This is a genomic window from Bacillus sp. FSL K6-1366 (genome assembly GCF_037976695.1).
Classification (GTDB): domain Bacteria; phylum Bacillota; class Bacilli; order Bacillales; family Bacillaceae; genus Bacillus; species Bacillus subtilis.
The window spans coordinates 860,274-917,944 of sequence record NZ_CP150268.1 but is presented as its reverse complement, the minus strand read 5'-3'; the positions used below and the strand labels follow the sequence as shown (position 1 = coordinate 917,944).

The window sequence follows — 57,671 nt, the reverse complement described above, 5'->3', positions numbered from 1 at the left end:
CAAACAAAGACCGCTCTTTTCCGAACGAAGACGGAAATGCCATTGATGTGGCTGGAATGATTGGGGCGATAGAGGCTTCCGCACAAGCGAAGACTGAACTTGTTGTCGGAAAACCGTCATGGCTGATGGCGGAGGCTGCCTGTACAGCAATGGGGCTGTCCGCACATGAATGCATGATTATAGGAGACAGCATTGAATCTGACATTGCGATGGGGAAGCTTTATGGCATGAAAAGCGCCTTAGTGCTAACTGGTTCTGCGAAACAGGGCGAACAGCGTTTGTACACGCCGGATTATGTGCTGGATTCTATTAAGGATGTAACCAAATTGGCTGAGGAGGGGATTCTGATATGAATCGTATCGCAGCTGACGTTCAGCGTGCTTTTGAACACGCCGGAGAAAAGACGTTGCCTATAAAAGTTGAAGAAATTGTTCTCGGTAAACAAGCAGCTGATTCGCTTTTGGATTATGTGAAACGAAAAAACAATCAACATATTGTCCTTGTCTGCGACGCGAATACACACCGCATTGCAGGAATTGATCTGGAAAATCAGCTGAATCAAGCAGGATTTCAGGCCGAGTGCCTGATCATTCCAGAAAATGAAGCCGGAGATGTGACAGCTGATGAACGATCGCTCATTCATGTGCTGATCCATACGAAACAACCAACGGATGTCATGATCGCAGTCGGTTCGGGCACGATTCATGATATCGTCCGCTTTGCGGCGTTTCAAAGAGATTTGCCGTTTATTTCTTATCCGACTGCTCCATCTGTAGACGGTTTTACATCAGCCGGTGCGCCGATTATTTTATACGGCACGAAAACAACCATTCAAACGAAGGCCCCATCTGCGCTGTTCGCTGATCTGGATCTATTAAAAGCGGCACCGCAGTCAATGGTGGCAGCTGGCTTTGGTGACATGCTCGGTAAAATAACGTCTTTAGCAGATTGGGAAATATCCCGGCATCTTGCCGGCGAGCCTTATTCGCCAGCAGGAGCTAAGATTGTTCAGGAGGCGCTTGCTGCCTGCATTGAACACACAGAAGACATTGCGATGAAAACGGAAACAGGCATACGGGTTTTGATGGAGTCTTTACTTGTATCGGGGCTTGTCATGCTGGCATTAGATCATTCCCGCCCGGCATCAGGCGGAGAGCATCATATTTCACATTGGATTGAGATGGAATTAATGGAGAAAAAACGGCCACAGATTCTTCATGGGGCAAAGGTGGGCTGTGCTGCTGTTTTATTAACTGACACATACAGAAAGCTCGCTAAGGATGACGGGCTGAACGAATTTTCACCGAGCCGGCGGCAAGCCATCCAATCGGCTTATCAAACTCTCCCGGAAGGAGAAGTGCTGGCTGATTGGCTGAGATCAGCCGGAGGCGCTGCGTATTTTGACGAAATCGGTGTCGGGCAGGATTCCGTCAAGAATGCCTTCAGACACGCGCACACCTTAAGAGACCGTTGCACCGGATTAAGAATCATTAATGAAAACAAAACGCTGATCAACCATGGTCTATATGAATAGCCCGCACCTCGAATGGAAGGGGTAACGCAGATGAAAAAAATGACTGTCTGTTTTCTTGTGCTCATGATGTTGCTGACATTACTCATTGCCGGGTGTTCAGCAGAAAAATCATCCGGCAAATCGGGTGAAACTGAGCTGACCTTTTGGACATTTAACGGGCTTCATGAGCAGTTCTATGTGGAAATGGTGAAGGAATGGAACAAAAAATATCCTGACCGCAAAATTAAGCTGAATACGGTCGTTTATCCATATGGACAAATGCACGATAACTTATCTATCTCCCTAATAGCGGGAGAAGGCGTTCCTGATATTGCAGATGTCGAATTGGCCCGTTTTTCAAACTTTTTGAAGGGCTCTGACATACCGCTTGCCGACTTGACTCCGCTGATTGAAAAGGATCGCGATAAATTCGTTGAGGCGCGGCTGACATTGTACAGCAAAAACGGAAAGCTTTACGGACTCGATACACATGTAGGGACAACGGTCATGTTTTATAACATGGATGTGATGAAAAAAGCCGGCGTCAATCCTGACGATATTAAAACATGGGATGATTACCATAAAGCCGGACAGAAAGTGCGCAAAGTGACCGGGAAGCCGATGGGAACGGTGGAAACAAATGATTCCGCAACGTTCTTATCTATGATTTCACAGCAAAACTCAGGCTATTTTGATAAAAACGGCAAGCTGATCCTCAATAATGACACCAACGTAAAAACACTTCAATATTTAAAAGACATGATCAATGATAAAACGATGATTCCTGCGCCGGGCGGCGGGCATCACAGTGAAGAATACTACGGCTTTATGAACCAAGGAGGAGCTGCTTCAGTCCTCATGCCGATTTGGTATATGGGAAGATTTATCGATTATATGCCTGATCTGAAAGGGAAGATTGCCATCAGGCCGCTCCCGGCATGGAAAGAGGGGGGCGACCGCTCGGCAGGCTTGGGCGGTACGGCAACCGTTGTGCCGAAGCAATCCAAGCATGTTGAGTTAGCAAAAGAGTTTTTGGCCTTTGCGAAGGGCTCTGAAGAAGGAAATAAAAAACTCTGGAGCGTACTCGGCTTTGACCCGCTTCGCTGGGATGTATGGAGCTCCAAGGAATTGAAAGAGAAAAACAAATACACGGATTACTTCCAAAACGGAACAGGCATTTTTTCTGTGCTGCTCGATATCAAGGATGAAATCAATCCAATTTATTTACATGAGGATTTTGCCAAGGCTTCAGACCTTGTCAACAGAAGCGTATTGTTCGACGCGCTTAAATCTCAGCAAAAAACGCCTAAACAAGCCTTGGACAGAGCGGCAGGTGAACTGAAACAGAAATAGAATCCCATTCAAAAAGTGAAAGCGGGGAGGTTCTCATGAAACCTGTGAAAACAGGAACGGTTCATCCCGTTCCTTCAGCTGCGAAACAATCAGGCTGGCGAGATGTATTTTATTCGAAAAAAGCGGCGCCCTATCTGTTTACAGCGCCATTCGTTTTATCCTTTCTCGTATTTTTTCTATACCCCATCATTAGTGTCTTCATCATGAGCTTTCAAAGAATATTGCCGGGAGAGGTGTCCTTTGTCGGTTTGTCTAATTATACAGCGCTAAACAACCCGACGTTCTATACCGCCCTTTGGAATACGCTGGAATACACCTTTTGGACGCTGATCGTGCTGATTCCTGTTCCATTGCTTCTGGCCATATTCCTGAATTCAAAGCTGGTCAAATTTAGAAATATATTTAAATCAGCGCTATTCATCCCGGCATTGACCTCCACCATTGTCGCGGGGATCATTTTTCGGCTGATCTTCGGAGAAATGGAAACGTCTCTGGCCAATTCCATCCTACTCAAACTCGGCTTTTCACCTCAGAACTGGATGAACAATGAACATACCGGCATGTTTTTGATGGTGCTGCTTGCTTCATGGAGATGGATGGGAATCAACATCCTTTACTTTTTAGCCGGTTTGCAAAATGTGCCGAAAGAGCTGTACGAAGCCGCTGATATAGACGGCGCGAATACAATGAAAAAATTTATGCACATCACGCTGCCGTTTCTCAAGCCTGTAACCGTATATGTGCTGACCATCAGCATTATCGGCGGCTTCAGGATGTTTGAGGAAAGCTACGTCCTTTGGCAGAATAATTCCCCGGGTAATATTGGTCTGACGCTTGTCGGATATTTGTATCAGCAGGGACTTGCCTACAACGAAATGGGGTACGGAGCGGCCATCGGCATCGTGCTTTTGATTGTGATCCTTGTTGTCAGCCTGATTTCATTAAAACTGTCAGGCTCGTTTAAGGGGGAGGGATAAATGTTGCGGCACAGTCCTCAGTTTAGCGTTTATAGAATTGCGCTAACCCTGTTTTTTATTATGCTGAGCCTATTGTATCTTTTTCCGATTTTCTGTTTGCTTTTAGGATCATTAAAGCCGTCATCTGAGCTTTTGCGTGTGGGGCTGAATCTTGAAATTGATCCAAAAGTGATGAGTTTTGATAACTACACATTTCTGTTTAATGGCGGCAGCATTTATTTCAAATGGTTTTTTAACAGTCTTGTACTCGGACTTTTTACGACCGTGCTCACTCTGTTTTTTTCTTCGATGATCGGGTACGGGCTTGCGGTTTATGATTTTAAGGGCAGAAATATCATCTTTGTTCTTGTGCTGATTATCATGATGGTTCCGCTGGAAGTGATGATGCTTCCTTTGTTTAAGCTTACTGTCGGACTGCACTTGATCGATTCATATACAGGTGTCATATTGCCGTTTATCGTTTCACCTGTTGCCGTTTTCTTTTTCAGGCAATATGCTCTTGGCCTTCCAAGAGATCTGCTGGACTCTGCAAGGATGGACGGCTGTACGGAATTCGGCATCTTTTTCAGGATTATGGCACCGCTGATGAAACCGGCTTTCGGCGCGATGATTATCCTTCAGTCCTTAAATAGCTGGAACAACTTCTTATGGCCGCTGATTGTGCTTCGGTCGAAAGAAATGTTTACGCTTCCAATAGGGCTGTCCAGCTTGCTGAGCCCTTATGGCAACAACTATGACATGCTTATATCCGGCTCAGTATTTGCGATTTTGCCGGTGATTATCATTTTCTTGTTTTTCCAAAAGTACTTTATCTCCGGCCTGACGGTAGGGGGAGTCAAAGGTTAATGAAGGAGGAAACGTGTGATGAAAAAAGCGCGAATGATTGTAGACAAAGAATATAAAATCGGTGAAGTAGATAAACGGATTTATGGCTCGTTTATCGAACATATGGGTCGTGCGGTATATGAAGGCATATACGAGCCTGATCACCCTGAAGCGGATGAAGATGGATTTAGAAAAGATGTCCAGTCGCTGATCAAAGAATTACAGGTTCCCATCATCCGCTATCCGGGCGGAAACTTTTTATCCGGATACAACTGGGAGGACGGTGTCGGACCAGTCGAAAACCGCCCGAGACGGCTTGACTTGGCATGGCAAACGACAGAAACCAATGAAGTGGGAACAAATGAATTTTTATCTTGGGCAAAAAAGGTGAACACTGAGGTCAATATGGCCGTCAACCTTGGCACAAGAGGCATAGATGCCGCCCGTAATCTCGTTGAATATTGCAACCATCCGAAAGGCTCTTACTGGAGTGATTTAAGAAGATCGCATGGCTATGAACAGCCGTATGGCATCAAAACATGGTGCTTAGGAAACGAAATGGATGGACCGTGGCAGATCGGCCACAAAACAGCTGATGAATACGGACGGCTTGCCGCAGAGACAGCAAAGGTCATGAAGTGGGTTGACCCATCAATTGAACTCGTTGCCTGCGGCAGCTCAAACAGCGGCATGCCGACCTTTATCGATTGGGAAGCGAAGGTGCTTGAGCATACGTATGAGCATGTCGACTATATCTCTCTTCACACTTACTACGGAAACCGGGATAACAATCTGCCAAACTACTTGGCCCGTTCCATGGATTTGGATCATTTTATCAAATCAGTCGCTGCGACCTGTGACTATGTAAAAGCAAAAACACGCAGCAAGAAAACAATCAATCTTTCTCTGGATGAATGGAACGTCTGGTACCACTCAAATGAGGCTGATAAAAAAGTCGAGCCGTGGATCACTGCGCGTCCGATTTTAGAGGATATTTACAATTTTGAAGATGCCTTATTAGTCGGCTCTCTGCTCATTACGATGCTGCAGCACGCAGACCGTGTGAAAATTGCGTGTCTTGCACAGCTTGTCAATGTCATCGCGCCGATCATGACGGAAAAAGGCGGAGAAGCATGGAGACAGCCGATTTTCTATCCATACATGCATGCTTCTGTTTACGGAAGGGGCGAGTCACTGAAACCGCTTATTTCCTCTCCTAAGTACGATTGTTCTGATTTCACTGATGTGCCATATGTTGATGCTGCTGTTGTGTACTCTGAAGAGGAAGAAACACTCACTATTTTTGCGGTAAACAAGGCTGAGGATCAGATGGAGACGGAGATTTCGCTCAGAGGCTTTGAATCCTACCAAATCGCAGAGCACATCGTACTTGAGCATCAGGATATCAAAGCGACAAACCAGCATAACAGAAAAAATGTCGTTCCGCATTCCAACGGATCATCGTCTGTCAGCGAAAATGGCTTAACTGCTCATTTCACGCCGCTTTCCTGGAATGTGATACGCCTGAAAAAACAGTCATAAGAGAAGCAAAGCCGGAGATTTCTCTCCGGCTTGTCTTTCAACTGCCACGAGCCGGCCCGTTCAAGCCGGCTTTTTGTATAGGAAAAAATGACCGCTTTTCACCATGAAATTATGATATATTTATGAAAAACAGCAAAGGGGATGGGAGAAAATGAATGCGGTTACAATTGTGATAGCGTCAATGTGTATTTTGGCTATTGCCTATCGTTTATACGGAACATTTATGATGGTGAAGGTTCTCAAAGTAAATGATGACAAGCCGACACCTGCTCACGTGCTTGAGGATGGGAAAGACTATGTGCCTACAAATAAATGGGTTTCGTTCGGCCACCATTTTGCCGCGATCGCAGCGGCCGGACCGCTGGTCGGACCAATTCTGGCGGCGCAGTTTGGCTATTTGCCGGGATTATTGTGGCTGTTAATCGGGGCGGTAATTGGGGGAGCCGTCCATGATATTGTGGTGTTGTTTGCATCGATGCGCAAAAACGGAAAATCGCTGTCGGAAGTGGCAAAGGATGAGCTTGGCCCTGTTGCAGGATTTTGTACAGGACTGTCCATGCTGTTTATCATCACGATCACAATGGCGGGCCTGTCGATGGTTGTCTTGCATGCGCTTGAACGTAATCCATGGGGAACATTTGCGGTAGGGATTACGATTCCGATTGCGATGGGTGTGGGCTTATTTTATAAGAAAACGGGAAATTTAAAGCTCGCTTCAACGGTCGGCTTTCTCTTTTTAATGGCAGGAGTCTTTATCGGTCCATGGGTACAGACTACCGCGCTCGGTGACTTTTTAACGCTAGATACGAAAACGCTTGCAATCGCGCTTCCTGTTTACGCGTTTTTTGCGGCTGCGCTTCCCGTTTGGCTGCTTCTTGCTCCGCGTGATTATTTAAGCAGCTTTATGAAAATCGGTGTTTTTATCGCTTTGATTGTTGGTGTGTTTGTCGTCAATCCGTCCATTCCGTTCCCTGCGTTTACAGAATTCGTAAAAGGCGGCGGGCCGGTGCTGGCAGGGCCTGTCTGGCCGTTCATCTCAATAACCATCGCCTGCGGGGCGATCTCTGGGTTCCATGCCTTTGTCGGTTCAGGAACGACACCGAAAATGCTGAATAAATGGAGTGATATGAAGCCGGTTGCGTTTGGCGCAATGCTTGTTGAGTGTCTTGTCGGCATCATGGCGCTGATTGCAGCGACCGCTTTACAGCCTGCTGATTACTTTGCGATTAACAGCACGCCTGAGGTTTTCCGTACGCTTGGCATGAATGTCGTACATTTGCCTGAATTGAGCAGGGAAATCGGTTTGGACTTAGAAGGAAGAACAGGGGGAGCCGTAACGCTTGCGGTGGGGATGACTTATATTTTTACCGGAATGCCGTTTTTCAGCCATTTGGCCTCATACTTTTTCCAATTTGTCATTATGTTTGAAGCGGTCTTTATTTTAACAGCGATTGACGCCGGCACACGTGTCGCCCGTTATTTGATCCAGGACTTCTTCGGGGAGGTGTATAAGCCGCTGAAGAAAACAGACTGGATTCCAGGCTCTGTATTTGCCAGCGCGCTTGCCTGTTTGATGTGGGGGTACTTGCTGTATTCAGGAGATATCGGTTCCATTTGGGCGCTGTTCGGCGTTTCTAATCAGCTGATGGCTTCAGTGGGGCTGATTATCGGAGCGACCATCGTGCTGAAAATCGCTGATAAACGCCGGTACATTCTGACTTGCCTTATCCCGCTTGCCTACTTATATGTCACTGTCAATTATGCGGGCTATTGGATGGTGCGCAATGTGTATCTCAATCCTGAAGCAGCAGGATATAGTGTATTGAATGGCGTATTATCTATCATCATGCTGGTGTTAGGCTTCATCATTATCGTGGCGGCTGTGAAAAAATGGGCGCAGATGTGGAAAGATCCGAGCTTAAGGATGGAAGCATCTATACCGGGCTAGAAGGACTATTGAAAAATGCTGAGGGGGGTTGGCAATGAATCTATCAATGAAATATCTTATTCTATACGTATCGGACAGCCAGCGGGCTATTCATTTTTACCGGGATATTTTAGGACTGCCGATTCGTGCTGAACACGGCACGTATGTCGAATTTGAAACAGGGTCTACGATATTGGCGCTTAATACGCGGGAAAGCGCCAGAGACATCACGGCGCTGGACATTCCGGATACATCTGCTTCAAACACATTTGAAATCGGGTTTGTTACTGAAAATGTAGAAGCGGTCATCAAAAGGATGAGAGAACAAGGCGTATCGATTATCGGGGAGCCGAAAGTGAAGCCATGGGGGCAGACGGTCGCCTATATCGCTGATCCGGATGGACATTATATCGAAATTTGCAGTCCGATGGAATAACGCACAAAAGCCCAAAACAATGTCTGTTTTGGGCTTTCTCATGATGTTTTGTGCCCGGCTGCTTCCAATAGCAAATCAGCCAGGTGAACGGCTCTGACTTTACCGCTTAGTCCTTCGCGTTCAATGCCAAGCTTCATCTGCAGCAGGCAGCCGGGATTTGCTGTTACAATGAGGATCGCTTCGGTTGCTTTGACGGCAGCCATTTTGCTGTCCAGTATTTTCATAGACATTTCAGCTTCGACGATGTTGTAAATTCCCGCTGACCCGCAGCAGCTGTCTGCTTTCTCCATTTCTTTGAATTCAGCACCTTTTATGCTTTTAAGAAGCTGGCGGGGCTCGAGTGACGTATGCATCACATTTCTTAGATGACATGAATCTTGATAGGTAATGATCTGCGGCGTCTCGAGTGCTAGATCCATTTGATGGAAATCGAGCTCAACCAAAACGGACGAAAAATCTTTCAGCTTCTGAACAAACGCAGCAGCCCGTTCCGACCACTCAGGGTCATCCTTCAGCAAATGATCATATTCAGTGAGAAAGGCTCCGCATCCTCCTGCGTTTGTAATGACAGCATCAACGTCTAACGCTTCAAAAGCAGCGATATTTTGTTTCGCGAGCTCTTTCCCTGTGTTTTTTTCACCGCTGTGTCCATGAAGCGCCCCGCAGCAAGCCTGTTCAGGCGGAATGACAATGTCGCAGCCTGCCAGCTGTAAAAGCTTCAATGTGGCGTTGTTGGTCGGTAAAAACATCGTATCCATTAAGCAGCCCGAAAAAAAGGCGACCCGTTTTTTCATGGGGCCAATGGACGGCAGGAAACGCGGCCGATGTTTCATGTCTTTGCTTTTAGGAACATCAGGAAGAACAGCTTCCATCGTTCGCAAATGCTCAGGCAGGACCCGAAGCATACCGGTTTTACGCACAGCGGTTTGCAGTCCTGACCGCTGATACAAACCGATAAGGCTTACAGCTGAGCGCATGCGGTTTTGATGCGGAAACAGCTCGTGAAAAGCCGTCTTTCGCATGACACGTTCACCAAGCGAGTGTTTTTTATTTTGGTGGATAATATCTCTGGCTTCCTCAAGCAGCTGTCCGTATTTCACGCCTGACGGGCATACAGGTTCACAGGCGCGGCAGCCGAGGCAAAGTGACAGCGACCGTTCGACATCTTCATCCGGTTCAATCATACCGTCGGCTACGGCTTTCATTAAGGCGATGCGCCCACGCGGAGAGTGTGTTTCCTGAAATCCCGATTCGATATAGGTCGGACAGGAAGGAAGACAGAAGCCGCAGCGCATACAATTTAATAACTCTCCTTCATCCATACGCTCTTTAAATTCATTTTGGATCTGTTTCATTTCTTTTTCTGTTGTCATCTTTCCGCCACCACACGTTTTCTGGCATCTTTCGCAAACATTTTGCCGGGATTTAATATGTTCCGGGGGTCAAATGCCGCTTTCAACGCTTTCATCGCATCAATGCCTTCTTTTTTCAGCTTCATTTCCAAGTAAGGCGCTTTCATTTCCCCGACTCCGTGCTCTCCGGTTATCGTCCCGCCAAGTTCAATCGCTTTCTCAAAAATCTCGGCAAAAGCCTGTTCGACACGTTCCATTTCATCCTTATTTCTTATGTCTGTCGTGCATGTCGGGTGAAGGTTCCCGTCTCCCGCATGACCAAAGGTGCAGATGGAAATATCATATTTAGCAGCAATATCATTAATCGCTTTAACCATATTGGCGATTTCTGAGCGAGGAACGGTCGCATCCTCTAAAATCGTCGTCGGTTTGAGGCGGGCTAGGGCAGAAAGTGCAGAACGCCGGGCTTCAGTCAGGGCAAACGCTTCCTCCTCTGTTTGTGCGGTCTGAACGGATACGGCGTCGCCTTTTTTGCAGATCGCCTCAATCTTTTCCATATCCCGTTCAACAGTTTCAAATGGCCCGTCTTGTTCAATTAACAGAACTGCTTTTGCGCTTGTCGGAAGTCCGATTTTGGCATAATCCTCAATCACCAATAGTGTAGGCTGATCGAGAAATTCAAGCGTAGCGGGTATAATTTTTGCGGCAATAATGTCCGATACCGTTTGAGCAGCGGCATCGATGTTTTCATAAAGGGCAAGCAGCGTCTTCTTTGTTTCCGGCTTTGGAACGAGTTTGACGATTGCCTCTGTCACAATGCCGAGTGTTCCTTCTGAGCCGACAAAAAGACGTGTGAGATCGTATCCGGCCACATCCTTTGCGAGTTTTCCGCCGGTGCGGATGATGTCACCATTTGCGAGAACAACCTCCAGTCCAATAACATAGTCGCGGGTGACACCGTATTTTAATCCGCGTAGCCCGCCGGAATTTTCATTGATGTTGCCCCCGATAGTTGATATTTTCATAGAACTCGGGTCAGGCGGATAAAATAAACCTTTGCTTTCAACTGCCCGGATCATATCCAACGTAATGACGCCCGGCTGAACTGTGGCAGTTAAATTTTCTTCATCAATTTCAAGAATCTGGTTCATGTGCTTAAAGAGAAGCACAAGTCCGCCTTCAGTCGGGCACGTGCCGCCGCACAGGTTTGTCCCTGATCCTCTTGGAACGATCGGCACTCGATGTTCGCTGCAAATTGTTAAAATGCGTGATATTTCATCAGTATTCCTCGGAGCAATCACGGCATCAGGCATAGACTGATACTGAGGCGTCGCATCATATGAATAGACGAGACGGCCGGCATTCGAGTCATCAAAGTTTTCTGGTCCGGAGACCTGAATCAGCTGCTCCTTTACATCCTTGGTGATCATTTCACCCATCCCCCTGTCAAAAAACGCTTTCAATCTATTGTAAAAGAAAAAAAGCAAAGCCTTCCATGGAGAAACATACAAAAAATGAAACTGAAACTCTCTCTATTTTGTATCTTGATCTAAAAAATAGAGTGCGACGTACATCGTGACGACGTCCTCGGTACGGTCAAAACGTAATCCCGTCAGCTGTTCAGCCTTAGCCAGACGATAACGCAATGTATTGATGTGTATATGCATGTCTTCAGCGGTTTGTTTCAAAGACAAATCGTGATGAAAGAAAGTCCGTATCGTATTCATAAGTTCCTGATGCTCTAGCGCCTTTCCTAATACTCTTTGCGGAAATTCGTTTCGGGTTCCCGGGCTGATCTCCGTCAGACACATATCAAGCTTCAGATCCTCTTCAAATATGGGCGTTTTTCGCTTAAGGCTGACAGCCAGCGCTTTTTCCGCTTGCTCGTATGAATCTGTCAGGCTGGAGCTTGCGACAGCCCTTCCGGCGCCAGCTGCTGTATATTGGCTGCTTGCGGTATTGGCAAACGAACAAATGTGAAGGATCTTCCGTAAAAGCTGATCCCTTTGTTCATGCTGCGGCACTTCATGATTAATCAAAATCCGTTCATTTCCCCACCTGATGAACAAATCCGCAGGGTACGAGGATTTCCAGATGCGTGCCATTTGTTCAATATCATGACGTGACCACTCATACCCCTGAATAAGAATCATTTGGCGCCGGGAAGAAAGGTCAACACCAAGAAGCTGAGCTTTCTCAAGAAAACTGGGAGACCACTCCTTTAATTGCAGCCAATCGATCATAAAGGACTCCAGCATTCTCTCACGCCACTGGGATTGCTCTAAGTGCCGCGATTCCTTAATGAACAGTTCTGTCATTTTTCGAAGCAGTTCTCCGAATGGCTGAATCTCTGCAGGCTCACCTGTCAGCCCGAAGACGGCAATCACATCATGGTCAAAAAATACAGGGAGGTTTATGCCTGCTTTCACTCCTTTTAACCTTGTTTCATCTTCTCTTGTAATAATCACGCTGCGTCTTTCTTTTGCGCAGATAAGCGCTCCCTCATGAAATTGTCCGACACGCTCATCGTTTGTGCCTGCCATAATAAGACCGTCCGTGTTTACAATAATGACTTCACGTTCGTACATTTTTTTAACTTCAGCAATAATTTTTTTCGCTAATAACGGCTGTAAAAACATGGCGTTCCCCCTCATCATGTTTTTATTATATAAGAAAAAAACCGGGCGCTGTCACCCGGTTTCATGTCTTATTCGGCGGGTTTTAATCCGCCTTCAAGCGTTTTCAGCATTTCGTTTTTCTCACTTTCGGATGCGTGCTGCCAAATGACTTCGAATAAAACGCCGAGCCCTGGAAGCATTTTTTCTTCACCGCTTTGAATCGCATCTACGATTGTATGCTCAAGCTGCTCCTGATTATTGCCGGTGACATTGGAGATGACGGCATGACGTAAATTAAGATCCATGTAAAACGCTCCTTTTTCTAAAATGTAATACGTATATTCTAACCCTGCACCTGGTTTATTATGTGCTGTTCTTGCGATATAATAACACCATGTTAAAAAAAGGAGCGCCACATAGACAGTGAAACAAATAGAATCGGCAAAAAACCAAAAAGTGAAGGATTGGAAAAAGCTTCACACAAAAAAAGAACGAACAAAAACAAATACATTTCTGATAGAGGGAGAACACCTCGTTGAAGAGGCGTTGAAAAGCCCGGGCATTGTGAAAGAAATCCTTGTAAAGGATGAAACGAGGATTCCTTCAGATCTAGAGACTGGTATCCAGTGCTATATGCTGAGTGAAGATGCGTTTTCAGCTGTGACTGAAACCGAAACGCCGCAGCAGATTGCCGCTGTGTGCCATATGCCTGAAGAAAAGCTGGCAACGGCACGCAAGGTGCTGCTGATTGACGCTGTTCAAGATCCGGGAAACCTTGGCACAATGATTCGAACGGCTGATGCGGCCGGTTTGGATGCAGTTGTACTCGGTGACGGCACGGCGGACGCCTTTAACGGAAAAACACTGCGATCTGCTCAAGGATCTCACTTCCATATTCCTGTTGTGAGAAGAAACCTGCCTTCATATGTGGACGAATTGAAGGCAGAGGGCGTAAAAGTATACGGCACGGCGCTGCAAAACGGAGCGCCTTACCAGGAGATTCCTCAGTCTGAATCCTTTGCACTCATTGTAGGAAATGAAGGTGCAGGGGTGGATGCTGCATTGCTGGAAAAAACGGATTTGAACCTGTACGTGCCGCTTTACGGACAGGCTGAATCACTAAACGTTGCGGTTGCGGCTGCCATCCTCGTGTATCACTTGCGAGGATAGTGTTGCGCCAAGCGTTGGATTTCTTTATAATAGAACATAATATTTCAAAAACCGTGACAGAGGACCTCAATTTCTGATCAACTGCTTTCCAGGGAGAAAATGCCGCTGACTGAGAGCATTTTTAACGCAGCCGGAAATTGGCTTCACCTCTTGAGTTGTCGCCGGGACCGCGTACACTGCGCGTAAAGGTGAACCGGAATCTGATTCCGTTATGTCAATGAAGCTGACGACAGCATCAGTCTGTCTGAAATAAGGGTGGTACCGCGGCCACAACTCGTCCCTTGTACAAGGGACGGGTTTTTTTTATTTTCCAAAGACATATGACGGTTTGTTTACATAAAAGGAGGATGCAAAATGGAAGAAAAGCTAAAACAGCTGGAACAAGAAGCTTTAGAACAAGTAGAAGCGGCAAGCTCATTGAAGGTTGTCAATGATATTCGGGTGCAATATCTCGGAAAAAAAGGGCCGATTACAGAAGTGCTGCGCGGAATGGGCAAGCTTTCTGCTGAGGAACGTCCAAAAATGGGGGCGCTCGCGAACGAAGTAAGGGAGCGTATTGCCAATGCGATTGCTGACAAAAACGAGAAGCTTGAAGAAGAGGAAATGAAACAGAAGCTTGCAGGACAGACAATTGACGTCACGCTGCCGGGGAACCCTGTTGCAGTCGGCGGCCGCCATCCGCTCACTGTTGTCGTTGAAGAAATTGAAGATTTATTTATCGGTATGGGCTACACAGTCGAGGAAGGGCCAGAGGTTGAAACGGATTACTACAACTTCGAATCGCTCAATCTTCCGAAAGAACACCCTGCGCGCGATATGCAGGACAGCTTTTACATCACAGAGGAAACTTTGATGAGAACGCAAACTTCTCCTGTCCAAACACGGACGATGGAAAAGCATGAAGGCAAAGGTCCCGTTAAAATCATTTGCCCGGGTAAAGTATATCGCCGTGATAACGATGATGCGACGCACTCTCACCAATTTATGCAAATTGAAGGGCTTGTCGTTGACAAAAACATCAGCATGAGTGATTTAAAAGGAACGCTTGAACTCGTTGCGAAAAAAATGTTCGGGCAAGACCGCGAAATCAGACTCCGCCCAAGCTTCTTCCCGTTTACTGAGCCTTCAGTAGAAGTGGATGTGACATGCTTTAAATGTGGTGGAAACGGCTGCTCAGTATGTAAAGGAACAGGCTGGATTGAAATCCTCGGTGCCGGAATGGTTCACCCGAACGTGCTTAAAATGGCTGGCTTTGATCCGAAGGAATATCAGGGCTTCGCATTCGGAATGGGTGTTGAGCGCATCGCGATGCTGAAATACGGCATTGATGATATCCGCCACTTCTATACAAACGATGTCAGATTTATTTCGCAGTTTAAACAGGCGTAAGAGGAGGATGCAAGGATGTTTGTTTCTTATAAATGGTTAGAGGATTATGTTGATTTAAAAGGCATGGACCCGGCTGTTCTTGCTGAAAAAATTACAAGAGCCGGTATTGAGGTTGAAGGAATTGAATACAAAGGAGAAGGCATCAAAGGCGTTGTCATCGGCCATGTGCTGGAGCGCGAGCAGCACCCGAATGCTGATAAGCTGAATAAGTGCCTTGTGGATATCGGAGCTGAAGCCCCTGTACAAATCATTTGCGGCGCGCCGAATGTGGATAAAGGACAAAAAGTCGCAGTTGCAACAGTCGGAGCGGTGCTGCCGGGCAACTTCAAAATCAAAAAAGCCAAGCTTCGCGGTGAAGAATCAAATGGCATGATCTGTTCCTTACAGGAGCTTGGTATCGAAAGCAAACTTGTGGCGAAGGAGTATGCAGAAGGCATTTTCGTATTCCCGAATGACGCTGAAACAGGAAGCGATGCCTTAGCGGCTTTACAGCTTGACGATGCGATTCTTGAGCTGGGTTTAACGCCAAACCGCGCGGATGCCATGAACATGCTTGGTGTTGCTTACGAGGTTGCCGCGATTTTAGACACTGAGGTAAAGCTTCCGCAAACGGATTACCCGGCTGCTTCAGAACAAGCGTCTGATTACATTTCAGTCAAAATTGAAGATCAAGAAGCGAACCCGCTGTACACTGCAAAAATCATTAAAAATGTCACGATTGCTCCGTCACCGCTTTGGATGCAGACAAAGCTGATGAATGCAGGCATTCGTCCGCACAACAACGTCGTTGACATCACAAATTTTGTCCTGTTGGAATACGGACAGCCGCTTCATGCGTTTGATTATGACAGATTTGGCTCTAAGGAAGTCGTAGTAAGAAAAGCAGCTGAGAATGAAATGATCGTCACTCTTGATGATCAAGAACGTAAGCTGTCCGCCGATCACCTTGTTATTACAAACGGAATGAAAGCGCAGGCCGTTGCGGGTGTCATGGGAGGAGCAGAGTCAGAGGTTCAGGAAGATACGAAAACGATTTTGCTTGAGGCTGCGTATTTCAACGGGCAGACGGTTCGCAAGGCTTCCAAAGACCTTGGTTTGAGAAGTGAATCAAGCGTAAGATTTGAAAAAGGAATTGATCCGGCGCGCGTACGTCTTGCAGCAGAACGGGCTGCGCAGCTGATCCATCTGTATGCCGGCGGTGAGGTGCTTGCTGGAACAGTTGAGGAAGATCACCTGACAATCGAAGCAAATAACATTCACGTATCTGCTGACAAAGTGAACAGCGTTCTAGGCCTGACGATCAGTAAAGAAGAACTGATCAGCATTTATAAACGTCTCGGTTTTACGGTCGGTGAAGCGGGTGAACTTCTCGTTGTGACTGTCCCATCACGCCGCGGCGACATTACAATAGAAGAGGATTTAATCGAAGAAGCGGCAAGACTGTACGGCTACGATAACATTCCGTCTACGCTTCCTGAGACAGCGGGGACTACAGGCGGATTAACGGCATATCAGGCAAAACGCCGTAAAGTCAGACGCTTCCTTGAAGGCGCAGGCTTATCACAAGCCATCACTTACTCGTTGACAAACGAGAAGAAAGCGGCAGCGTTTGCGATTGAAAAATCACTGAACACTGTGCTTGCGCTTCCAATGAGTGAAGAAAGAAGCATTCTCAGACACAGTCTTGTTCCGAATCTGCTTGATTCTGTTTCTTACAACCTCGCGAGACAGACTGACTCAGTTGCACTGTACGAAGTCGGTTCCGTTTTCCTGACGAAGGAAGAGGACACAAAACCTGTTGAAATAGAACGCGTAGCAGGAGCTGTTACCGGATTATGGCGCAAACAGCTATGGCAGGGAGAAAAGAAACCAGTTGATTTCTTTGTTGTCAAAGGAATTGTGGAAGGGCTGTTAGACAAACTCAACGTCCTAGAAAGCATTGAATTTGTACAGTCTGAACGCAAACAGCTGCATCCGGGCAGAACAGCGAACATTTTATTGAATGGTTCTCTGATCGGCTTCATCGGCCAAGTCCATCCTTCATTGGAAAAAGAACTGGATATAAAGGAAACATACGTATTTGAGCTCGATCTTCATGCGTTGCTCGCAGCAGAAACAGCACCTCTTGTTTACACGGCGATTCCGAAATATCCGTCTGTGACACGTGATATTGCTCTTGTAACAGATAAAACCGTCACAAGCGGACAGCTCGAGAGCGTCATTAAAGAGGCCGGGGGCAAGCTTCTGAAAGAGGTAACCGTATTTGACGTATACGAAGGAGAGCATATGGAGGAAGGCAAGAAGTCAGTCGCTTTCTCACTCCAGTATGTCAATCCTGAACAAACACTGACTGAAGAAGAAGTGACAAAGGCGCACAGCAAAGTGCTGAAAGCGTTAGAAGACACATATCAAGCTGTTTTAAGAGGCTGATAAAAAAGCTTGCAGAGAAATCTGCAAGCTTTTTTCTATGAGCGTTTTTTATCAGCAAGGCGCTGCGCTTTTTGCGTATTGGCGAAATGGAGTTTTGTAAAGGTTCTGAGTGCAGATGCCCCTTTTTTGAGGATTAGCTTGGCGGCCGCTTCATCGACGTGCGGACCGGCGCCTTTTGGAAGCGTCATTCCTGCCGCGCGTGATAGTTTATCCATTTCCATTAAAAACGAATATCTTGCAATGATTGAAGCAGCGGCGACAGCCAGGTGAATACCTTCAGCTTTTGTGCTAAAATAGGTCCGCTCCTTCACAATGTCTCTGCCCTTTAAATGATTGAAGTAGACGCCTGGCTCAGCGAATTGGTCAATCAAAATGGCTTCAGGCTTTACTCCATCCAATTTTCTTAATAAATGGGTGATCGCCTGATTGTGCAGCAAAGCTTTCATTTTCCCTTGGCTCATGCCTTTTTCCTGCATGCTGTTATACTTTTCATTTTTTAAAACCAGCAGGCTATATGGAATGGTTTTGATCAGGTTTCGGGCAATCTCGATGATTTGCGGATCTTTTAAATCTTTAGAATCCTTAACACCGAGTTCCTTCATTAAAGGAAGCATGGTTTTGTCGACGTACGCACATACAACCGTCATTGGGCCAAAGTAATCTCCGGTTCCGACTTCGTCAGAACCGATAACAGACATTCCGGCGATATCTGCCGGAGGGGCATAGCGGGGATCAGCCGGCTTTTTGGCCGTTTTCTTCTTTTCCTGAGGCTCTGCTGTTCCCCAGCGCGCGGATTCTGCCGCAGCGTTTTTGCCTTGAAACAAGACCTTGCCTGATTGATATGCTGTAATGGTACAGCCGGGCGGTTTCGCCTGAAAAACGGCTCCCTGCGGAACAGAGGCTGTAAGCGAACCGCTGTACGTCATTTTCATTTGGTCAATAGCAGACAACGATACTTTTATCACTGAATGGGACACGTAATAATCTCCTTTTTTTACACTTTTCACTGTATATACCAGTGTATCATAACAGCGGGAGGCTCGTCTTTCCATTCATTTAATAAACGTGTTATGATAAGAACTAGGATTCTCGCGGAATGGAGGAGAAACGTTGTCTGACGGCAAAAAAACAAAAACAACCGTTGACATTTACGGCCAGCACTTCACGATTGTCGGTGAAGAAAGCAGAGCCCATATGAGGTATGTCGCCGGAATTGTTGATGATAAAATGAGAGAAATCAATGAAAAAAATCCATACCTTGATATAAATAAACTTGCAGTGCTGACAGCGGTAAATGTGGTGCACGATTATGTCAAATTACAAGAGAAATGTGAAAAACTGGAGCGTCAGCTTAAAGAAAAGGATTGAACAACTATGCTAGATATCATCATCTTAATCTTGCTCCTGATGGGGACTTTACTGGGGTTAAAACGCGGTTTTATCCTGCAGTTTATCCGCTTGACGAGCTTTATTTTATCAATTGCCTTTGCGGCTTTATTCTATAAAAACGTGGCACCGCATTTACATTGGATTCCCGCACCCGATTTTTCAGCGGGACAGCCGGCTCTTTCTTTTTTTACGGGGAATTTGGAAGCAGCGTACTATAATGCGATTGCGTTTATCGTTTTATTTATCATTGCTAAAATCTTACTGAGAATCATCGGCTCGTTCCTGAGTATTGTAGCCGGCATTCCGGTGATTAAACAAATCAACCAGATGCTGGGAGCCGTTCTCGGTTTTCTAGAAGTCTATTTATTTACATTTGTGCTGCTGTATGTCGCATCCGTTCTGCCGGTAGACGCGTTGCAGCAAATGATGGGGCAATCGTCTCTCGCAAATGTGATCATTAACCATACACCGTACTTGTCAGGGCTTTTACAAGAGCTGTGGACACAGTACGGGGCATAAAAAAACTTCTCTTGTCCGGAGAAGTTTTTTTCAAGTATGATGGAAACATATGTGAACGTCTGGGGGTTATGGTATGCATAAAAAAGATATTATCCGGCTGCTTGAAACCATAGCAGTCTATATGGAACTCAAAGGGGACAACCCGTTTAAAGTATCCGCCTTCCGAAAAGCGGCGGCAGCTCTGGAACAGGACGACCGAAGCTTATCAGAAATGGACGATATGATGTCGCTGTCCGGCATTGGAAAAGGAACGTACAGCGTCATTAAAGAGTATATAGATGAAGGAAAGTCAAGCACGCTCGAATCGCTTCAGAAAGAAGTGCCGGAAGGACTCGTGCCTTTATTGAAGCTGCCGGGGCTCGGCGGCAAAAAAATCGCAAAGCTGTATAAAGAGCTCGGCGTACACGATGCAGAATCTCTGAAGGAAGCCTGTGAGCAGCAAAAGGTCCAGGGTCTTGCGGGCTTCGGCAAAAAATCGGAAGAAAAAATATTACAGGCGCTCGGGGAAGCCGGAAAACAGCCTGAACGGTTCCCGATCGGCTACGCCCTCCGGATCGCGCGGGAAATTGAGGAGCATCTTTCTCAATTTACGCATATCATCAAATTTTCTCGTGCCGGAAGTCTCCGCAGAGCGCGGGAAACGGTGAAGGATCTGGATTATATCATTGCTACAGATCATCCGGCTGAAGTAAGAGAGCAGCTTCTTGAGCTGCCAAACATCAAAAGCGTGATCGCAAGCGGAGATACGAAGGTGTCCGTCATCCTTTCCTTTGAATATGAAACAAGCGTCGATTTCCGTCTTGTGACGGAAGAGCAGTTTCCGACAACACTCCATCATTTTACGGGATCAAAGGATCACAATATTAAGATGCGCCAAATCGCCAAAGAACGCGGCGAGCGGATCAGTGAATACGGCGTTGAGACAGTTGAAACCGGAGAGATCAAAACATTTCCGAGTGAACGTGAATTTTATGCGCACTTCGGCCTGCCGCTGATTCCGCCGGAAATTCGTGAAAGCGGACAGGAAGTGGAAACCTACAGCGACAGCATTGAACTGATAGAGCTCGGGCAAATCAAAGGTGATCTCCACATGCACTCAACGTGGAGCGATGGCGCATTTTCGATCAGAGAGATGGCTGAAGCCTGCATCAAAAAAGGCTATCAATACATGGCGATCACCGATCACTCACAATATTTAAAGGTCGCCAACGGGCTTACTGCAGAAAGACTTAAGCAGCAGGCAAAAGAAATTGACGCGCTGAATGCAGAGTTTGAAAACTTCCGTATTTTGAAAGGCGTTGAGATGGATATCCTGCCTGACGGTACGCTCGATTATGATGACGATGTGCTTGCGGAAATGGATATCGTTATTGCATCGATTCATTCCAGTTTTAATCAGCCGGAACACGTGATTTTGAAACGGCTTGAGACGGCACTGACAAACAAGCATGTTGACATTATCGCACACCCGACCGGGCGCCTTATCGGCAGACGGGCCGGTTACGAAATCGATATTGATCAGCTGATTGAGCTTGCGAGGAAAACAAATACGGCGCTTGAACTCAACGCCAACCCTGCGCGCCTTGATCTGCGCACAGAGCACTTAATGAAAGCAAACGAACAAGGGGTTACATTGGTGATTAATACTGATGCCCATAATATTGAGATGTTAGACGATATGAAAACTGGCGTTACTGCCGCGCGCAAAGGATGGACGGAAACGAAAAACGTTCTGAATGCCCGGTCGCTTAAAGACGTAGAGGCATTTCTGAAGCGCAACGATTAAGTAAGGAGGCTCACACAATCGTGCAGCAAAAAGTATTATCAGCTCTTGAATTTCATAAAGTGAAAGAACAGGTTATTGGGCATGCCGCTTCATCGCTCGGAAAAGAAATGCTTCTCGAGCTTAAGCCTTCTGCTTCTATAGACGAAATCAAAAAACAGCTGGATGAAGTAGACGAAGCTTCTGACATTATCCGGCTGAGAGGCCAAGCGCCATTTGGCGGCCTTGTAGATATCAGAGGAGCGTTAAGACGGGCGGAAATCGGCAGCGTTCTCAGTCCTTCTGAATTCACTGAAATCTCAGGCCTGCTTTATGCAGTTAAACAAATGAAACATTTTATCACCCAAATGGCTGAAGACGGTGTCGACATTCCGCTGATCCATCAGCATGCTGAACAGCTTATCACGCTGTCCGATTTAGAGCGGGACATTAATTCCTGCATCGATGATCACGGAGAAGTGCTTGATCATGCATCGGAAACATTAAGAGGAATCCGCACACAGCTCAGAACACTCGAATCAAGAGTCAGAGACCGGTTAGAGTCGTTGCTGCGTTCCTCTTCCGCATCGAAAATGCTGTCTGATACGATTGTTACGATTCGGAATGACCGCTTTGTGATCCCGGTCAAACAGGAGTACAGATCCAGCTATGGAGGAATTGTGCACGACACCTCATCCTCTGGTGCGACACTATTCATTGAACCGCAGGCGATTGTAGATATGAACAATTCCCTTCAGCAGGCGAAAGTGAAAGAAAAGCAAGAAATTGAACGGATTTTGCGTGTGCTGACAGAGAAAACGGCAGAGTATACAGAGGAGCTATTTCTAGATTTGCAAGTGCTGCAGACGCTTGACTTTATTTTTGCAAAAGCTAGATATGCAAAAGCGGTTAAAGCGACAAAACCGATTATGAACGACACCGGCTTTATCCGTTTGAAAAAAGCCCGCCATCCATTGCTTCCGCCTGATCAGGTTGTTGCCAATGACATCGAGCTTGGCCGCGATTTTTCAACCATTGTCATCACAGGGCCAAACACCGGGGGGAAAACAGTCACCCTTAAAACGTTAGGCCTGCTAACCTTAATGGCGCAGTCAGGTCTTCATATCCCGGCAGATGAAGGGTCAGAAGCGGCAGTATTTGAGCACGTATTCGCTGATATCGGTGATGAACAGTCGATTGAGCAAAGTTTAAGTACGTTCTCATCCCATATGGTGAATATTGTCGGCATTTTAGAACAGGTCAATGAAAACAGCCTTGTGCTTTTCGATGAACTTGGTGCAGGGACAGATCCGCAGGAGGGGGCGGCCCTCGCCATGAGCATCTTGGATGACGTGCATCGCACCAATGCACGAGTGTTAGCTACGACGCATTATCCGGAATTGAAGGCGTACGGCTATAACAGAGAAGGCGTCATGAATGCCAGCGTTGAATTTGACATCGAAACGCTGTCACCGACCTATAAACTTTTAATTGGTGTGCCGGGTCGAAGCAATGCTTTCGAAATTTCAAAACGCCTCGGGCTTCCGGACCATATCATCGGGCAGGCGAAGTCAGAAATGACGGCCGAGCATAACGAAGTCGATACGATGATTGCGTCGCTGGAACAAAGCAAAAAACGTGCGGAAGAAGAGCTTTCTGAGACAGAATCAATCAGAAAAGAAGCGGAAAAACTGCATAAAGAGCTGCAGCAGCAAATCATCGAGCTTAACAGCAAAAAAGACAAAATGCTTGAAGAGGCAGAACAGCAGGCTGCTGAAAAAGTAAAAGCGGCAATGAAAGAAGCCGAGGACATTATTCATGAATTGCGCTCCATAAAAGAAGAACACAAATCCTTCAAGGATCACGAGCTGATTAACGCGAAGAAACGGTTAGAAGGCGCTATGCCGGCTTTTGAAAAGTCCAAGAAACCGGAGAAGCCGAAAGCGCAAAAACGCGACTTTAAGCCTGGCGACGAGGTGAAAGTCCTCACTTTCGGGCAAAAAGGAACATTGCTCGAAAAAACAGGCGGCAATGAATGGAATGTCCAAATCGGTATTTTAAAGATGAAAGTAAAAGAAAAAGATCTGGAGTTTATCAAATCAGCTCCGGAGCCAAAAAAAGAAAAAATCATTACAGCGGTCAAGGGAAAGGACTATCACGTATCGCTTGAACTTGATCTCCGCGGCGAACGCTATGAAAATGCCCTAAGCCGGGTTGAAAAATACTTGGATGATGCGGTGTTAGCCGGATATCCAAGAGTGTCAATCATCCACGGAAAAGGAACCGGCGCTTTAAGAAAAGGCGTACAGGATCTTCTGAAAAACCACCGCAGCGTCAAAAGTTCCCGTTTCGGTGAAGCAGGTGAGGGAGGATCAGGCGTTACGGTTGTTGAACTAAAATAAAAGGGAGTATGGCCATGAGTGATTTTTGGGAAAACGAGCTTGTGGAAATCGCGGCATATTACAGTGTCGCGGTTCTCTGCCTCGTCCTCTTTTTGACTGTGTTTGAGCTGGTGACGGCTTATAAAAACTGGGAAGAGATTCAAAAAGGAAATCTTGCGGTGGCAATGGCGACCGGCGGAAAAATTTTGGGGATCGCAAACGTATTTCAGCATTCCATCTCCCAGCATAATTCGCTGCTGCAAATGATCGGCTGGGGCGTTTACGGGTTTGTTATGCTTCTGATCAGCTACTTTATTTTTGAGTTTTTGACTCCGCGGTTTAAAATTGATCAGGAAATCGAAAATGATAACCGGGCTGTCGGCTTTATTTCATTTGTCATTTCTGTCGGGCTTTCATTTGTGGTGGCAGCCGGAATATAAGGGGACGGAGAATAAATGGAAAAGCTTGCGAAAATACTGCTCGCCGCGGCGGGAATCTTTTTGTTAATTGGTCTTATATATCTGTTCATATAATGAGAAAAAGAAAGATTTACCTTTCTTTTTCTTTTTTTTGCCGTCCATCTGCTATAATGATAAGGTGGATCTCTAAAATCGAAAGGGGAGGTTTTATGCAGTCTCAAAAGCCGTGGCTTGCCGAGTATCCCAACGATATCCCGCATGAGCTTCCGTTGCCGAATAAAACCCTGCAATCCATCCTGACAGACTCCGCCGCACGATTCCCTGATAAAACCGCAATATCGTTTTATGGAAAAAAACTCACCTTTCATGACATTCTGACGGATGCTCTTAAACTTGCAGCTTTTTTGCAGTGCAATGGCCTGCAAAAAGGAGACAGAGTGGCTGTTATGCTGCCCAATTGCCCGCAAACAGTGATTTCTTATTATGGCGTCTTGTTTGCCGGTGGCATCGTGGTGCAGACGAATCCGCTTTATACCGAGCATGAGCTTGAATACCAGCTTAGAGATGCTCAGGTAAGTGTAATCATCACCTTAGATTTGCTTTTCCCGAAGGCAATAAAAATGAAAACGTTATCAATAGTCGACCAGATTTTGATAACCAGCGTAAAAGACTATTTGCCTTTTCCGAAGAATATTCTTTACCCGCTGACGCAAAAACAAAAAGTGCATATCGACTTTGACAAAACAGCTAACATTCATACGTTCGCTTCCAGTATGAAGCAGGAAAAAACTGAACTCCTGACAATCCCGAAGATCGATCCTGAGCATGATATCGCTGTCCTCCAGTATACCGGAGGAACAACCGGAGCTCCAAAAGGGGTCATGCTCACGCACCAAAATATTTTGGCAAATACTGAAATGTGCGCCGCTTGGATGTATGACGTGAAAGAAGGCGCTGAAAAAGTGCTGGGCATCGTCCCATTTTTTCATGTCTACGGACTGACGGCAGTCATGAACTATTCGATTAAACTAGGCTTCGAAATGATTCTTCTTCCTAAGTTTGATCCGCTCGAAACACTGAAAATCATCGACAAACACAAACCGACGCTCTTTCCTGGCGCACCGACAATTTACATTGGCCTTTTGCATCACCCCGAATTGCAGCATTATGATCTGTCATCCATTAAAAGCTGTCTTAGCGGATCAGCCGCGCTCCCCGTGGAGGTAAAGCAGAAATTTGAAAAGGTGACTGGCGGAAAGCTTGTGGAAGGCTATGGTTTGTCTGAGGCATCCCCAGTGACGCACGCCAACTTTATCTGGGGAAAAAACAAGCCGGGCAGTATCGGCTGTCCTTGGCCGAGTACGGACGCTGCGATCTATTCTGAAGAGACGGGTGAGCTTGCCGCTCCGTATGAGCATGGAGAAATCATTGTAAAAGGTCCGCAAGTCATGAAAGGATACTGGAATAAACCAGAGGAAACCGCCGCAGTGCTGAGAGATGGCTGGCTGTTCACCGGGGACATGGGCTATATGGATGAAGAAGGCTTTTTCTATATTGCTGACAGGAAGAAGGATATCATCATTGCCGGCGGTTACAATATTTACCCGCGTGAGGTAGAAGAAGCGCTTTATGAACATGAAGCCATCCAGGAAATTGTTGTTGCAGGCGTTCCCGATTCCTACAGGGGAGAAACAGTAAAAGCATTTGTCGTATTAAAGAAAGGCGCAAAAGCCGATGCAGAAGAACTGGATGCCTTTGCGAGATCTCGACTAGCTCCCTATAAGGTGCCCAAAGCCTATGAGTTCAGAAAAGAGCTGCCGAAAACGGCGGTGGGAAAAATTTTAAGAAGGCGTTTACTTGAAGAAGAAACCGAAAATCATCATATCAAATAAAAAAAAGAGAACGTCTATGAATAAACTTGACAAACCTGAAAATCCTTCTTATCATGAAATTATGAATGAATAGTCATTCATTTCTATAGGAAGGAACGATGAACATTGAAGCAAAAACGGCCAAAGTATATGCAGATTATTGATGCAGCAGTAGAAGTCATTGCAGAAAACGGCTACCACCAGTCACAGGTATCCAAAATTGCTAAACAAGCCGGAGTAGCGGACGGCACCATCTATCTCTATTTTAAAAACAAAGAAGATATTTTAATTTCTCTTTTCAAAGAAAAAATGGGTCAATTTATTGAGCGGATGGAAGAGGACATTAAAGAAAAAGCAACAGCGAAAGAGAAATTGGCGCTTGTGATTTCAAAGCATTTTTCCCTTTTAGCGGGTGACCATAATCTCGCGATTGTCACGCAGCTTGAGCTCCGCCAATCCAACTTGGAGCTGCGCCAAAAAATCAACGAAATATTAAAAGGCTACTTAAATATTTTGGATGGCATTTTGACGGAAGGTATACAATCAGGCGAAATAAAAGAAGGCCTCGATGTCCGCCTCGCCCGGCAGATGATTTTTGGAACGATTGACGAAACTGTGACAACTTGGGTGATGAATGACCAAAAGTACGATCTCGTTGCGCTTTCAAACAGCGTTTTAGAATTATTGGTATCCGGAATTCACAATAAGTAAAGGAGTTCTGTCCTATGAATGCAATTTCACTTGCGGTTGATCAATTTGTGGCAGTCTTGACGATTCACAATCCGCCGGCAAACGCGCTTTCAAGCCGGATATTAGAAGAGCTGTCTTCCTGTCTTGATCAATGTGAGACAGATGCAGGCGTACGAAGCATTATCATTCACGGCGAGGGAAGATTTTTCTCAGCCGGCGCTGATATTAAAGAATTTACATCGCTTAAAGGCAATGAGGATTCCTCATTGCTCGCTGAGCGCGGCCAGCAGTTAATGGAGAGAATCGAAAGTTTTCCAAAACCGATTATCGCAGCGATTCACGGCGCTGCTCTCGGAGGCGGGCTGGAGCTTGCAATGGCCTGTCACATCAGAATCGCGGCAGAAGATGCTAAGCTGGGGCTCCCGGAGCTTAATCTCGGTATCATTCCAGGTTTTGCGGGGACACAGCGCCTTCCGAGATATGTCGGTACAGCCAAAGCACTGGAGCTCATCGGATCAGGAGAACCGATATCCGGAAAAGAAGCGCTTGATCTCGGACTTGTCTCAATTGGAGCGAAAGATGAGGCAGAAGTGATTGAAAAAGCAAAAGCACTTGCCGCTAAGTTTGCAGAGAAAAGCCCGCAAACGCTGGCATCTTTGCTTGAGCTTCTTTATTCCAACAAGGTGTATTCCTATGAAGGCAGCTTAAAGCTTGAAGCAAAGCGATTTGGGGAAGCATTTGAGTCAGAGGACGCCAAGGAAGGCATCCAGGCATTTCTCGAAAAAAGAAAGCCTCAGTTCAAAGGCGAATAAAAGGGGATATGATCATGAATCTATTTGTACTGATGAAACGGACGTTTGACACAGAAGAAAAAATCGTCATTGAAACAGGAAAGATTCAGGATGACGGAGCGGAATGGATCATTAATCCATATGATGAGTACGCGATAGAAGAAGCCATCCAGCTGAAGGAAAAGCATGGCGGCACGATCACCGCTGTCACGGTCGGCGGTGAAGAAGCGGAGAAAGAATTGCGTACGGCGCTTGCCATGGGTTGTGACCAAGCTGTTTTAATCAACATAGAAGATGATCTTGATGAACCCGACCAATATTCCATTTCTCAAGTTTTATACCACTATATGAAGGATCAGGAGTTTGATTTGATTCTCGGCGGAAATGTTGCCATTGACGGAGGATCAGGACAAGTGGCGCCTCGGCTTGCCGAGCTACTGGACATTCCGTGTATCACTACGATCACCAAACTCGAAATCAACGGCACTGATGCAGAAGCAGAAAGGGACGTCGAAGGGGATGTTGAAAAAATCAAAACGACGCTCCCATTGCTTGTCACAGCTCAGCAGGGCTTAAACGAGCCGCGCTATCCATCGCTTCCGGGAATTATGAAGGCTAAGAAAAAGCCGCTTGAAGAGCTTGAACTTGATGATCTTGATCTGGACGAAGAGGATGCTGAACCAAAGCTGAAAACCATTGAACGTTTTCTGCCGCCGAAAAAAGAAGCCGGGAAGCTTCTCCAAGGTGAGCCTGCTGAACAGGCAAAAGAGCTTGTTTCATTGCTCCGCAGCGAAGCTAAAGTCATTTAAAGCTTGGACATTCAAAGAAACAGGGGGATGTTAGAATGGGAAAAAAAGTGATCGTGCTTGGAGAAATACGCGATGGGGAATTGCGAAATGTCACCTTTGAAGCAATAGCTGCAGGAAGAACCATTTCAGGAGATGGGGAAGTCATCGGTGTTCTCATCGGTGAAAATGTACAAAGCATTGCACAAGAGCTTATTCATTACGGAGCAGATAAAGTTCTTACCGCTGAGGACCCGAAGCTAAAAACATACACGGCAGACGGGTACAGCCAGGTCATGAGAGGTGTTATCGAGCAAGAAAATCCTGATTCAGTCATCTTCGGGCATACGGCAATGGGCAAGGATCTTTCACCGAAGCTTGCTGCCCGGCTGCAAACAGGCTTAATTTCTGATGCTATAGATGTAAGCGTTACCGGAGGGAATGTTGTGTTCACACGGCCGATTTACTCGGGGAAAGCTTTTGAACGCGTCATTTCAACCGATCCGATGATCTTTGCAACAATTCGCCCCAATAACATTCAAGCTTCAGAAAAAGACACCAGCAGATCGGGGAGCATCGAAAGCATTGATGTTTCTCTTACTGACCTCCGCACTGTTATCCAAGAGGTCGTGAAAAAAACGGCGGACGGTGTTGATCTCTCCGAAGCGAAAATTATCGTTGCGGGCGGCCGAGGAGTCAAAAGCAAGGAGGGATTTCAGCCTCTGCAGGAGCTTGCAGAGGTGCTAGGGGCCGCAGTCGGGGCTTCTCGCGGGGCATGTGACGCTGATTATTGCGATTACGCTCTTCAAATCGGGCAGACGGGGAAAGTCGTCACTCCGGATTTGTACATTGCATGCGGCATTTCCGGTGCCATCCAGCATTTGGCCGGCATGTCAAACAGCAAGGTGATCGTCGCCATCAATAAAGATCCCGAAGCCGATATCTTTAAAATAGCGGATTACGGCATCGTCGGTGATTTATTTGAAGTTGTCCCGTTATTAACTGAGGAATTCAAACAGTTGAATATACACTCATAAAGGAAATCCCGGACTTTAAAAGTCCGGGTTTTTATATTTGTAAATACATACGTACAAATATAAATGAGATAGAAAATGTCGTTGACATGTACGAACATATATAATATGGTTACTTTAAAAGCGCTTACATTCATGCTGACTCCTCAGGCAAAAGACAGATCACATATTTGACTGTGGTGCTTTTCATATCCGTATGAAAGGAATGATCAGAGGCATGTCTGAACATCAAGCAGTGATTCAAACAGATATCGTAAAAGGAACCATTAACAAAAATATATACGGTCATTTTGCTGAGCATTTAGGAAGAGGGATTTATGAGGGGATCTGGGTCGGAACGGACTCAGACATCCCCAATATCAACGGGATACGAAAGGACGTGCTGGAGGCGCTCAAACAGCTGCACATTCCTGTCCTCAGGTGGCCGGGCGGGTGTTTTGCGGACGAATACCATTGGGCAAACGGTGTCGGTGACCGTAAGACAATGCTGAACACTCACTGGGGCGGTACAATTGAATCAAATGAATTCGGAACGCATGAATTTATGATGCTTTGCGAGCTGCTTGAATGTGAGCCATATATTTGCGGCAATGTCGGAAGCGGAACCGTTCAGGAAATGGCGGAGTGGATTGAGTATATGACATTTGAAGAAGGCACGCCGATGTCAGACTGGAGAAAACAAAATGGAAGAGAAGAGCCTTGGAATCTGAAATATTTCGGCGTGGGTAATGAAAACTGGGGCTGCGGCGGCAACATGCATCCCGAATACTACGCAGATCTGTACCGGCGTTTTCAGACTTATGTCCGCAATTACAGCGGGAATGAAATTTATAAAATTGCAGGCGGAGCAAATGTGGATGATTTTAATTGGACGGACGTGCTTATGAAAAAAGCCGCTGGCCTGATGGACGGGTTGAGTCTTCATTATTACACGATTCCGGGGGATTTCTGGAAGGGCAAAGGATCAGCCACAGAATTCACGGAAGATGAGTGGTTTATTACGATGAAAAAAGCCAAATACATCGATGAATTGATTCAAAAACACGGCACGATTATGGACCGGTACGATCCGGAGCAGCGGGTCGGGCTGATTATTGATGAATGGGGCACTTGGTTTGATCCCGAGCCAGGCACGAATCCCGGTTTCTTATATCAGCAAAACACCATTCGTGATGCACTGGTGGCGGCTTCTCATTTCCACATTTTCCATCAGCATTGCCGCCGGGTGCAAATGGCCAACATCGCCCAAACAGTAAACGTTCTACAAGCGATGATTTTGACTGAGGGCGAGCGGATGCTTTTGACACCGACGTACCATGTATTCAATATGTTTAAGGTGCACCAGGACGCTTCTCTTTTAGCAACAGAGACAATGTCTGCCGACTATGAATGGAAGGGTGAAACGCTTCCGCAAATCAGCATTTCAGCGTCGAAACAAGCTGAAGGTGATATCAATATCACTATTTGCAACATCGATCACCAAAACAAAGCGGAGGCGGAAATCGAGCTGAGAGGCCTACACAAGGCAGCGGACCATTCCGGAGTCATTCTTACGGCAGAAAAAATGAATGCGCATAACACGTTTGACGATCCTCATCATGTCAAACCGGAATCCTTCAGACAATACACGCTCAGCAAAAACAAACTGAAAGTAAAACTCCCGCCAATGTCAGTCGTCTTACTTACGCTGCGTGCTGATTCTTAATCGCGCAAGAGCGCCGGAGCTTCATGCCGGCGCTCTTTTTCAGGTTTTAAAACAGCTCCGGCAGGGCATGGTAAAGTACATGACAGTGAAGAGGAGATGTGATCTTATGCTTCGTACCATTTTAATGATTATTGGGGCAATTGTAGTGATCGGGGCCATTATCAGATTTGTGTTTTAAAAAAAGAGCATATCCCATTCAACCATATAAAAATGAGTAAACCGGCTGTGAACAGGAAAAAATAATTTGTAAGCATTAAAATAGCGTGAACGAATGGGAGATGCTATACTAAAAATCATCATTTCACATTGGAGGAATTCAATAATGGCTATCGTAAAAGCAACTGATCAATCTTTCTCAGCTGAAACAAGCGAAGGCGTCGTACTGGCAGACTTCTGGGCTCCTTGGTGCGGACCTTGTAAAATGATTGCACCTGTTCTTGAAGAATTGGATCAAGAAATGGGAGACAAACTGAAAATCGTAAAAATCGATGTAGACGAAAACCAAGAAACTGCCGGAAAATACGGCGTTATGAGCATCCCGACTCTTCTTGTGTTAAAAGACGGCGAAGTAGTTGAAACTTCAGTCGGCTTCAAACCAAAAGAAGCGCTTCAAGAGCTTGTAAACAAACATCTTTAATTTTCCGCTGCTTACATGCCAGAGCGATTCCGATTGAGGGATCGCTTTTTTTATTCGCCAATTGTGAACCATAGAGAAAAACAAACGTTCGTGTTAAACTGGAAATAAAGGATTAAACATAAGGAAGGGTAACATATGAACAAACAACTGAAAGAAAAACTCGCCCTCCTTCCTGATCAACCGGGTTGTTATCTCATGAAGGACCGGCAGCAGACTGTGATCTACGTAGGGAAAGCAAAAGTGCTGAAAAACAGAGTGCGCTCCTACTTCACCGGTTCTCACGACGCGAAAACCCAAAGGCTTGTGACGGAAATCGAGGATTTTGAATATATTGTGACGTCCTCCAATCTTGAAGCGCTTATTTTAGAAATGAATCTGATCAAAAAGCATGATCCGAAATACAACGTCATGCTCAAAGACGACAAAACCTATCCTTTCATAAAACTCACCCATGAACGCCACCCAAGGCTGATTGTCACCCGCAATGTCAAAAAAGACAAAGGGCGCTATTTCGGGCCGTATCCGAATGTACAGGCAGCAAGGGAAACAAAAAAACTGCTCGACCGTCTGTATCCTCTCAGAAAATGCTCCAAGCTCCCGGACAGAGTGTGCCTTTACTATCATCTGGGCCAATGCCTCGCTCCGTGCGTAAAGGATATTTCCGAAGAGACGAACAGAGAGCTGGTTGAAAGCATTACACGTTTCTTAAGGGGCGGCTATAATGAGGTCAAAAAAGAGCTTGAAGAGAAAATGCATGAAGCTGCTGAGAATCTTGAGTTTGAACGAGCAAAAGAGCTTCGTGACCAAATTGCCCATATTGAATCAACGATGGAAAAACAAAAAATGACGATGAACGATCTAGTCGACCGTGATGTATTCGCGTATGCGTACGATAAGGGCTGGATGTGCGTGCAGGTCTTTTTCATCCGCCAAGGGAAGCTCATTGAACGCGATGTCAGCATGTTCCCGCTTTATCAGGAAGCAGATGAAGAGTTCCTCACGTTCATCGGGCAGTTCTATTCAAAAAACAACCACTTCCTTCCGAAGGAGATTTTAGTTCCGGACAGCGTAGATCAATCCATGATCGAGCAGCTGCTGGAAACAAACGTTCACCAGCCGAAGAAAGGCCCGAAAAAAGAACTGCTCATGCTTGCCCATAAAAATGCGAAAATCGCATTGAAAGAAAAATTCTCTTTAATCGAACGGGATGAGGAGCGTTCAATCGGGGCAGTGCAGAAACTAGGTGAGGCATTAAATATTTATACGCCGCACAGAATTGAAGCGTTTGACAACTCAAACATACAGGGGACAAACCCGGTTTCCGCGATGATTGTGTTTATCGATGGCAAACCATACAAAAAGGAATACCGCAAATATAAAATCAAAACTGTTAGAGGGCCGGATGATTACGGTTCTATGAGAGAGGTTGTCAGAAGACGCTATACGAGAGTGCTTCGTGAGAATCTGCCGCTGCCCGATCTGATTATCATTGACGGAGGAAAAGGGCAGATCAACGCAGCAAGGGATGTCATTGAAAATGAACTCGGCTTGGATATCCCGATCGCCGGTTTAGCGAAAGATGAAAAACACAGAACCTCAAATTTACTGATCGGTGAGCCGCTGGAGGTAGTGTATCTGGAACGAAACAGCCAGGAATTTTACCTCCTGCAGCGCATTCAGGACGAGGTGCACCGTTTTGCAATCAGTTTTCACAGGCAAATCCGCGGAAAAAGCGCGTTTCAATCCGTTTTGGACGACATCCCGGGTATCGGAGAGAAAAGAAAGAAAATGCTGTTAAAGCATTTCGGTTCCGTTAAAAAAATGAAGGAAGCAAGCCTTGAGGACATCAAAAAAGCCGGTGTTCCCATAGCGGCGGCTCAGCTCCTTTACGACAAATTGCAAAAATAATGTTGTCCTTTTAAATAAGATCTGATAAAATGTGAACTAATTTCATAGTTAGATCGTGTTATATGGTGAAGATAGAGGTGCGAACTTCAAGAGTATGCCTTTGGAGAAAGATGGATTCTGTGAAAAAGGCTGAAAGGGGAGCGTCGCCGAAGCAAATAAAACCCCATCGGTATTATTTGCTGGCCGTGCATTGAATAAATGTAAGGCTGTCAAGAAATCATTTTCTTGGAGGGCTATCTCGTTGTTCATAATCATTTATGATGATTAATTGATAAGCAATGAGAGTATTCCTCTCATTGCTTTTTTTATTGTGGACAAAGCGCTCTTTCTCCTCACCCGCACGAACCAAAATGTAAAGGGTGGTAATACATGGGTCTTATTGTACAAAAATTCGGAGGCACTTCCGTCGGCTCAGTCGAAAAAATTCAAAATGCGGCAAACCGCGCAATTGCAGAAAAACAGAAAGGCCATCAAGTCGTTGTCGTCGTTTCAGCAATGGGAAAATCCACTGACGAATTGGTCAGCCTTGCAAAAGCTATTTCTGACCAGCCGAGCAAACGCGAAATGGATATGCTGCTGGCGACAGGCGAGCAGGTCACGATTTCACTCCTTTCAATGGCATTGCAGGAAAAAGGCTATGACGCTGTGTCTTATACTGGCTGGCAGGCGGGAATCCGTACGGAGGCCATTCACGGAAACGCCAGAATTACAGATATCGACACTTCGGTTTTAGCAGACCAGCTTGAAAAAGGAAAAATTGTCATTGTTGCAGGCTTCCAAGGAATGACAGAGGATTGTGAAATTACGACATTGGGCCGGGGCGGTTCAGATACAACAGCAGTTGCTTTGGCTGCCGCTTTAAAAGCTGATAAATGTGACATATACACAGACGTGCCAGGTGTGTTTACAACCGATCCGCGCTATGTGAAATCAGCGAGAAAACTTGCGGGCATCTCATACGATGAAATGCTTGAGCTTGCCAATTTAGGCGCCGGCGTTCTTCATCCGAGAGCAGTTGAGTTCGCGAAAAATTACCAAGTGCCGTTAGAAGTGCGTTCAAGTACAGAAACCGAAGCGGGAACATTAATTGAGGAGGAATCATCCATGGAACAGAATTTAATTGTCAGAGGCATTGCATTTGAAGATCAAATCACAAGAGTAACCATTTACGGGCTGACTAGCGGCTTGACAACTTTGTCTACTATTTTTACGACACTTGCCAAAAGAAACATAAACGTGGATATCATTATCCAAACGCAGGCCGAGGACAAGACTGGAATTTCCTTCTCTGTCAAAACAGAAGATGCAGACCAAACCGTTGCGGTGCTTGAAGAGTATAAAGACGCGCTGGAATTTGAGAAAATCGAGACAGAAAGCAAATTGGCTAAAGTATCCATTGTTGGATCCGGCATGGTCTCAAATCCCGGTGTAGCGGCTGAAATGTTTGCTGTACTGGCGCAAAAAAACATTTTAATCAAAATGGTCAGCACATCTGAAATCAAAGTGTCAACAGTCGTAAGCGAAAATGACATGGTGAAAGCAGTCGAGTCGCTTCACGATGCATTTGAGCTTTCAAAACACCCTTCAGCTGTGTAATGACAATCAAAAAGGCGGGACTATGCAGTCACCGCCTTTTTGATTACACTGGGTCTTTCATATCCCATTTCACAGTCAGAACCACTTTATCCGCTCTCTTTTTCACTTGTTCATATGATTCGGCAATCTGATCATTCATCAATTGAATTTGTTCAGCGATAAAACCAGCCTCCAGCTGAAAGCAAGGTTCTTTCTGATGTTTAAGCCGGTTGGAAATGATCGGCCCTTCAAGTTCAAATTCAAGCTCCTGTTTTTTAGCGCTTACGTTGGTGAGGGTTCCCCAGCCCGCTTCTTCAAAGAAGGCCGGAAATTCCTCCCATGATTCAAGAGGAAACTTACGGGCGAGATGTTTTCCTGCCCAATACATCATGGAAGAGTAATCTTGGCCAAGCATATCTGGGAGAACGATCTCTCGTATTAGTTCGTAGGCATAGGCGTTCATTTCAATTTCTTTTAGGTTGTCAATAGATGCTTCAAATTTAGACTTCATATCTGTCTCCCCTCTCTCCTGCGTATATTATAGCTCAAACAGGGGGGAGGATTACAGAATGATCCTGTAATTCTTATGAAAAATTAAGCAAGAAATATATATTGATAAAATAAAATTTTTCAATCAACTAATCAATTCGGAAAATTATAATTTATGTACGCGTTTTCTTGACGCCCTTTTGAGGGAGGAGTAAAATGAAATTGTCAATAAATCTTAATAAAGTGCTTACAATTGAAAGAAGTGGGGGAAGAGATTTAGCACATTTCGCACTTATCAAACAGGGGGTAAAGTAATGTCTGGGAACAGAGAGTTTTATTTTCGAAGATTGCATTCCTTGCTTGGCGTCATACCGGTCGGCATCTTTCTTATTCAGCATTTAGTCGTCAACCAGTTTGCCGCAAGGGGCGCTGAAGCATTCAATAGCGCTGCTCATTTTATGGATAGCCTGCCTTTCAGGTATGCCTTGGAAATTTTTATTATCTTCTTACCATTAATTTATCATGCAGTTTATGGTGTGTACATAGCGTTTACTGCGAAAAATAACGCCGGCCAATACAGCTACATGAGAAACTGGCTATTCGTCCTGCAGCGTGTAACCGGTATCATCACCCTCATTTTCGTCAGCTGGCACGTGTGGGAAACCCGCATTGCCGCACAAATGGGTGCTGAGGTCAATTTCGACATGATGGCGAATATTTTGAGCTCTCCGGCTATGCTTGGTTTTTACATTGTCGGTGTTTTATCAACAATTTTCCACTTCTCGAACGGTTTATGGTCTTTCGCTGTTACATGGGGCATCACGGTAACGCCTCGTTCTCAAAGAATTTCGACATACGTTACGCTGATTATTTTTGTTGCACTGTCATACGTAGGCTTAAAAGCGATTTTCGCATTTGTTTAAGAGTACTAGATTACTAGAGGGAGAGGGGCTATCATGAGTCAATCAAGCATTATCGTAGTCGGCGGGGGTCTTGCCGGCCTCATGGCGACAATTAAAGCAGCGGAATCAGGAATGGCGGTTAAATTGTTTTCCATCGTTCCTGTCAAACGTTCTCATTCAGTTTGTGCGCAAGGCGGCATAAACGGAGCGGTCAATACAAAAGGGGAAGGTGACTCTCCGTGGGAACATTTTGATGACACGGTATACGGGGGAGACTTTCTTGCCAACCAGCCGCCAGTCAAGGCGATGTGTGAAGCGGCGCCTTCGATCATCCACTTATTAGACCGGATGGGCGTCATGTTTAACCGGACTCCTGAAGGCCTGCTTGATTTCCGCCGATTCGGGGGTACACAGCACCACAGAACTGCTTATGCTGGTGCGACGACGGGACAGCAGCTGCTTTACGCACTGGACGAGCAAGTGCGCAGATACGAAGTTGCGGGTCTGGTCACAAAATATGAAGGCTGGGAATTCCTTGGCGCTGTTTTAGATGATGACAGAATCTGCCGCGGAATTGTTGCACAAAACCTGACAAACATGCAAATTGAATCCTTCCGTTCAGACGCTGTCATTATGGCGACGGGCGGACCGGGAATCATCTTTGGAAAATCAACGAACTCCATGATTAATACAGGATCTGCTGCATCAATCGTTTATCAGCAGGGAGCGTATTATGCAAACGGAGAATTCATTCAAATCCACCCGACAGCCATACCGGGCGATGACAAACTAAGACTGATGAGTGAATCAGCGCGTGGTGAAGGCGGGCGCGTGTGGACATATAAAGACGGCAAACCATGGTATTTCCTGGAGGAAAAATATCCGGCATACGGAAACCTGGTGCCGCGTGATATTGCGACACGCGAAATATTTGATGTGTGTGTGAACCAGAAGCTCGGCATTAACGGTGAAAACATGGTATATCTCGATCTGTCTCATAAAGATCCGAAAGAGCTTGATATTAAGCTTGGCGGCATCATTGAGATTTATGAGAAATTCATGGGAGACGACCCGCGTAAGCTTCCAATGAAAATCTTCCCGGCGGTCCATTATTCTATGGGCGGTTTATGGGTGGATTACGATCAAATGACAAATATCCCTGGACTGTTTGCGGCTGGGGAATGTGATTATTCTATGCACGGCGGCAACCGCTTGGGAGCGAACTCCCTGCTGTCTGCGATTTACGGAGGCATGGTGGCCGGTCCGAATGCGGTGAAATATGTAAACGGCTTAGAATCTTCAGCGGAAGACATGTCTTCATCTTTATTCGACGCTCACGTTAAGAAAGAAGAAGAAAAATGGGCTGATATTATGAGTATGGACGGAACCGAAAATGCCTATGTTCTTCACAAAGAGCTCGGTGAGTGGATGACGGCGAACGTAACGGTTGTCCGCCATAATGACAAGCTTTTGAAAACGGATGACAAAATTCAGGAGTTAATGGAGCGCTTCAAAAAGATCAACATCAATGACACGACAAAATGGAGCAACCAGGGAGCGATGTTCACACGCCAGTTCTCGAACATGCTTCAGCTTGCGAGGGTGATTACCCTTGGCGCATACAACCGTAATGAAAGCCGGGGCGCCCATTATAAACCGGATTATCCTGAACGTAATGATGATGAATGGCTCAAAACAACAATGGCTAAACATGTAAGCCCGTATGAAGCGCCGGAATTTGAGTATCAGGATGTCGATGTATCACTGATAACGCCTCGGAAACGGGATTACTCGAAGAAGAAGGTGGCGAAATAATCATGAGTGAACAAAAAACCATACGATTTATTATCACACGTCAAGATACAGCTGACAGCACGCCTTATGATGAAGAATTTGAGATTCCATACCGCCCGAATCTGAACGTCATTTCCGCTCTGATGGAAATCCGCCGGAATCCGGTTAATGTCAAAGGTGAGAAGACAACCCCTGTCACATGGGATATGAACTGTCTTGAGGAAGTATGCGGCGCATGTTCAATGGTTATAAACGGAAAAACCCGCCAGTCTTGTACGGCGCTTATTGACCAGCTTGAACAGCCAATCCGTTTAAAACCAATGAAAACATTCCCAGTCGTTCGTGATTTGCAGGTTGATCGCAGCAGAATGTTTGATTCATTGAAAAAAGTTAAAGCATGGATACCGATTGACGGTACGTACGATTTAGGACCGGGGCCGAGAATGCCAGAAAAACGCCGTCAATGGGCATATGAATTATCAAAATGCATGACATGCGGCGTCTGCCTCGAAGCTTGCCCGAATGTGAACAGCAAATCGAAGTTCATGGGGCCTGCACCGATGTCGCAAGTCCGCCTGTTTAACGCGCATCCGACAGGCGCCATGAATAAATCTGAACGATTAGAAGCATTAATGGATGAAGGCGGCCTTGCAGATTGCGGCAACTCGCAAAACTGTGTTCAATCCTGTCCGAAGGGGATTCCGCTTACCACTTCGATTGCAGCCTTGAATAGAGATACAAACTTACAAGCGTTCCGCAATTTCTTCGGAAGCGACAGAGTATAAGAAGAAAAACCTCTTCCGCATGGGAGAGGTTTTTTTAAACAATAAGGAGATGAAAAAAGATGAAGCTTCCCGCTTATATTGATATGCCGTTTCAAGAATGGAAAACATCCTTTTCTTTTTTCAATGAGGTATCCGTAAGATTTTCGGAGACAGACATGTTTGGGCATATGAATAATGTAACCCCTTTTATATATTTTGAGGAGGCGCGGATTTCTTATTTTAAAAAGTTGAATATGATGAGTGAAAACAAACAGACCATGACAGTCGTGGCAAGCCAGCAATGCGATTATTTGCGCCAAGTCATGCCTTATGAAGAGTTGCGCATCTATGTGAAAACAAGCGCAGTCGGCAGTTCATCTCTTACCTTGCACTATCTCGGAGAGAACCTCGAAGGCGAGCCCTGCTTCACCGGGACAGTCGTGATGGTTCAAGTCTCAAAGGAAAGCGGCAAGGCTGTCAGCTGGACGGATGAGGAAAAAGAAACGCTTCTTCATACACGATAAACTAATTATCTTGTAAACGTCACCTCCTGCGCCCTTCTTACATATGATATCTCGACTATATCAAAACCCATTCGTTTCTGATTCGCTCTCACCTTAGCAAGGAGGGTTACAATACTTGAAGGAGAAAGAATTTCAATCGAAGCCGCTGCTAACGAAAAGAGAAAGAGAAGTGTTCGAATTGCTCGTTCAAGATAAGACAACAAAGGAGATTGCAAGCGAGCTATTTATCAGTGAGAAAACCGTTCGAAACCATATTTCAAATGCCATGCAGAAATTGGGTGTGAAAGGGCGTTCGCAAGCCGTTGTTGAGCTTCTTAGAATGGGTGAGCTAGAGCTTTAATCCTTGCCGGTATTCCTTCTTTTGGAAGGAGCCGGTTATTGCTGTTTGTTTGGAACATACGAAACCATATTTGGAATGCTGTGCAAAACGTAGGCAAGTCATAAATTAAATTTTATTTCTTGATGTTGTTTGACTAAAGTCCTCTATTTCTCTCCTTGTAGTCTTGCATTTTCTTCGAAAAAGAAGGAAAATAGACACGGAACGCTTTTGTGCGTAAGAGATCCTTGAGTGAGGGATGGACAAATGACATCAAAACCTTTGGAGCATGTTGCGGATATTGAAAAGTCACTCCGCCACATTGCCGCGATCATTAAGCAAAAAGGACGAGAAATCCTTAACCAATATGCGATTACGCCGCCGCAATTTGTCGGCTTGCAATGGCTTTATGAATTAGGAGATATGACAATCGGTGAATTATCGGGCAAAATGTATCTGGCATGCAGCACGACAACGGACTTAATCGACCGCATGCAAAAAAATGAGCTTGTTGAGCGGGTCAAGGACCCGGCGGACAGACGTGTTGTCCGGATACATCTGCTGCCTGAAGGAGAACGTATTATCCAAGAGGTCATTACAAAAAGACAGGAATATCTGCGTGATATGTTCGAATCGTTTACAGATGAAGAAATAGCCATCTTCGAAAAATCTTTGATGAAACTGCAGCATGAAATGAAGAGAAAATGAGGCGATTTTGTTGGAACAACCAATAGGAGTCATTGATTCCGGGGTTGGCGGTTTAACCGTTGCGAAGGAAATCATGAGACAGCTACCTAAAGAAAATATTATCTACGTCGGGGATACGAAACGGTGTCCTTATGGGCCGCGCCCTGAAGAAGAGGTGCTTCAATATACGTGGGAGCTGACGAATTATTTACTCGAAAACCACCATATCAAAATGCTCGTGATCGCCTGTAATACAGCAACAGCGATCGCATTGGATGACATCCAGCGAAGCGTCGGTATACCGGTGGTCGGAGTGATTCAGCCTGGTGCGAGAGCAGCGATAAAAGTGACGGATAATCAGCATATCGGTGTCATCGGCACAGAGAATACGATTAAGAGCAATGCGTACGAAGAGGCGCTTTTGGCATTAAATCCTGATCTGAAGGTTGAAAACCTTGCCTGCCCGCTGCTTGTGCCTTTTGTGGAAAGCGGGAAGTTTCTTGACAAAACAGCAGACGAGATTGTCAAAACCTCGCTGTATCCGTTAAAAGATACATCGATTGATTCGCTGATTTTAGGCTGCACCCACTATCCCATTTTGAAAGAAGCCATTCAAAGATATATGGGAGAACACGTTAACATTATTTCGTCCGGCGATGAAACAGCCCGGGAAGTCAGCACGATTCTCTCGTATAAAGGGCTGCTGAACCAGTCTGCGAATGCCCCGGATCATCAGTTCTTGACAACAGGAGCGCGTGATCAGTTTGCGAAAATCGCAGACGATTGGTTTGGGCATGAGGTGGGCCATGTGGAATGCATCTCACTGCAAGAACCGATTAGAAGATAGTTTTCCCCGCAACGGTATGTTGCGGGTTTTTTTCTGTTTTGCCGGAATTCTTCGGTCTATTTCCTAAAGAGGCTCGTATACATAATAGTACAAACATCCTTAGGAGGGAAAAGTATGCTGAAAAAAGGACCTGCAGTCATTGGTGCCACTTGTCTCACCTCTGCCTTGCTTTTATCCGGATGCGGTTTGTTTCAATCTGATAAGGCAGCCGAGGAAATTGATCCGCCTCAAGACGTTACATTCGTGAACGATGAAGCGGGTGCCAATTCAAATACAACAGCAGCCAAAAAAACAGAAAGTGAAAAAAGCGATACCGCAAAAGCGGATCAAGCCTCATCTACTGTTATGAGGGAGCTTTATCTCATTGATAAAAACGGGTATGTTGTTGCGCAAACGCTGCCTCTTCCTAAAAGTGAGAGCACGGCTAAACAAGCGCTTGAATACCTCGTACAGGGCGGGCCTGTGTCTGAAATTCTTCCGAATGGCTTCAGAGCTGTATTGCCGGCTGACACCACCGTTAACGTTGACATCAAAAAAGATGGAACCGCGATAGCTGATTTCTCTAATGAGTTCAAAAATTATAAGAAAGAAGACGAACAGAAAATCGTTCAATCTGTGACGTGGACGCTGACGCAATTTAGTTCGATAGATAAAGTGAAGCTGAGAATAAACGGGCATGAATTGAAGGAGATGCCTGTAGGAGGGACGCCGATCTCAGATGATTTAAGCCGCAAAGACGGCATTAATTTGGAAACAGCCGGTGTAAATGATCTCACTGCTACCCATCCGCTGACAGTCTACTATTTGGCGGAAAACGAAGACAGTGAATACTACGTGCCTGTGACCAAACGAATCGACAATTCGGAAAAAGACGACATCACGGCAGCCGTCAATGAATTGGCTAAAGGGCCAAGCAAGGTGAGCGGGCTGTTAACAGACTTCAGTGAAGATGTAAAGCTGGTCAGCAAACCGAAAATCAAAGACGGGCGCGTGACGTTGGATTTCAATCAATCTATATTCGGCAGCGCCGATGAGAAGACGAAAATGATTTCTTCAGAAGTGCTGAACAGCATTGTGCTGACGTTAACGGAGCAGCCGGATGTAAAAAGCGTCTCTGTTAAAGTGAACGGAAAATCAGAGCTTGTAAATGAAAAAGGCGAAAAGCTCACAGAACCGGTCTCCAGACCTTCTCAAGTGAATACGGGTAGTTTTTAAATTGGGATTTTTGATATACTAGAAAGAAAGAGGTTAGCGTTCCGGCTGCCTCTTTCTTTATTCAATTCCGGGACAAAAATGGTTTATGTACATACAATCGGAGGTAAAACATGAGACATGACGGAAGACAACACGATGAGCTGCGTCCAATCACATTCGATTTGGATTTTATCAGCCATCCGGAAGGTTCTGTTCTAATAACAGCAGGGAATACAAAGGTAATCTGCAACGCGTCTGTTGAGGATCGCGTACCGCCGTTTTTGCGGGGCGGAGGGAAAGGCTGGATTACAGCAGAGTACAGCATGCTGCCGCGGGCAACAAACCAAAGAACAATCAGAGAATCTTCTAAGGGGAAAATTTCCGGCAGAACAATGGAGATCCAACGCCTGATCGGCCGAGCGCTTCGAGCTGTTGTAGATCTGGAAAAGCTCGGTGAACGGACGATTTGGATTGACTGTGATGTTATTCAAGCTGATGGAGGAACTAGAACAGCTTCCATTACAGGCGCATTTCTTGCTATGGCGATTGCGATTGGCAAGCTGATCAAAGCAGGAACAATCAAGACAAATCCGATCACTGATTTTCTTGCTGCAATCTCTGTTGGAATTGATAAGGAACAGGGAATTTTGTTAGATTTAAATTATGAAGAAGATTCCTCGGCTGAAGTTGACATGAATGTCATCATGACAGGCAGCGGCCGTTTTGTGGAACTGCAGGGAACCGGGGAAGAGGCGACTTTTTCAAGGGAGGATCTGAACGGTCTTCTGGGTCTTGCGGAAAAAGGAATTCAAGAGCTGATTGACAAGCAAAAAGAAGTGCTGGGTGATTCTCTGCCAGAACTGAAATAAAGACAGAAAGGCTTGATCATCATGAAAGAAGCAATTATTGCAACACATAATCCGGGAAAAGTGAAGGAATTCAAAGAAATTCTTGAGCCAAGAGGCTATGATGTCAAATCTTTAGCTGAAATTGGATTCACAGAGGAAATTGAAGAAACAGGCCATACATTTGAAGAAAATGCCATTCTGAAAGCGGAAGCTGTTGCCAAAGCAGTGAACAAAATGGTGATTGCGGACGACTCCGGTCTATCCATCGATAATCTTGGCGGCAGACCCGGAGTTTATTCAGCCCGCTATGCAGGAGAACAGAAAGACGACCAGGCAAATATCGAAAAAGTGCTCAGCGAGCTGAAAGGTATCGAAAAAGAACAGCGCACCGCCCGTTTCCGCTGCGCACTGGCCGTGAGTATTCCCGGTGAGGAAACAAAAACAGTCGAAGGCCATGTTGAAGGGTATATTGCCGAAGAACCGAGAGGAGAATATGGCTTTGGCTATGACCCAATCTTTATCGTGAAAGATAAAGATAAGACAATGGCTGAACTGACAAGTGATGAAAAAAATAAAATCAGCCATAGGGCTGACGCGCTTAAAAAGCTGTCTAAGCTTTTGGAGGCATAAGGAGGAAGCTTGTACATGAACGTGCTGATTATCAGTGACAGCCATGGGCTTGAAGAAGAACTCCAAACCATTGCGAAACGGCATGAGGCAGAAGTTGATCTCATGATTCATTGCGGGGACTCTGAGCTTGAAACGAGGCATCCTGCATTGGAGCCTTATGCGGTTGTAAAAGGCAATTGCGATTTTGCCGGCGATTTTAAGGACGAGCTTCTACTGACTGCCGGCTCAAGAAAAATACTGGTCACACACGGCCACCTTCACGGTATAAAACAGACCTTGTTAAACGTATACTATCGTGCAGAGGAGCTCGGAGCGGATATTATCTGCTTCGGGCATTCGCACATCGCGGGAAGCGAAGTGCTGCGGGGCAAACTGATGATTAACCCAGGCAGCATCCGGCTTCCGAGGGTGCGCAGGACAGAAAGCTATGCTATACTGACATTAGAAAATGATGCTGCGACAGTCCGTTTTTACGACCAAGCAGGCAATGAAATTGAGGATCTGCAAAACCGAGTCACACTATGAAAATGTCATGAGGAAGAAAATTTTCTTCCTCATGAAAAAAATTCTAAAAAACCGTTGACTTATTGTTGCATCCCATATATAATAAATCTTGTCGCTGATAGTTAAAGCGAAAAACAAAAAAACAAAACGTGTCCCAGTAGCTCAGCTGGATAGAGCAACGGCCTTCTAAGCCGTCGGTCGGGAGTTCGAATCTCTCCTGGGACGTACCAAAAAGAAAAACCTCAAATCCATTTAGGATTTGAGGTTTTTTGTTGTCGGTCTATGATTTTTATTTATTATTTAACGGATCATCATCCAAGCCGTCAACTTTTCCTTCTTTATTCAGACGAGGTTCTTCTTTTTTCACAGTTTCAGAAATATGTTCATTTTCTTCGACAGTGCGTTTACCGACAACCACTTCATCAGTGACAACTGGTTTTTTAGTCACTTCCAGCTTTTCCTCAACGATTGGCACTCTGATCTCTTCCGAATCGTTGACGGGAGAAGCATCCGCTTTATTTTCATCCACTGGCCGGCGTTCGACATAAATTTCATCATGTCTCACAGGAATGTCCATATCTCTTTTTTCTGTTTTCACTTCTTTTCCTATTTCTACTTCGCCGGTTTGAACGTCTTCCTTATCGACCTTCAGCTGTTCTTCCCGGAGCGGCATCGTTTTTTCTTCTTTTGTTATATAATCCAATTCATTTGTGCCTGAAAAGCCGCTTGAAAGGGCATTGCCGTTATCAACAGGAGCAATTACATCTGCATCTGTATCGACGGCTACCAAAAGTTTTCCGTCATCCAAATCTTCTTGATACTTGTCTATTTCATCAGTTTTAATATCCAAGTCGGATAATGCTTTGCTGTGTGTAGCAGTATCATCCATTGTGAAATAATCTTTCAGTTTATCGAAAAAAGATTCAGATTCGTCCTGATGTGCATCGATGGCTTGATTGACTTCTGTTCCTGTACGTGACTCCAAATAATCTGTATCTCGCCGGCTTGTCACAACAGAAATGTCATCAGAATCATAGCCTTTTGTGAGTAAGCCTTCAATCGCTGCGATGGTTTCCTGCGGAGTTTCATATACACCAACTATGCTTTTCATATCAATCTCCTCCTTTATGAATTTGCATGATATCGTTCATGTCGTTTGTAATTCCCGCTGTTCTTTGAATTAAACAAAATTGAAAACATTGACGTGTATCATAAAGGTGAAAAATGTGTGAATTTAAAAAAAGATAGATAAGACAGACCTTCCCCTGCACTTATCTATCCTTATAAAATCGTCTCACAATTCCTTCGTCATAAACACACTGTTTGGATCTTCAACATAGTCTGCAAACGGTTCACAGTACTGAAAATCGAAGCTTTCATACAACTTTCTTGCCGGCTCAAATGAAGCCATTGAACCCGTTTCTAAGCTTAACCGCTCATAGCCTCGCTTTCCAGCTTCTTCAATGATATGCTGGAGAATTTGTTTGGCAACGCCTTTTCTTAAATGTGATGCAGATGTTCGCATTGATTTGATTTCTCCGTGCCGGCTGTCCAGTTCTTTTAGCGCTCCGCAGCCAGCTAGTTCATCACCCTCCCATGCACTCCAAAATGTTATTCCAGGCCCTCTTAGTTTCTCTAAACCTAAGGCATGGATGCTTTCCGGCGGGGACATAAGCGTCATGCTATGTAAATGCTCATTCACCAGTGAAACCACCTGATGACCGGTTAAATCATCTAGTTTTATATACATTTTATTCCTCCTCAAACATTCATCTTAATCATATTCGATCCTGTTTCCAACTATAAAGACAGATAATCTGACAGTATTGAAGCCTTTTTGGAATGTATGAGCTTCAAAAGATGCTTGAAAGCAAAAAAGAGGCCGAAATCGTGTTCGGCCCTTGCAGTTTTCTTTAATATCTAAAGCCTCCATGCACACCGGCTGTTCCGCTAAAACCGCCGACATGTGTCGCCGGAATACTGAACCCGCCGCTATGGCCGCTGAAGCCAGTGCCTGAAAATTGCTGCCCGAAAAAATCTGAAGTGTATGGATAAGAGGAGTACATAGCAGAGGGAGTGGTTAACGGGCTATATGCCTGGCTGAACGGCTGTCCGTATCCGTAGCCTCCAAATGGCTGATGGCTTTGCTGGTAAAAGGAAGGGACAGCAGGATAGTACTGCTGCGGAAAGCTCGGGAAGCTCGGAAAGCCTGCAGGGAATCCTTGCATGTCTGCTAATGATTTATTCATCGTATCACCTTTTCTTTGCAAGATACCATTAATGTATGCCGGGGAATAATAGGAGTGCCTATCCGAATTGAAATGGTCTGCAAGATGATCTGTCAAACTCTATTCCCATACGAATCATAGCGTGTTATAAAATCTTACATGTTTATATAAAATTGAATAATTCTGGTGTACTCTTGATAGATTAATAAAAAAATTATAAAAACTTTTAACATTTGCAATTCCTTTTGTATCAATAATGAAAGCGTATACAATATAGTTTGATTAATCGAAATTGTCTAATAATTTTAAAAAATGCTGTTGACACTGCGTCCAAAGCGGCGTAATATGAGTTCAACAAAAGATAAACGCAAGCTTCACAAGCGAAAATCATCGCAGTATGATTCTAAAAAAATGAAAAACAAACGACCTTCTTGAACAGCTGGAAAGCCGTTCCGAAGGCTGAATATGAAAAGCGCAGATGAGGATAAGTAGCCTTGAAAAAGCTTTCCACAGAGAACCGGGTTAGCTGAGAACCGGCGAAGCTTTACAAGGTGAACTCGCCTCAGAGTGCCAGTCTGAAATGACAGTAGGACTTGGCCGGGTGAACTTGATTCACTCGTTACTAAAGCGGATAGAAATATCCATGAGACGGCCGACTAAGGCCGTAAACAAGGGTGGTACCGCGGAAAGAAAAGCCTTTTCGCCCCTTTTAGCTATCGCAGTTACTGCGCGGCTGATTGTGGGCGGAAGGGCTTTTTTTATTGAATAATCAGCTATCTAGCTAATGAAAAGATGATCTTTAAAGGATGAAAATCCAAAAGGAGGAACTAAAATGGGGACTAATGTACAGGTGGATTCAGCATCTGCCAAATGTACACAGACGATGAGCGGAGCATTAATGCTGATTGAATCATTAAAAAAAGAGAAAGTAGAAATGATCTTCGGTTATCCGGGCGGGGCTGTGCTTCCGATTTACGATAAGCTGTACAATTCAGGGTTGGTACATATCCTTCCCCGTCACGAACAAGGCGCGATTCATGCAGCGGAGGGATACGCAAGAGTCTCCGGAAAACCGGGTGTCGTCATTGCCACGTCAGGGCCGGGAGCGACAAACCTCGTTACAGGCCTTGCTGATGCCATGATTGATTCATTGCCGTTAGTTGTCTTTACAGGGCAGGTAGCAACCTCTGTAATCGGGAGCGACGCATTTCAGGAAGCTGACATTTTAGGGATTACGATGCCAGTAACAAAACACAGCTACCAGGTTCGCCAGCCGGAAGATCTGCCGCGCATCATTAAAGAAGCGTTCCATATTGCAACAACTGGAAGACCCGGACCTGTATTGATTGATATTCCGAAAGATGTAGCAACAATTGAAGGAGAATTCAGCTACGATCATGAGATGAATATCCCGGGATACCAGCCGACAACAGAGCCGAATTATTTGCAGATCCGCAAGCTTGTGGAAGCCGTGAGCAGTGCGAAAAAACCGGTGATCCTGGCGGGTGCGGGCGTACTGCACGGAAAAGCGTCAGAAGAATTAAAAAATTATGCTGAACAGCAGCAAATCCCTGTGGCACACACCCTTTTGGGGCTCGGAGGCTTCCCGGCTGACCATCCGCTTTTCCTAGGGATGGCGGGAATGCACGGTACTTATACAGCCAATATGGCTCTTCATGAATGTGATCTATTAATCAGTATCGGCGCCCGTTTTGATGACCGTGTCACAGGAAACCTGAAACACTTTGCCAGAAACGCAAAGATAGCCCACATCGATATTGATCCAGCTGAAATCGGAAAAATCATGAAAACACAGATTCCTGTAGTCGGAGACAGCAAAATTGTCCTGCAGGAGCTGATCAAACAAGACGGCAAACAAAGCGATTCAAGCGAATGGAAAAAACAGCTCGCAGAATGGAAAGAAGAGTATCCGCTCTGGTATGTAGATAATGAAGAAGAAGGTTTTAAACCTCAGAAATTGATTGAATATATTCATCAATTTACAAAAGGAGAGGCCATTGTCGCAACGGATGTAGGCCAGCATCAAATGTGGTCAGCGCAATTTTATCCGTTCCAAAAAGCAGATAAATGGGTCACGTCAGGCGGACTTGGAACGATGGGATTCGGTCTTCCGGCGGCGATCGGCGCACAGCTGGCCGAAAAAGATGCTACTGTTGTCGCGGTTGTCGGAGACGGCGGTTTCCAAATGACGCTTCAAGAACTCGATGTTATTCGCGAATTAAATCTTCCGGTCAAGGTAGTGATTTTAAATAACGCTTGTCTCGGAATGGTCAGACAGTGGCAGGAAATTTTCTATGAAGAACGTTATTCAGAATCTAAATTCGCTTCTCAGCCTGACTTCGTCAAATTGTCCGAAGCATACGGCATTAAAGGCATCAGAATTTCATCAGAAGCGGAAGCAAAGGAAAAGCTGGAAGAGGCATTAACATCAAGAGAACCTGTTGTCATTGACGTGCGGGTTGCCAGCGAAGAAAAAGTATTCCCGATGGTGGCTCCGGGGAAAGGGCTGCATGAAATGGTGGGGGTGAAACCTTGAAAAGAATTATCACATTGACTGTGGTGAACCGCTCCGGAGTGTTAAACCGGATCACCGGTCTATTCACAAAAAGGCATTACAACATTGAAAGCATTATAGTTGGACACACAGAAACAGCCGGCGTTTCCAGAATCACCTTCGTCGTTCACGTTGAAGGAGAAAATGATGTTGAACAGTTAACGAAACAGCTCAACAAACAGATTGATGTGCTGAAAGTCACAGACATCACAAATCAATCGATTGTCCAGAGGGAGCTGGCCTTAATCAAGGTTGTCTCCGCACCTTCAACGAGAACAGAGATTAATGGAATCATAGAACCGTTTAGAGCCTCTGTCGTTGATGTCAGCAGAGACAGCATCGTTGTTCAGGTGACAGGTGAATCTAACAAAATTGAAGCGCTTATTGAGTTATTAAAACCTTATGGCATTAAAGAAATCGCGAGAACAGGTACAACGGCTTTTGCGAGGGGAACCCAGCAAAAGGCGTCATCCAATAAAACAATATCTATTGTATAAAACATAACAAGGGAGAGATTGAAATGGTAAAAGTATATTATAACGGTGATATCAAAGAGAACGTATTGGCTGGAAAAACAGTAGCGGTTATCGGGTACGGTTCGCAAGGCCACGCACATGCCCTGAACCTTAAAGAAAGCGGAGTAGACGTGATCGTCGGTGTTAGACAAGGAAAATCTTTCACTCAAGCCCAAGAAGACGGACATAAAGTATTTTCAGTAAAAGAAGCGGCAGCCCAAGCCGAAATCATTATGGTTCTGCTTCCGGATGAGCAGCAGCAAAAAGTCTACGAAGCTGAAATCAAAGATGAATTGACAGCAGGAAAATCATTAGTATTCGCTCATGGATTTAACGTGCATTTCCATCAAATTGTTCCTCCGGCGGATGTAGATGTATTCTTAGTGGCGCCTAAAGGACCGGGACACTTGGTCAGAAGAACATATGAGCAAGGAGCCGGCGTACCTGCATTGTTCGCAATCTATCAAGATGTGACTGGAGAAGCAAGAGACAAAGCCCTCGCATATGCAAAAGGAATCGGCGGCGCAAGAGCGGGTGTATTAGAAACGACATTTAAAGAAGAAACAGAAACAGATTTGTTCGGTGAGCAAGCAGTTCTTTGCGGCGGATTAAGCGCGCTTGTCAAAGCCGGATTTGAAACATTAACTGAAGCAGGTTATCAGCCTGAACTTGCATACTTCGAGTGTCTTCATGAGCTGAAATTAATCGTAGACCTTATGTACGAAGAAGGACTTGCAGGAATGAGATATTCAATCTCTGATACAGCACAGTGGGGAGATTTCGTATCAGGTCCTCGCGTTGTGGACGCTAAAGTAAAAGAATCTATGAAAGAAGTATTAAAAGATATCCAAAACGGAACATTCGCAAAAGAGTGGATCGTCGAAAACCAAGTAAACCGTCCTCGTTTCAACGCTATCAATGCAAGCGAGAACGAACATCAAATCGAAGTAGTGGGAAGAAAGCTTCGTGAAATGATGCCGTTTGTGAAACAAGGCAAGAAGAAGGAAGCGGTGGTCTCCGTTGCGCAAAATTAATTTTTTCGATACGACGCTTCGTGATGGTGAACAGTCCCCTGGAGTGAACTTAAATACACAGGAGAAACTTGCCATAGCTAAGCAGCTCGAAAGACTCGGGGCAGATATCATTGAAGCGGGATTTCCCGCTTCGTCCCGAGGTGACTTTTTAGCTGTTCAGGAAATCGCAAGAACCATTAAAAATTGTTCAGTAACTGGTCTGGCCCGTTGTGTAAAAGGTGATATTGATGCTGCTTGGGAAGCGTTAAAGGATGGCGCTCAACCAAGAATTCATGTATTTATCGCCACATCGGACATTCATTTGAAGCACAAGCTGAAAATGACACGTGAGCAAGTCATTGAAAGAGCGGTTGAAATGGTGAGATACGCAAAAGAACGTTTTCCGATTGTGCAATGGTCAGCTGAAGATGCCTGCCGCACTGAACTGCCGTTTCTAGCAGAAATCGTCGAGAAAGTGATTGACGCAGGCGCCAGTGTTATCAATCTTCCGGACACTGTCGGCTACCTGGCCCCGGCGGAATACGGAAATATCTTTAAATATATGAAAGAAAACGTTCCGAACATTCACAAAGCAAAGCTTTCAGCCCACTGTCATGATGATTTGGGAATGGCAGTCGCAAACTCTCTTGCTGCGATTGAAAATGGCGCTGATCAAATCGAATGCGCTGTGAACGGGATCGGTGAAAGAGCCGGAAACGCGGCATTAGAGGAAATTGCCGTAGCCCTCCATACCAGAAAAGATTTCTACCAAGTCGAAACAGGCATTACACTGAACGAGATTAAGAGAACAAGTGATTTAGTAAGCAAACTGACAGGCATGGCTGTCCCGCGCAACAAAGCGGTTGTTGGAGATAATGCATTTGCTCATGAATCAGGCATCCATCAGGACGGCTTTTTAAAGGAAAAATCGACTTATGAAATTATTTCACCGGAGCTTGTCGGCGTAACCGCAGATGCGCTTGTCCTAGGTAAACATTCCGGACGCCACGCATTTAAAGACCGGCTGACTGCTTTAGGATTCCAATTTGACAGTGAAGAGATTAATAAATTCTTTACGATGTTCAAAGAGTTGACTGAGAAGAAAAAAGAAATCACTGATGAGGATCTTGTTTCTCTTATTTTAGAAGAAAAAGTAACAGATCGCAAGATTGGGTATGAATTTCTTTCTCTGCAAGTACATTACGGAACAAGTCAGGTCCCTACGGCTACTCTTTCGTTGAAAAATCAAGAAAACGCAGAGCTTATTCAGGAAGCTGCAACTGGAGCTGGAAGTGTGGAAGCAATCTACAATACGCTTGAGCGCTGCATCGATAAGGACGTGGAGCTCTTAGACTACCGCATTCAGTCTAACAGAAAAGGCGAAGATGCATTTGCCCAGGTGTATGTAAGAGTTTTGGTGAACGGAAAAGAATCAGCAGGTCGGGGCATAGCGCAAGACGTATTAGAAGCATCAGCGAAAGCCTATTTGAACGCAGTCAACCGTCAATTGGTTTTCCAGTCGAATATGAGCGGATTGAAAAACCACACAGCTGTCGGATCATAAAAGAAAGGAGAACGGTTAACTTGAAGAAACGTATTGCTCTATTGCCCGGAGACGGGATCGGCCCTGAAGTATTAGAATCAGCGACAGACGTACTGAAAAGTGTTGCCGAACGCTTTAACCATGAATTTGAATTTGAATATGGCCTGATTGGAGGGGCGGCTATTGATGAACATCATAACCCCCTCCCGGAGGAAACCGTTGCTGCTTGTAAAAATGCAGACGCGATATTGCTTGGCGCTGTCGGCGGACCGAAATGGGATCAAAATCCTTCGGAACTGAGACCGGAAAAAGGGCTGCTCAGCATCAGAAAACAGCTTGATTTGTTTGCGAATTTACGGCCTGTGAAGGTATTTGAAAGCCTTTCTGACGCTTCGCCTTTGAAAAAAGAATATATAGATAATGTTGATTTCGTTATCGTTCGTGAACTCACAGGCGGCTTGTATTTCGGCCAGCCGAGCAAACGCTATGTAAACACTGAAGGTGAGCAGGAAGCAGTAGATACACTGTTTTATAAGCGAACGGAAATTGAACGAGTGATCAGAGAGGGCTTCAAAATGGCGGCAGCCAGAAAAGGCAAAGTGACCTCTGTAGATAAAGCGAATGTTCTTGAATCAAGCCGGCTGTGGCGTGAAGTGGCTGAGGACGTTGCGAAAGAATTTCCTGATGTGAAGCTTGAGCACATGCTTGTGGATAACGCGGCCATGCAGCTAATCTATGCACCGAATCAATTTGATGTCGTTGTGACTGAAAATATGTTCGGTGATATTTTAAGCGATGAAGCGTCCATGCTTACAGGCTCGCTCGGAATGCTCCCGTCAGCCAGCCTATCAAGCTCTGGTCTTCATCTGTTTGAACCTGTTCATGGCTCCGCGCCTGATATTGCTGGTAAAGGGATGGCAAATCCGTTCGCAGCCATATTGTCAGCGGCAATGCTTTTGAGGACATCTTTCGGGCTTGAAGAGGAAGCGAAAGCTGTAGAAGATGCGGTAAACAAAGTCTTGGCTTCCGGAAAAAGAACAAGAGACTTGGCACGGGGTGAAGAGTTCAGCAGCACTCAGGCCATTACAGAGGAAGTTAAGGCAGCAATCATGAGTGAAAATACAATGTCTAATGTGTGACAGCTTACGTTAAGCGGTCTTAGCTCTAGGTAGAGGGAGGAAATAAAAGATGATGCCTCGAACAATCATCGAAAAGATTTGGGATCAGCATATTGTAAAACATGGTGAGGGAAAGCCGGATCTTCTCTATATTGATTTGCACCTCATTCATGAGGTGACGTCTCCTCAGGCATTTGAAGGCTTGAGACAAAAGGGAAGAAAGGTCAGAAGACCCCAAAACACATTTGCGACAATGGACCACAACATCCCGACTGTCAATCGTTTTGAGATAAAGGATGAAGTTGCGAAACGCCAGGTAACGGCGCTTGAAAGAAACTGTGAGGAATTTGGCGTGCGTCTTGCCGATCTTCACAGTGTGGATCAAGGGATTGTCCATGTCGTCGGACCTGAACTAGGCTTAACGCTTCCAGGGAAAACGATTGTGTGCGGGGACAGTCATACATCAACACATGGCGCTTTCGGCGCTCTTGCATTTGGAATCGGGACGAGTGAGGTTGAACATGTCCTTTCCACACAGACACTTTGGCAGCAGCGTCCAAAAACACTTGAAGTGCGCGTAGATGGAACGCTTCAAAAAGGGGTAACGGCAAAGGATGTCATCCTTGCTGTCATCGGCAAATACGGTGTGAAATTCGGCACGGGCTACGTCATTGAATACACTGGGGAAGTATTCAGAAATATGACGATGGATGAACGAATGACTGTTTGTAACATGTCAATTGAAGCAGGAGCAAGAGCTGGTTTGATTGCACCTGACGAGGTGACGTTTGAATATTGCAAAAATTGCAAGTATACGCCAAAAGGCGAAGAATTTGACAAGGCCGTAGAGGAATGGAAGGCGCTGCGCACAGACCCGGGCGCTGTTTATGATAAATCTATCGTCCTTGACGGCAACAAAATTTCCCCTATGGTGACATGGGGCATTAACCCGGGAATGGTTCTTCCTGTCGATTCTGAAGTTCCTGCGCCGGAAAGCTTTTCTGCAGAAGACGATAAAAAAGAAGCGATTCGCGCTTATGAATATATGGGATTGACTCCTCACCAAAAAATTGAAGACATTAAAGTGGAGCACGTATTTATCGGTTCCTGCACAAATTCCCGCATGACTGACCTTCGACAGGCTGCTGACATGATCAAAGGGAAGAAGGTAGCTGACAGCGTAAGGGCCATCGTCGTGCCCGGATCCCAAAGCGTGAAGCTTCAGGCTGAAAAAGAAGGGCTTGACCAGATTTTCTTGGAAGCTGGATTTGAATGGAGAGAGTCAGGCTGCAGCATGTGTTTGAGTATGAATAATGATGTTGTTCCTGAGGGAGAGCGCTGTGCATCAACCTCTAACCGCAACTTCGAGGGCAGACAAGGAAAAGGTGCAAGAACACATCTCGTCAGCCCGGCAATGGCTGCGATGGCTGCCATTCACGGACACTTCGTTGATGTCAGAAAGTTTTATCAGGAAAAAACAGTTGTGTAAGGAGTGCGCGAGATGGAACCTTTGAAATCACATACGGGGAAAGCGGCCGTATTAAATCGGATCAATGTGGATACAGACCAGATTATTCCTAAGCAATTTTTGAAGAGGATTGAAAGAACAGGCTACGGGCGTTTTGCATTCTTTGACTGGAGATATGATGCGAATGGTGAACCGAACCCTGAATTTGAATTAAACCAGCCTGTTTATCAAGGAGCTTCCATTTTAATAGCGGGAGAAAACTTCGGCTGCGGGTCATCGCGTGAACACGCTCCGTGGGCACTTGATGATTATGGGTTTAAAATTATCATTGCGCCGTCATTTGCTGATATTTTCCATCAGAACTGCTTTAAAAACGGCATGCTTCCGATCCGCATGCCATATGACAATTGGAAACAGCTTGTCGGCCAGTATGAAAACCAGTCATTGCAAATGACTGTTGACCTTGAAAATCAGCTGATTCATGACAGTGAAGGCAATCAAATTTCATTTGAAGTTGATCCGCATTGGAAAGAGATGCTGATCAACGGATATGATGAAATTTCATTAACGCTGCTGCTGGAAGATGAAATCAAGCAATTTGAATCACAAAGAAGCTCTTGGCTTCAAGCCTGAAAAAGCGGCCGGTTTTTGTCCGGCGGCTTTTTTTGCCTGATGAAACCTTTCATTTCTTGTTTTTGTTCACAGGTGTTGATACACTTGAACAAAATAAATGCCTGAAAGGAATATAGGTATGACGCATGACAAGAAGAACGCAAAAATTATTCCTTTTCCTCATCTGAAAGACCGTCTTGTGGAAAAAGGGATGTCATCACTAAAGGAAAAAAAGTATCAAGAAGCGCTTGAACTGTTTTCAGAAGCGATGAAATATGATGATACTGAATCCGATCTTCACTTAGGGATGGCCATCTGCTTTTTAGAGCTGGGCGAGCTGGAAGAGGCAAAAAGCGTGTGCGAGAAGATGCTCAAAGAAGGTTATGGCCATTATTTTACGGTTTTGCAGGTGTACATGACCATCTTAATTCAGCTCAAAAAATACGAAGAAGTCAAAAGCACCATTGAAGCCGTTTTGGAAGAAAATCAGCTGCCGGCAGAAAGCGCCGAGCAATTTTATAAGCTGCTGGATTTCAGCCGGAAAATGACCGATCCGGATCGTGAGGACGAGGCTTGGGCCGAAGAATATGAGGATACAATTGACACTGAGAAAGTGCTGGCAAGCCCTGAGGAGCAAATGAATCTCATTCATTCCTTAAAAGACCGTAACGTAGCAAAGTATACAGGATTGCTTAAAACAATCCTTCAAGACCCCTCAGCCCATCCGATTATCAAAACGATGATTGTCATGCTGTTGGCTGAGCATGAGTACAGTAAACCTGTACACATTAGTAAATTTGGCGAGTCGTTGACAATTGAACCGTCTGAGATTGTTCCGCCTGATGCCGCGCCGATTCTGCACCGTGTTCTCAGGGTGCTGGATGAGACACTTGGAAATGAAAATCCAACCTTATATGCAGCAGTAGAAGAATTGTGGAGAAGACATTTGTACGTTTTATATCCGTTCCAGCCGAAATTGCTGTCGGCTGACCTTTGGGCGGCTGCCCTTCATAAAGTCGGTTACGAGATGCACGGGATTGAAATTGAAAGCGAAGAACTTCATATGATGTATGAATTTACCGACAGAGAACTCGATGAAGCTTGCACAATGTTAAAAGATATTGAAGAAATTTCTTATTTGTAAATCGCGCCATATAGTTGAAAGCGCTATGTGTTATGTTATAATATAGTGGTTGTATTTGTGTATAACGGGTTATAAGAAATACGGTTGGACAGGCTTTGCAGTTCATTATTAACATCTATACATAATGATTCTGATCTTTGGCAGCTTTGTTTTTGTTGGACGAAGCCGAATGATTGCTTTAGAATGGAAGACCGACACAACCTGAATAGATTTTTGGAGGGAAACACATGTCTGTAAAATGGGAAAAACAAGAAGGCAACGAAGGCGTTTTAACGGTTGAAGTTGATGCTGAAACGTTTAAAACAGCACTTGATGATGCATTTAAAAAAGTAGTAAAACAAGTTTCAATTCCTGGATTCCGTAAAGGTAAAATTCCTCGCGGATTATTCGAACAGCGCTTTGGCGTAGAAGCTCTTTACCAAGATGCTTTGGATATTCTTCTTCCTGTAGAATACCCTAAAGCGGTTGAAGAAGCTGGAATCGAGCCTGTAGACCGTCCTGAAATCGATGTTGAAAAAATCGAAAAAGGCGAAAGCTTAATCTTCACTGCGAAAGTAACAGTAAAACCTGAAGTGAAGCTTGGCGAATACAAAGGCCTGGGCATTGAAAAAGACGACACAACTGTAACTGACGAAGATGTTCAAAACGAACTAAAAGCCCTTCAAGAGCGTCAAGCTGAGCTTGTTGTTAAAGAAGAAGGCGCCGTTGAAGAAGGAAACACAGTTGTTCTTGATTTCGAAGGATTCGTTGACGGCGAAGCTTTCGAAGGCGGGAAAGCTGAAAACTACTCTCTTGAAGTAGGATCTGGCTCATTCATCCCTGGCTTCGAAGATCAGTTAGTCGGTCTTGAAGCAGGCGCTGAAAAGGATGTTGAAGTGACATTCCCAGAAGAATACCACGCTGAAGAGCTTGCAGGCAAACCAGCTGTGTTTAAAGTGAAAATTCACGAAATCAAAGC

General features: G+C 45.3%; 55 protein-coding genes, 1 tRNA gene, 1 pseudogene, 1 riboswitch and 1 other annotated feature (2 of these 59 cut by a window edge). Of the genes and pseudogenes, 47 read left to right on the top strand and 10 right to left on the bottom strand.

Translation table 11 applies throughout. The features are described 5' to 3' along the window. From araL to MHI44_RS04935, 9 genes and pseudogenes are all read left to right on the top strand, one after another. Positions 1 to 353, top strand: partial view of a sugar-phosphatase AraL gene (gene araL, locus MHI44_RS04975; RefSeq protein ID WP_317680709.1) — the end only. It extends 466 nt beyond the left edge of the window; only the last 353 of its 819 coding nucleotides appear in the window; its start codon lies beyond the left edge, outside the window; it ends in the stop codon at positions 351 to 353. Further along, positions 350 to 1,534, top strand: coding sequence for a sn-glycerol-1-phosphate dehydrogenase (egsA, locus tag MHI44_RS04970; protein WP_181217324.1), 1,185 nt, complete (start codon positions 350 to 352; stop codon positions 1,532 to 1,534). The genes araL and egsA overlap by 4 nt, the downstream gene beginning before the upstream one ends. A gap of 30 nt (positions 1,535 to 1,564) precedes the next feature. Then, positions 1,565 to 2,866 (top strand): ABC transporter substrate-binding protein, encoded by a 1,302-nt coding sequence (locus tag MHI44_RS04965; RefSeq protein ID WP_015251503.1) that lies wholly within the window; start codon positions 1,565 to 1,567, stop codon positions 2,864 to 2,866. Positions 2,867 to 2,901: 35 nt separating this feature from the next. Beyond that, a complete protein-coding gene (locus tag MHI44_RS04960) occupies positions 2,902 to 3,843 on the top strand; it encodes a sugar ABC transporter permease (RefSeq protein ID WP_087961011.1) in 942 nt (313 codons plus the stop codon). After that, entirely contained in the window at positions 3,844 to 4,689 is an 846-nt protein-coding gene (gene araQ, locus MHI44_RS04955) for an arabinose ABC transporter permease AraQ (RefSeq protein WP_029318216.1), read from the top strand. A gap of 18 nt (positions 4,690 to 4,707) precedes the next feature. Beyond that, positions 4,708 to 6,210, top strand: coding sequence for an alpha-L-arabinofuranosidase AbfA (gene abfA / locus MHI44_RS04950; protein ID WP_004398747.1), 1,503 nt, complete (start codon positions 4,708 to 4,710; stop codon positions 6,208 to 6,210). Between the two features lie 151 nt (positions 6,211 to 6,361). Beyond that, positions 6,362 to 8,158, top strand: coding sequence for a carbon starvation protein CstA (cstA, locus tag MHI44_RS04945; protein ID WP_088326698.1), 1,797 nt, complete (start codon positions 6,362 to 6,364; stop codon positions 8,156 to 8,158). Beyond that, positions 8,101 to 8,290 (top strand): annotated as a pseudogene (locus tag MHI44_RS04940) (hypothetical protein). Before cstA ends, MHI44_RS04940 begins: the two are co-directional and overlap by 58 nt. Beyond that, a complete protein-coding gene (locus MHI44_RS04935) occupies positions 8,205 to 8,573 on the top strand; it encodes a VOC family protein (RefSeq protein ID WP_225722185.1) in 369 nt (122 codons plus the stop codon). Before MHI44_RS04940 ends, MHI44_RS04935 begins: the two are co-directional and overlap by 86 nt. A 38-nt stretch (positions 8,574 to 8,611) precedes the next feature. On the opposite strand, the gene MHI44_RS04930 is transcribed toward MHI44_RS04935, so the two are convergent. The 4 genes from MHI44_RS04930 to sspI form a co-directional block, all read right to left on the bottom strand. Beyond that, entirely contained in the window at positions 8,612 to 9,946 is a 1,335-nt protein-coding gene (locus MHI44_RS04930) for a (Fe-S)-binding protein (protein ID WP_048654947.1), read from the bottom strand. Further along, positions 9,943 to 11,355, bottom strand: a complete 1,413-nt coding sequence (gene glcD, locus MHI44_RS04925) for a glycolate oxidase subunit GlcD (RefSeq protein ID WP_004398865.1) — start codon at positions 11,353 to 11,355, stop codon at positions 9,943 to 9,945. The genes MHI44_RS04930 and glcD overlap by 4 nt, the downstream gene beginning before the upstream one ends. Before the next feature lie 102 nt (positions 11,356 to 11,457). After that, on the bottom strand, positions 11,458 to 12,564 hold the full coding sequence (locus MHI44_RS04920; protein WP_181217323.1) for a CdaR family transcriptional regulator: 1,107 nt from the start codon (positions 12,562 to 12,564) through the stop codon (positions 11,458 to 11,460). 68 nt (positions 12,565 to 12,632) lie between these two features. After that, positions 12,633 to 12,848 (bottom strand): small acid-soluble spore protein SspI, encoded by a 216-nt coding sequence (gene sspI, locus MHI44_RS04915; RefSeq protein ID WP_021480275.1) that lies wholly within the window; start codon positions 12,846 to 12,848, stop codon positions 12,633 to 12,635. Positions 12,849 to 12,966: 118 nt separating this feature from the next. Here sspI and MHI44_RS04910 point away from each other — a divergent pair, with 118 nt between their 5' ends. Continuing rightward, positions 12,967 to 13,713, top strand: a complete 747-nt coding sequence (locus MHI44_RS04910) for an RNA methyltransferase (protein WP_003246182.1) — start codon at positions 12,967 to 12,969, stop codon at positions 13,711 to 13,713. Between the two features lie 66 nt (positions 13,714 to 13,779). On the opposite strand, the gene MHI44_RS04905 is transcribed toward MHI44_RS04910, so the two are convergent. Further along, positions 13,780 to 13,986, bottom strand: a complete 207-nt coding sequence (locus tag MHI44_RS04905) for a hypothetical protein (protein WP_004398812.1) — start codon at positions 13,984 to 13,986, stop codon at positions 13,780 to 13,782. An 81-nt stretch (positions 13,987 to 14,067) separates the two neighbouring features. On the opposite strand from MHI44_RS04905, the gene pheS reads away from it, so the two are divergent. Beyond that, positions 14,068 to 15,102, top strand: coding sequence for a phenylalanine--tRNA ligase subunit alpha (gene pheS / locus MHI44_RS04900; RefSeq protein WP_181217322.1), 1,035 nt, complete (start codon positions 14,068 to 14,070; stop codon positions 15,100 to 15,102). Between the two features lie 15 nt (positions 15,103 to 15,117). After that, positions 15,118 to 17,532, top strand: coding sequence for a phenylalanine--tRNA ligase subunit beta (gene pheT / locus MHI44_RS04895; protein ID WP_181217321.1), 2,415 nt, complete (start codon positions 15,118 to 15,120; stop codon positions 17,530 to 17,532). Positions 17,533 to 17,567: 35 nt separating this feature from the next. Here the strand turns inward: pheT and rnhC are convergent, their stop codons facing one another. Then, a complete protein-coding gene (rnhC, locus tag MHI44_RS04890) occupies positions 17,568 to 18,509 on the bottom strand; it encodes a ribonuclease HIII (RefSeq protein ID WP_003245949.1) in 942 nt (313 codons plus the stop codon). Positions 18,510 to 18,642: 133 nt separating this feature from the next. Here rnhC and zapA point away from each other — a divergent pair, with 133 nt between their 5' ends. The 14 genes from zapA (at position 18,643) to MHI44_RS04820 (ending at position 35,019) form a co-directional block, all read left to right on the top strand. Continuing rightward, positions 18,643 to 18,900: a cell division protein ZapA gene (gene zapA / locus MHI44_RS04885; RefSeq protein ID WP_003229534.1), complete on the top strand. Its 258-nt coding sequence runs from the start codon at positions 18,643 to 18,645 to the stop codon at positions 18,898 to 18,900. Positions 18,901 to 18,906: 6 nt separating this feature from the next. After that, the gene (locus tag MHI44_RS04880; RefSeq protein WP_003229537.1) at positions 18,907 to 19,440 is read left to right on the top strand and encodes a CvpA family protein; all 534 of its coding nucleotides are present in this window, start codon (positions 18,907 to 18,909) and stop codon (positions 19,438 to 19,440) included. A 73-nt stretch (positions 19,441 to 19,513) separates the two neighbouring features. Continuing rightward, positions 19,514 to 21,226, top strand: coding sequence for a DNA polymerase/3'-5' exonuclease PolX (polX, locus tag MHI44_RS04875; RefSeq protein WP_181217320.1), 1,713 nt, complete (start codon positions 19,514 to 19,516; stop codon positions 21,224 to 21,226). Between the two features lie 20 nt (positions 21,227 to 21,246). Next, the gene (locus tag MHI44_RS04870; protein WP_181217319.1) at positions 21,247 to 23,604 is read left to right on the top strand and encodes an endonuclease MutS2; all 2,358 of its coding nucleotides are present in this window, start codon (positions 21,247 to 21,249) and stop codon (positions 23,602 to 23,604) included. A gap of 14 nt (positions 23,605 to 23,618) precedes the next feature. Further along, positions 23,619 to 24,023 (top strand): DUF350 domain-containing protein, encoded by a 405-nt coding sequence (locus tag MHI44_RS04865; protein WP_003237674.1) that lies wholly within the window; start codon positions 23,619 to 23,621, stop codon positions 24,021 to 24,023. Positions 24,024 to 24,211: 188 nt separating this feature from the next. Then, positions 24,212 to 25,894 (top strand): long-chain-fatty-acid--CoA ligase LcfA, encoded by a 1,683-nt coding sequence (lcfA, locus tag MHI44_RS04860; RefSeq protein WP_080529640.1) that lies wholly within the window; start codon positions 24,212 to 24,214, stop codon positions 25,892 to 25,894. Between the two features lie 105 nt (positions 25,895 to 25,999). Next, positions 26,000 to 26,584 carry a fatty acid metabolism transcriptional regulator FadR gene (gene fadR / locus MHI44_RS04855; RefSeq protein ID WP_003229547.1) on the top strand — a complete coding sequence of 195 codons (585 nt, stop codon included), beginning with the start codon at positions 26,000 to 26,002 and terminating at the stop codon, positions 26,582 to 26,584. Between the two features lie 14 nt (positions 26,585 to 26,598). After that, complete coding sequence (locus MHI44_RS04850) at positions 26,599 to 27,375, top strand: enoyl-CoA hydratase (RefSeq protein WP_003229549.1); 777 nt, start codon at positions 26,599 to 26,601, stop codon at positions 27,373 to 27,375. A gap of 14 nt (positions 27,376 to 27,389) precedes the next feature. Beyond that, positions 27,390 to 28,163 (top strand): electron transfer flavoprotein subunit beta, encoded by a 774-nt coding sequence (gene etfB / locus MHI44_RS04845; protein ID WP_004398765.1) that lies wholly within the window; start codon positions 27,390 to 27,392, stop codon positions 28,161 to 28,163. 35 nt (positions 28,164 to 28,198) lie between these two features. Next, positions 28,199 to 29,176: an electron transfer flavoprotein subunit alpha gene (etfA, locus tag MHI44_RS04840; protein ID WP_004398999.1), complete on the top strand. Its 978-nt coding sequence runs from the start codon at positions 28,199 to 28,201 to the stop codon at positions 29,174 to 29,176. A 214-nt stretch (positions 29,177 to 29,390) separates the two neighbouring features. Continuing rightward, positions 29,391 to 30,878: an alpha-L-arabinofuranosidase AbfB gene (gene abfB, locus MHI44_RS04835; protein ID WP_015251517.1), complete on the top strand. Its 1,488-nt coding sequence runs from the start codon at positions 29,391 to 29,393 to the stop codon at positions 30,876 to 30,878. Between the two features lie 322 nt (positions 30,879 to 31,200). Then, on the top strand, positions 31,201 to 31,515 hold the full coding sequence (trxA, locus tag MHI44_RS04830; RefSeq protein ID WP_003222500.1) for a thioredoxin: 315 nt from the start codon (positions 31,201 to 31,203) through the stop codon (positions 31,513 to 31,515). Positions 31,516 to 31,650: 135 nt separating this feature from the next. After that, entirely contained in the window at positions 31,651 to 33,423 is a 1,773-nt protein-coding gene (uvrC, locus tag MHI44_RS04825; protein WP_339203006.1) for an excinuclease ABC subunit UvrC, read from the top strand. A gap of 64 nt (positions 33,424 to 33,487) precedes the next feature. After that, a riboswitch (Lysine riboswitch) is annotated at positions 33,488 to 33,667 on the top strand. Positions 33,668 to 33,792: 125 nt separating this feature from the next. After that, positions 33,793 to 35,019, top strand: a complete 1,227-nt coding sequence (locus tag MHI44_RS04820; protein WP_024572581.1) for an aspartate kinase — start codon at positions 33,793 to 33,795, stop codon at positions 35,017 to 35,019. A gap of 43 nt (positions 35,020 to 35,062) precedes the next feature. Here MHI44_RS04820 and MHI44_RS04815 read toward each other — a convergent pair whose 3' ends face one another. Continuing rightward, the gene (locus MHI44_RS04815; protein ID WP_003222508.1) at positions 35,063 to 35,509 is read right to left on the bottom strand and encodes a YslB family protein; all 447 of its coding nucleotides are present in this window, start codon (positions 35,507 to 35,509) and stop codon (positions 35,063 to 35,065) included. Between the two features lie 292 nt (positions 35,510 to 35,801). Between MHI44_RS04815 and sdhC the strand changes: the two genes are divergently transcribed. From sdhC to MHI44_RS04755, 12 genes are all read left to right on the top strand, one after another. Continuing rightward, entirely contained in the window at positions 35,802 to 36,410 is a 609-nt protein-coding gene (sdhC, locus tag MHI44_RS04810) for a succinate dehydrogenase cytochrome B558 (protein WP_003222512.1), read from the top strand. 33 nt (positions 36,411 to 36,443) lie between these two features. Then, positions 36,444 to 38,204, top strand: a complete 1,761-nt coding sequence (gene sdhA, locus MHI44_RS04805) for a succinate dehydrogenase flavoprotein subunit (protein WP_015714474.1) — start codon at positions 36,444 to 36,446, stop codon at positions 38,202 to 38,204. Positions 38,205 to 38,206: 2 nt separating this feature from the next. Beyond that, positions 38,207 to 38,968: a succinate dehydrogenase iron-sulfur subunit gene (sdhB, locus tag MHI44_RS04800; protein ID WP_339203001.1), complete on the top strand. Its 762-nt coding sequence runs from the start codon at positions 38,207 to 38,209 to the stop codon at positions 38,966 to 38,968. Positions 38,969 to 39,027: 59 nt separating this feature from the next. Next, on the top strand, positions 39,028 to 39,471 hold the full coding sequence (locus tag MHI44_RS04795) for a thioesterase family protein (RefSeq protein WP_015384296.1): 444 nt from the start codon (positions 39,028 to 39,030) through the stop codon (positions 39,469 to 39,471). Positions 39,472 to 39,586: 115 nt separating this feature from the next. Further along, a complete protein-coding gene (gene gerE, locus MHI44_RS04790) occupies positions 39,587 to 39,811 on the top strand; it encodes a spore germination transcription factor GerE (protein WP_003184172.1) in 225 nt (74 codons plus the stop codon). A gap of 243 nt (positions 39,812 to 40,054) precedes the next feature. Further along, entirely contained in the window at positions 40,055 to 40,495 is a 441-nt protein-coding gene (locus MHI44_RS04785) for a MarR family transcriptional regulator (RefSeq protein ID WP_003229573.1), read from the top strand. 7 nt (positions 40,496 to 40,502) lie between these two features. After that, complete coding sequence (racE, locus tag MHI44_RS04780) at positions 40,503 to 41,321, top strand: glutamate racemase (protein ID WP_015251521.1); 819 nt, start codon at positions 40,503 to 40,505, stop codon at positions 41,319 to 41,321. Between the two features lie 114 nt (positions 41,322 to 41,435). Then, complete coding sequence (gerM, locus tag MHI44_RS04775) at positions 41,436 to 42,536, top strand: spore germination protein GerM (protein ID WP_181220006.1); 1,101 nt, start codon at positions 41,436 to 41,438, stop codon at positions 42,534 to 42,536. A gap of 110 nt (positions 42,537 to 42,646) precedes the next feature. Next, on the top strand, positions 42,647 to 43,384 hold the full coding sequence (gene rph / locus MHI44_RS04770; protein ID WP_003246039.1) for a ribonuclease PH: 738 nt from the start codon (positions 42,647 to 42,649) through the stop codon (positions 43,382 to 43,384). Positions 43,385 to 43,396: 12 nt separating this feature from the next. Beyond that, a complete protein-coding gene (locus MHI44_RS04765) occupies positions 43,397 to 43,993 on the top strand; it encodes an XTP/dITP diphosphatase (RefSeq protein ID WP_015251523.1) in 597 nt (198 codons plus the stop codon). A gap of 15 nt (positions 43,994 to 44,008) precedes the next feature. Then, positions 44,009 to 44,518 (top strand): metallophosphoesterase, encoded by a 510-nt coding sequence (locus tag MHI44_RS04760; RefSeq protein ID WP_015384295.1) that lies wholly within the window; start codon positions 44,009 to 44,011, stop codon positions 44,516 to 44,518. A 130-nt stretch (positions 44,519 to 44,648) separates the two neighbouring features. After that, a tRNA-Arg gene (locus MHI44_RS04755) sits at positions 44,649 to 44,722 on the top strand. Positions 44,723 to 44,786: 64 nt separating this feature from the next. Here the strand turns inward: MHI44_RS04755 and MHI44_RS04750 are convergent. The 3 genes from MHI44_RS04750 to cotQ form a co-directional block, all read right to left on the bottom strand. Next, positions 44,787 to 45,608 (bottom strand): YsnF/AvaK domain-containing protein, encoded by an 822-nt coding sequence (locus MHI44_RS04750; protein ID WP_339202997.1) that lies wholly within the window; start codon positions 45,606 to 45,608, stop codon positions 44,787 to 44,789. Positions 45,609 to 45,791: 183 nt separating this feature from the next. Then, on the bottom strand, positions 45,792 to 46,247 hold the full coding sequence (locus MHI44_RS04745; RefSeq protein ID WP_086344167.1) for a GNAT family N-acetyltransferase: 456 nt from the start codon (positions 46,245 to 46,247) through the stop codon (positions 45,792 to 45,794). A 163-nt stretch (positions 46,248 to 46,410) separates the two neighbouring features. Beyond that, positions 46,411 to 46,746, bottom strand: coding sequence for an inner spore coat protein CotQ (cotQ, locus tag MHI44_RS04740; RefSeq protein WP_024572292.1), 336 nt, complete (start codon positions 46,744 to 46,746; stop codon positions 46,411 to 46,413). Positions 46,747 to 47,191: 445 nt separating this feature from the next. Next, positions 47,192 to 47,436: a binding site (T-box leader), on the top strand. A 121-nt stretch (positions 47,437 to 47,557) separates the two neighbouring features. Between cotQ and ilvB the strand changes: the two genes are divergently transcribed. The 9 genes from ilvB to tig form a co-directional block, all read left to right on the top strand. Continuing rightward, a complete protein-coding gene (gene ilvB / locus MHI44_RS04735) occupies positions 47,558 to 49,282 on the top strand; it encodes an acetolactate synthase large subunit (RefSeq protein WP_339202993.1) in 1,725 nt (574 codons plus the stop codon). Further along, positions 49,279 to 49,797, top strand: a complete 519-nt coding sequence (gene ilvN / locus MHI44_RS04730) for an acetolactate synthase small subunit (RefSeq protein WP_339202991.1) — start codon at positions 49,279 to 49,281, stop codon at positions 49,795 to 49,797. Before ilvB ends, ilvN begins: the two co-directional genes overlap by 4 nt. Positions 49,798 to 49,820: 23 nt before the next feature. Beyond that, entirely contained in the window at positions 49,821 to 50,849 is a 1,029-nt protein-coding gene (gene ilvC, locus MHI44_RS04725) for a ketol-acid reductoisomerase (protein ID WP_003222549.1), read from the top strand. Further along, positions 50,836 to 52,392: a 2-isopropylmalate synthase gene (locus MHI44_RS04720; protein ID WP_339202989.1), complete on the top strand. Its 1,557-nt coding sequence runs from the start codon at positions 50,836 to 50,838 to the stop codon at positions 52,390 to 52,392. Before ilvC ends, MHI44_RS04720 begins: the two co-directional genes overlap by 14 nt. A gap of 20 nt (positions 52,393 to 52,412) precedes the next feature. Beyond that, positions 52,413 to 53,510 carry a 3-isopropylmalate dehydrogenase gene (leuB, locus tag MHI44_RS04715; RefSeq protein WP_015714468.1) on the top strand — a complete coding sequence of 366 codons (1,098 nt, stop codon included), beginning with the start codon at positions 52,413 to 52,415 and terminating at the stop codon, positions 53,508 to 53,510. 49 nt (positions 53,511 to 53,559) lie between these two features. Then, positions 53,560 to 54,978, top strand: coding sequence for a 3-isopropylmalate dehydratase large subunit (gene leuC, locus MHI44_RS04710; protein ID WP_339202988.1), 1,419 nt, complete (start codon positions 53,560 to 53,562; stop codon positions 54,976 to 54,978). Positions 54,979 to 54,990: 12 nt separating this feature from the next. Further along, a complete protein-coding gene (gene leuD / locus MHI44_RS04705) occupies positions 54,991 to 55,590 on the top strand; it encodes a 3-isopropylmalate dehydratase small subunit (protein WP_003229606.1) in 600 nt (199 codons plus the stop codon). Between the two features lie 118 nt (positions 55,591 to 55,708). Then, a complete protein-coding gene (ddcA, locus tag MHI44_RS04700; protein ID WP_015483530.1) occupies positions 55,709 to 56,713 on the top strand; it encodes a DNA damage checkpoint antagonist DdcA in 1,005 nt (334 codons plus the stop codon). A gap of 227 nt (positions 56,714 to 56,940) precedes the next feature. Further along, positions 56,941 to 57,671, top strand: the 5' portion of a protein-coding gene (gene tig, locus MHI44_RS04695; RefSeq protein ID WP_339175001.1) for a trigger factor. Its footprint extends 544 nt past the window's final position; only the first 731 of its 1,275 coding nucleotides appear in the window; its start codon is at positions 56,941 to 56,943; the stop codon falls past the right edge of the window.

What these genes read in the sequence shown, in the direction of transcription:
- egsA (WP_181217324.1), top strand. Translation starts at nt 350, where the DNA reads ATGAATCGTATCGCAGCTGACGTTCAGCGTGCTTTTGAACACGCCGGA.
- MHI44_RS04965 (WP_015251503.1), top strand. Translation starts at nt 1,565, where the DNA reads ATGAAAAAAATGACTGTCTGTTTTCTTGTGCTCATGATGTTGCTGACA.
- MHI44_RS04960 (WP_087961011.1), top strand. Translation starts at nt 2,902, where the DNA reads ATGAAACCTGTGAAAACAGGAACGGTTCATCCCGTTCCTTCAGCTGCG.
- araQ (WP_029318216.1), top strand. Translation starts at nt 3,844, where the DNA reads ATGTTGCGGCACAGTCCTCAGTTTAGCGTTTATAGAATTGCGCTAACC.
- abfA (WP_004398747.1), top strand. Translation starts at nt 4,708, where the DNA reads ATGAAAAAAGCGCGAATGATTGTAGACAAAGAATATAAAATCGGTGAA.
- cstA (WP_088326698.1), top strand. Translation starts at nt 6,362, where the DNA reads ATGAATGCGGTTACAATTGTGATAGCGTCAATGTGTATTTTGGCTATT.
- MHI44_RS04935 (WP_225722185.1), top strand. Translation starts at nt 8,205, where the DNA reads ATGAAATATCTTATTCTATACGTATCGGACAGCCAGCGGGCTATTCAT.
- MHI44_RS04930 (WP_048654947.1), bottom strand. Translation starts at nt 9,946, where the DNA reads ATGACAACAGAAAAAGAAATGAAACAGATCCAAAATGAATTTAAAGAG.
- glcD (WP_004398865.1), bottom strand. Translation starts at nt 11,355, where the DNA reads ATGATCACCAAGGATGTAAAGGAGCAGCTGATTCAGGTCTCCGGACCA.
- MHI44_RS04920 (WP_181217323.1), bottom strand. Translation starts at nt 12,564, where the DNA reads ATGTTTTTACAGCCGTTATTAGCGAAAAAAATTATTGCTGAAGTTAAA.
- sspI (WP_021480275.1), bottom strand. Translation starts at nt 12,848, where the DNA reads ATGGATCTTAATTTACGTCATGCCGTCATCTCCAATGTCACCGGCAAT.
- pheS (WP_181217322.1), top strand. Translation starts at nt 14,068, where the DNA reads ATGGAAGAAAAGCTAAAACAGCTGGAACAAGAAGCTTTAGAACAAGTA.
- pheT (WP_181217321.1), top strand. Translation starts at nt 15,118, where the DNA reads ATGTTTGTTTCTTATAAATGGTTAGAGGATTATGTTGATTTAAAAGGC.
- MHI44_RS04880 (WP_003229537.1), top strand. Translation starts at nt 18,907, where the DNA reads ATGCTAGATATCATCATCTTAATCTTGCTCCTGATGGGGACTTTACTG.
- polX (WP_181217320.1), top strand. Translation starts at nt 19,514, where the DNA reads ATGCATAAAAAAGATATTATCCGGCTGCTTGAAACCATAGCAGTCTAT.
- MHI44_RS04865 (WP_003237674.1), top strand. Translation starts at nt 23,619, where the DNA reads ATGAGTGATTTTTGGGAAAACGAGCTTGTGGAAATCGCGGCATATTAC.
- lcfA (WP_080529640.1), top strand. Translation starts at nt 24,212, where the DNA reads ATGCAGTCTCAAAAGCCGTGGCTTGCCGAGTATCCCAACGATATCCCG.
- MHI44_RS04850 (WP_003229549.1), top strand. Translation starts at nt 26,599, where the DNA reads ATGAATGCAATTTCACTTGCGGTTGATCAATTTGTGGCAGTCTTGACG.
- etfB (WP_004398765.1), top strand. Translation starts at nt 27,390, where the DNA reads ATGAATCTATTTGTACTGATGAAACGGACGTTTGACACAGAAGAAAAA.
- etfA (WP_004398999.1), top strand. Translation starts at nt 28,199, where the DNA reads ATGGGAAAAAAAGTGATCGTGCTTGGAGAAATACGCGATGGGGAATTG.
- abfB (WP_015251517.1), top strand. Translation starts at nt 29,391, where the DNA reads ATGTCTGAACATCAAGCAGTGATTCAAACAGATATCGTAAAAGGAACC.
- trxA (WP_003222500.1), top strand. Translation starts at nt 31,201, where the DNA reads ATGGCTATCGTAAAAGCAACTGATCAATCTTTCTCAGCTGAAACAAGC.
- uvrC (WP_339203006.1), top strand. Translation starts at nt 31,651, where the DNA reads ATGAACAAACAACTGAAAGAAAAACTCGCCCTCCTTCCTGATCAACCG.
- MHI44_RS04820 (WP_024572581.1), top strand. Translation starts at nt 33,793, where the DNA reads ATGGGTCTTATTGTACAAAAATTCGGAGGCACTTCCGTCGGCTCAGTC.
- MHI44_RS04815 (WP_003222508.1), bottom strand. Translation starts at nt 35,509, where the DNA reads ATGAAGTCTAAATTTGAAGCATCTATTGACAACCTAAAAGAAATTGAA.
- sdhC (WP_003222512.1), top strand. Translation starts at nt 35,802, where the DNA reads ATGTCTGGGAACAGAGAGTTTTATTTTCGAAGATTGCATTCCTTGCTT.
- sdhA (WP_015714474.1), top strand. Translation starts at nt 36,444, where the DNA reads ATGAGTCAATCAAGCATTATCGTAGTCGGCGGGGGTCTTGCCGGCCTC.
- sdhB (WP_339203001.1), top strand. Translation starts at nt 38,207, where the DNA reads ATGAGTGAACAAAAAACCATACGATTTATTATCACACGTCAAGATACA.
- MHI44_RS04795 (WP_015384296.1), top strand. Translation starts at nt 39,028, where the DNA reads ATGAAGCTTCCCGCTTATATTGATATGCCGTTTCAAGAATGGAAAACA.
- MHI44_RS04785 (WP_003229573.1), top strand. Translation starts at nt 40,055, where the DNA reads ATGACATCAAAACCTTTGGAGCATGTTGCGGATATTGAAAAGTCACTC.
- gerM (WP_181220006.1), top strand. Translation starts at nt 41,436, where the DNA reads ATGCTGAAAAAAGGACCTGCAGTCATTGGTGCCACTTGTCTCACCTCT.
- rph (WP_003246039.1), top strand. Translation starts at nt 42,647, where the DNA reads ATGAGACATGACGGAAGACAACACGATGAGCTGCGTCCAATCACATTC.
- MHI44_RS04760 (WP_015384295.1), top strand. Translation starts at nt 44,009, where the DNA reads ATGAACGTGCTGATTATCAGTGACAGCCATGGGCTTGAAGAAGAACTC.
- MHI44_RS04750 (WP_339202997.1), bottom strand. Translation starts at nt 45,608, where the DNA reads ATGAAAAGCATAGTTGGTGTATATGAAACTCCGCAGGAAACCATCGCA.
- MHI44_RS04745 (WP_086344167.1), bottom strand. Translation starts at nt 46,247, where the DNA reads ATGTATATAAAACTAGATGATTTAACCGGTCATCAGGTGGTTTCACTG.
- cotQ (WP_024572292.1), bottom strand. Translation starts at nt 46,746, where the DNA reads ATGAATAAATCATTAGCAGACATGCAAGGATTCCCTGCAGGCTTTCCG.
- ilvB (WP_339202993.1), top strand. Translation starts at nt 47,558, where the DNA reads ATGGGGACTAATGTACAGGTGGATTCAGCATCTGCCAAATGTACACAG.
- ilvC (WP_003222549.1), top strand. Translation starts at nt 49,821, where the DNA reads ATGGTAAAAGTATATTATAACGGTGATATCAAAGAGAACGTATTGGCT.
- leuC (WP_339202988.1), top strand. Translation starts at nt 53,560, where the DNA reads ATGATGCCTCGAACAATCATCGAAAAGATTTGGGATCAGCATATTGTA.
- leuD (WP_003229606.1), top strand. Translation starts at nt 54,991, where the DNA reads ATGGAACCTTTGAAATCACATACGGGGAAAGCGGCCGTATTAAATCGG.
- ddcA (WP_015483530.1), top strand. Translation starts at nt 55,709, where the DNA reads ATGACGCATGACAAGAAGAACGCAAAAATTATTCCTTTTCCTCATCTG.